Source organism: Mesorhizobium sp. B2-3-13, assembly GCF_006442195.1.
In the GTDB taxonomy this organism is placed as follows: Bacteria; Pseudomonadota; Alphaproteobacteria; order Rhizobiales; family Rhizobiaceae; genus Mesorhizobium; species Mesorhizobium salmacidum.
The window spans coordinates 1-57671 of record NZ_VFVQ01000005.1 but is presented as its reverse complement, the minus strand read 5'-3'; the positions used below and the strand labels follow the sequence as shown (position 1 = coordinate 57671).

The 57671-nt window shown below is 62.5% G+C and carries 47 protein-coding genes (1 of these 47 running past the window's edge); 20 read left to right on the top strand and 27 right to left on the bottom strand.

Annotated features, from left to right (window positions below; all coding sequences use genetic code 11):
- The 4 genes from FJ941_RS07740 to FJ941_RS07725 all read right to left on the bottom strand — a co-directional run.
- Positions 1-1757: the 5' portion of an ABC transporter ATP-binding protein gene (locus FJ941_RS07740; protein WP_140504468.1), read on the bottom strand. The gene continues 139 nt to the left of window position 1, outside the view; the window shows 1757 of its 1896 coding nt (coding positions 1-1757); the start codon lies at positions 1755-1757; the stop codon falls past the left edge of the window.
- Between the two features lie 161 nt (positions 1758-1918).
- Positions 1919-3259 carry an adenylate/guanylate cyclase domain-containing protein gene (locus FJ941_RS07735; protein WP_140504465.1) on the bottom strand — a complete coding sequence of 447 codons (1341 nt, stop codon included), beginning with the start codon at positions 3257-3259 and terminating at the stop codon, positions 1919-1921.
- A 259-nt stretch (positions 3260-3518) separates the two neighbouring features.
- Positions 3519-4862 (bottom strand): nucleotide sugar dehydrogenase, encoded by a 1344-nt coding sequence (locus FJ941_RS07730; RefSeq protein ID WP_140504464.1) that lies wholly within the window; start codon positions 4860-4862, stop codon positions 3519-3521.
- Positions 4863-4976: 114 nt separating this feature from the next.
- Positions 4977-6137 (bottom strand): DUF3095 domain-containing protein, encoded by a 1161-nt coding sequence (locus tag FJ941_RS07725; protein WP_140504761.1) that lies wholly within the window; start codon positions 6135-6137, stop codon positions 4977-4979.
- A gap of 92 nt (positions 6138-6229) precedes the next feature.
- Here FJ941_RS07725 and FJ941_RS07720 point away from each other — a divergent pair, with 92 nt between their 5' ends.
- Both FJ941_RS07720 and FJ941_RS07715 read left to right on the top strand, forming a co-directional pair.
- Positions 6230-7318 (top strand): glycosyltransferase family 4 protein, encoded by a 1089-nt coding sequence (locus FJ941_RS07720; protein WP_140504462.1) that lies wholly within the window; start codon positions 6230-6232, stop codon positions 7316-7318.
- 29 nt (positions 7319-7347) lie between these two features.
- Positions 7348-8100 (top strand): polysaccharide deacetylase family protein, encoded by a 753-nt coding sequence (locus FJ941_RS07715; protein ID WP_246673749.1) that lies wholly within the window; start codon positions 7348-7350, stop codon positions 8098-8100.
- On the opposite strand, the gene FJ941_RS07710 is transcribed toward FJ941_RS07715, so the two are convergent.
- The 3 genes from FJ941_RS07710 to FJ941_RS07700 all read right to left on the bottom strand — a co-directional run bounded on the left by FJ941_RS07710 (position 8080) and on the right by FJ941_RS07700 (position 12346).
- Entirely contained in the window at positions 8080-8934 is an 855-nt protein-coding gene (locus tag FJ941_RS07710; RefSeq protein WP_140504458.1) for an MBL fold metallo-hydrolase, read from the bottom strand. The two genes, FJ941_RS07715 and FJ941_RS07710, sit on opposite strands and share 21 nt — an antisense overlap.
- Before the next feature lie 168 nt (positions 8935-9102).
- On the bottom strand, positions 9103-9552 hold the full coding sequence (locus tag FJ941_RS07705; protein WP_140504457.1) for a cyclic nucleotide-binding domain-containing protein: 450 nt from the start codon (positions 9550-9552) through the stop codon (positions 9103-9105).
- Positions 9553-9631: 79 nt separating this feature from the next.
- A complete protein-coding gene (locus FJ941_RS07700) occupies positions 9632-12346 on the bottom strand; it encodes an ABC transporter ATP-binding protein (RefSeq protein ID WP_140504455.1) in 2715 nt (904 codons plus the stop codon).
- A gap of 176 nt (positions 12347-12522) precedes the next feature.
- Between FJ941_RS07700 and FJ941_RS07695 the strand changes: the two genes are divergently transcribed.
- Complete coding sequence (locus FJ941_RS07695) at positions 12523-13194, top strand: class I SAM-dependent methyltransferase (protein ID WP_140504453.1); 672 nt, start codon at positions 12523-12525, stop codon at positions 13192-13194.
- 119 nt (positions 13195-13313) lie between these two features.
- On the opposite strand, the gene FJ941_RS07690 is transcribed toward FJ941_RS07695, so the two are convergent.
- From FJ941_RS07690 to FJ941_RS07680, 3 genes are read right to left on the bottom strand one after another with little or no spacing between them, the layout of a single operon-like run.
- Entirely contained in the window at positions 13314-14510 is a 1197-nt protein-coding gene (locus FJ941_RS07690) for a glycosyltransferase family protein (RefSeq protein WP_140504451.1), read from the bottom strand.
- A complete protein-coding gene (locus FJ941_RS07685) occupies positions 14507-15751 on the bottom strand; it encodes a glycosyltransferase (RefSeq protein WP_140504449.1) in 1245 nt (414 codons plus the stop codon). Before FJ941_RS07685 ends, FJ941_RS07690 begins: the two co-directional genes overlap by 4 nt.
- 1 nt (position 15752) lies before the next feature.
- Complete coding sequence (locus tag FJ941_RS07680) at positions 15753-16967, bottom strand: glycosyltransferase family protein (RefSeq protein WP_140504447.1); 1215 nt, start codon at positions 16965-16967, stop codon at positions 15753-15755.
- 1326 nt (positions 16968-18293) lie between these two features.
- Here FJ941_RS07680 and FJ941_RS07675 point away from each other — a divergent pair.
- The 3 genes from FJ941_RS07675 to FJ941_RS07665 all read left to right on the top strand — a co-directional run bounded on the left by FJ941_RS07675 (position 18294) and on the right by FJ941_RS07665 (position 21437).
- Complete coding sequence (locus FJ941_RS07675) at positions 18294-19871, top strand: HD domain-containing phosphohydrolase (RefSeq protein ID WP_140504445.1); 1578 nt, start codon at positions 18294-18296, stop codon at positions 19869-19871.
- 90 nt (positions 19872-19961) lie between these two features.
- The gene (locus tag FJ941_RS07670; RefSeq protein WP_140504443.1) at positions 19962-20234 is read left to right on the top strand and encodes a hypothetical protein; all 273 of its coding nucleotides are present in this window, start codon (positions 19962-19964) and stop codon (positions 20232-20234) included.
- A gap of 75 nt (positions 20235-20309) precedes the next feature.
- On the top strand, positions 20310-21437 hold the full coding sequence (locus FJ941_RS07665; RefSeq protein WP_140504441.1) for a substrate-binding protein: 1128 nt from the start codon (positions 20310-20312) through the stop codon (positions 21435-21437).
- 344 nt (positions 21438-21781) lie between these two features.
- Here FJ941_RS07665 and FJ941_RS29375 read toward each other — a convergent pair whose 3' ends face one another.
- A complete protein-coding gene (locus FJ941_RS29375) occupies positions 21782-22165 on the bottom strand; it encodes a hypothetical protein (protein ID WP_246673728.1) in 384 nt (127 codons plus the stop codon).
- Positions 22166-22192: 27 nt separating this feature from the next.
- On the opposite strand from FJ941_RS29375, the gene FJ941_RS07660 reads away from it, so the two are divergent.
- Together FJ941_RS07660 and FJ941_RS07655 are read left to right on the top strand one after the other, a co-directional pair.
- The gene (locus FJ941_RS07660) at positions 22193-22681 is read left to right on the top strand and encodes a hypothetical protein (RefSeq protein ID WP_246673726.1); all 489 of its coding nucleotides are present in this window, start codon (positions 22193-22195) and stop codon (positions 22679-22681) included.
- Positions 22682-23037: 356 nt separating this feature from the next.
- Positions 23038-23337, top strand: coding sequence for a hypothetical protein (locus FJ941_RS07655; protein ID WP_140504438.1), 300 nt, complete (start codon positions 23038-23040; stop codon positions 23335-23337).
- 11 nt (positions 23338-23348) lie between these two features.
- Here FJ941_RS07655 and FJ941_RS07650 read toward each other — a convergent pair whose 3' ends face one another.
- Positions 23349-24467, bottom strand: coding sequence for an FAD-binding oxidoreductase (locus FJ941_RS07650; RefSeq protein WP_140504436.1), 1119 nt, complete (start codon positions 24465-24467; stop codon positions 23349-23351).
- Between the two features lie 237 nt (positions 24468-24704).
- On the opposite strand from FJ941_RS07650, the gene FJ941_RS07645 reads away from it, so the two are divergent.
- From FJ941_RS07645 to FJ941_RS07625, 5 genes are all read left to right on the top strand, one after another.
- Positions 24705-25604: a LysR family transcriptional regulator gene (locus FJ941_RS07645; protein ID WP_140504435.1), complete on the top strand. Its 900-nt coding sequence runs from the start codon at positions 24705-24707 to the stop codon at positions 25602-25604.
- Between the two features lie 89 nt (positions 25605-25693).
- A complete protein-coding gene (locus FJ941_RS07640; RefSeq protein WP_140504433.1) occupies positions 25694-27772 on the top strand; it encodes a hydantoinase/oxoprolinase family protein in 2079 nt (692 codons plus the stop codon).
- A 4-nt stretch (positions 27773-27776) separates the two neighbouring features.
- A complete protein-coding gene (locus FJ941_RS07635; RefSeq protein ID WP_140504431.1) occupies positions 27777-29762 on the top strand; it encodes a hydantoinase B/oxoprolinase family protein in 1986 nt (661 codons plus the stop codon).
- Positions 29759-30061, top strand: coding sequence for a (2Fe-2S)-binding protein (locus FJ941_RS07630; protein WP_140504429.1), 303 nt, complete (start codon positions 29759-29761; stop codon positions 30059-30061). Before FJ941_RS07635 ends, FJ941_RS07630 begins: the two co-directional genes overlap by 4 nt.
- Positions 30058-31425 carry an FAD/NAD(P)-binding oxidoreductase gene (locus tag FJ941_RS07625; RefSeq protein ID WP_140504428.1) on the top strand — a complete coding sequence of 456 codons (1368 nt, stop codon included), beginning with the start codon at positions 30058-30060 and terminating at the stop codon, positions 31423-31425. Before FJ941_RS07630 ends, FJ941_RS07625 begins: the two co-directional genes overlap by 4 nt.
- A 44-nt stretch (positions 31426-31469) precedes the next feature.
- Here the strand turns inward: FJ941_RS07625 and FJ941_RS07620 are convergent, their stop codons facing one another.
- Complete coding sequence (locus tag FJ941_RS07620) at positions 31470-32795, bottom strand: FAD-binding oxidoreductase (RefSeq protein WP_140504426.1); 1326 nt, start codon at positions 32793-32795, stop codon at positions 31470-31472.
- Positions 32796-33018: 223 nt separating this feature from the next.
- Between FJ941_RS07620 and FJ941_RS07615 the strand changes: the two genes are divergently transcribed.
- Positions 33019-33495: an Lrp/AsnC family transcriptional regulator gene (locus FJ941_RS07615; RefSeq protein WP_140504424.1), complete on the top strand. Its 477-nt coding sequence runs from the start codon at positions 33019-33021 to the stop codon at positions 33493-33495.
- A gap of 31 nt (positions 33496-33526) precedes the next feature.
- On the opposite strand, the gene FJ941_RS07610 is transcribed toward FJ941_RS07615, so the two are convergent.
- Positions 33527-34468, bottom strand: a complete 942-nt coding sequence (locus FJ941_RS07610; protein ID WP_140504422.1) for a LysR substrate-binding domain-containing protein — start codon at positions 34466-34468, stop codon at positions 33527-33529.
- Between the two features lie 72 nt (positions 34469-34540).
- On the opposite strand from FJ941_RS07610, the gene FJ941_RS07605 reads away from it, so the two are divergent.
- Both FJ941_RS07605 and FJ941_RS07600 read left to right on the top strand, forming a co-directional pair.
- On the top strand, positions 34541-36616 hold the full coding sequence (locus tag FJ941_RS07605) for an NADH:flavin oxidoreductase (RefSeq protein ID WP_140504421.1): 2076 nt from the start codon (positions 34541-34543) through the stop codon (positions 36614-36616).
- Between the two features lie 9 nt (positions 36617-36625).
- Positions 36626-37102: an Lrp/AsnC family transcriptional regulator gene (locus tag FJ941_RS07600; protein ID WP_140504419.1), complete on the top strand. Its 477-nt coding sequence runs from the start codon at positions 36626-36628 to the stop codon at positions 37100-37102.
- On the opposite strand, the gene FJ941_RS07595 is transcribed toward FJ941_RS07600, so the two are convergent.
- The 7 genes from FJ941_RS07595 to FJ941_RS07565 all read right to left on the bottom strand — a co-directional run bounded on the left by FJ941_RS07595 (position 37103) and on the right by FJ941_RS07565 (position 45501).
- Positions 37103-38758, bottom strand: a complete 1656-nt coding sequence (locus tag FJ941_RS07595; protein WP_140504417.1) for an ABC transporter ATP-binding protein — start codon at positions 38756-38758, stop codon at positions 37103-37105.
- The gene (locus tag FJ941_RS07590; protein ID WP_140504415.1) at positions 38755-39600 is read right to left on the bottom strand and encodes an ABC transporter permease; all 846 of its coding nucleotides are present in this window, start codon (positions 39598-39600) and stop codon (positions 38755-38757) included. The genes FJ941_RS07595 and FJ941_RS07590 overlap by 4 nt, the downstream gene beginning before the upstream one ends.
- 2 nt (positions 39601-39602) lie before the next feature.
- Complete coding sequence (locus FJ941_RS07585; protein WP_140504414.1) at positions 39603-40553, bottom strand: ABC transporter permease; 951 nt, start codon at positions 40551-40553, stop codon at positions 39603-39605.
- 86 nt (positions 40554-40639) lie between these two features.
- Positions 40640-42250: an ABC transporter substrate-binding protein gene (locus FJ941_RS07580; RefSeq protein ID WP_140504412.1), complete on the bottom strand. Its 1611-nt coding sequence runs from the start codon at positions 42248-42250 to the stop codon at positions 40640-40642.
- A 64-nt stretch (positions 42251-42314) separates the two neighbouring features.
- Positions 42315-43037, bottom strand: coding sequence for an HAD-IA family hydrolase (locus FJ941_RS07575; RefSeq protein ID WP_140504411.1), 723 nt, complete (start codon positions 43035-43037; stop codon positions 42315-42317).
- A 237-nt stretch (positions 43038-43274) separates the two neighbouring features.
- Entirely contained in the window at positions 43275-44648 is a 1374-nt protein-coding gene (locus FJ941_RS07570; RefSeq protein ID WP_140504409.1) for an aspartate aminotransferase family protein, read from the bottom strand.
- A gap of 13 nt (positions 44649-44661) precedes the next feature.
- Positions 44662-45501 (bottom strand): GNAT family N-acetyltransferase, encoded by an 840-nt coding sequence (locus FJ941_RS07565; RefSeq protein WP_140504407.1) that lies wholly within the window; start codon positions 45499-45501, stop codon positions 44662-44664.
- A 318-nt stretch (positions 45502-45819) separates the two neighbouring features.
- Here FJ941_RS07565 and FJ941_RS07555 point away from each other — a divergent pair, with 318 nt between their 5' ends.
- Positions 45820-46488 carry a haloacid dehalogenase type II gene (locus FJ941_RS07555; RefSeq protein WP_140504404.1) on the top strand — a complete coding sequence of 223 codons (669 nt, stop codon included), beginning with the start codon at positions 45820-45822 and terminating at the stop codon, positions 46486-46488.
- 16 nt (positions 46489-46504) lie between these two features.
- On the top strand, positions 46505-47779 hold the full coding sequence (locus FJ941_RS07550; RefSeq protein WP_140504403.1) for an FAD-binding oxidoreductase: 1275 nt from the start codon (positions 46505-46507) through the stop codon (positions 47777-47779).
- A 22-nt stretch (positions 47780-47801) separates the two neighbouring features.
- Here FJ941_RS07550 and FJ941_RS07545 read toward each other — a convergent pair whose 3' ends face one another.
- From FJ941_RS07545 to argE, 6 genes are all read right to left on the bottom strand, one after another.
- Positions 47802-49259 (bottom strand): NAD-dependent succinate-semialdehyde dehydrogenase, encoded by a 1458-nt coding sequence (locus FJ941_RS07545; protein WP_140504401.1) that lies wholly within the window; start codon positions 49257-49259, stop codon positions 47802-47804.
- A 17-nt stretch (positions 49260-49276) separates the two neighbouring features.
- Positions 49277-50320 carry a tartrate dehydrogenase gene (locus FJ941_RS07540; RefSeq protein WP_140504400.1) on the bottom strand — a complete coding sequence of 348 codons (1044 nt, stop codon included), beginning with the start codon at positions 50318-50320 and terminating at the stop codon, positions 49277-49279.
- A gap of 10 nt (positions 50321-50330) precedes the next feature.
- Positions 50331-51794, bottom strand: a complete 1464-nt coding sequence (locus FJ941_RS07535) for an aldehyde dehydrogenase family protein (protein WP_140504398.1) — start codon at positions 51792-51794, stop codon at positions 50331-50333.
- Between the two features lie 138 nt (positions 51795-51932).
- A complete protein-coding gene (locus FJ941_RS07530; protein ID WP_140504397.1) occupies positions 51933-52286 on the bottom strand; it encodes a cupin domain-containing protein in 354 nt (117 codons plus the stop codon).
- 23 nt (positions 52287-52309) lie between these two features.
- Entirely contained in the window at positions 52310-53233 is a 924-nt protein-coding gene (locus tag FJ941_RS07525; RefSeq protein WP_140504395.1) for a glyoxylate/hydroxypyruvate reductase A, read from the bottom strand.
- 11 nt (positions 53234-53244) lie between these two features.
- Positions 53245-54369: an acetylornithine deacetylase gene (gene argE / locus FJ941_RS07520; RefSeq protein ID WP_140504393.1), complete on the bottom strand. Its 1125-nt coding sequence runs from the start codon at positions 54367-54369 to the stop codon at positions 53245-53247.
- A 235-nt stretch (positions 54370-54604) separates the two neighbouring features.
- On the opposite strand from argE, the gene FJ941_RS07515 reads away from it, so the two are divergent.
- Positions 54605-55507 (top strand): GNAT family N-acetyltransferase, encoded by a 903-nt coding sequence (locus tag FJ941_RS07515; RefSeq protein ID WP_140504391.1) that lies wholly within the window; start codon positions 54605-54607, stop codon positions 55505-55507.
- 953 nt (positions 55508-56460) lie between these two features.
- The coding region (locus FJ941_RS07510) for a VCBS domain-containing protein (protein ID WP_210242214.1) at positions 56461-57671 on the top strand (1211 nt) is incomplete at its 3' end.

The following is a 57671-nucleotide window of genomic DNA, read 5'->3' as shown; positions in this document are numbered from 1 at the left end:
CCGAGCTTCAGCGTCTTGAAATCCATCGGCCTGTCGAGATCGGGAAACGGCACTGCGGCGACCAGTGAGCGCGTGTAGGGGTGGACCGGTTTCCTGAGCAGAATTTCGCGCGGCGCAAGCTCGACGATACGCCCGCCGCACATCACTGCGATGCGGTCCGCCATGTAGTCCACCACCGCCAGATTGTGGGATATGAACAGGTAGGTCAGGCCCAGTTCCTTCTGCAGGTCCTTCAGGAGGTTCAGGATCTGCGCCTGGACAGAGACATCGAGCGCCGAAACCGGCTCGTCGCAGATCAGGAGTTCTGGCCCCAGGGCCAACGCGCGCGCGATGCCGATACGCTGACGCTGCCCGCCGGAGAAACTGTGAGGATAACGCTTGATGAAGCGCGGATCGAGCCCGATTGCCTGCATCAGGCTCTTGACGGTGGCTAGTCGGGACGCGGCATTGCCACGTTGATGGATTTCCAGCGGCTCGCTCAAGATATTTTCCACCGTCATGCGAGGTGAAAGCGACGAAACCGGATCCTGAAAGACCATCTGGATTTTCGCGCGCAGCAGGCGCAGGGCATCTCTGTCGCCTCCCAATACGTCGATCGGTCCATCGCGGCCATTGAAGATCACAGAGCCGCCGCTAGGCGTGACAGCCCGCATGAGCATCTTGCTGACGGTGGTTTTGCCGCAACCGCTTTCGCCGACCAGGCCCAGGCACTCGCCCCGCCTGATATCGAAGCTCACGCCGTCCACGGCGCGAACAGAGGTTTGACGATCCCCGCCGAACCATCCGGACTTGCGGGTGGTAAAAACCTTTGTCAGATCCCTGACCGACAACAGGATGTCGTCCGGCCCCTTCGATGCCGGCGCCGTCTGCTTGCCCAGCAGGGTGCCGACGTTCACCGGTACCTCGCGGAGCGCCTTTAGCCTCTCGCCCGGCTTCAGGTCGAAATGCGGAACAGCTGCCATTAGGCCCTTCAGGTAAGGGTGACCTGGCCGGCGGAATATCGCCTCGACAGGTCCCGCCTCCATGATCTCGCCATGGTACATGACCACCACCTCGTCGGCGACATTGGCGACAACGCCGAGGTCATGCGTGATCAGCAGCATCGCCATATTCAGCTTGGCCTGAAGCCCGCGCAGCAATTGCAGGATCTGCGCCTGGATGGTGACATCCAACGCCGTCGTCGGCTCGTCGGCAATCAACAGGGCGGGCCGGCAGATAAGCGCCATGGCGATCATGGCGCGCTGACGCAATCCTCCCGAAAGTTCAAACGGATACATGTCATAGGCGCGCTTGGGATTGGGAAAGCCGACAAGGCCGAGCATTTCCTCGGTCCGCGCCTTGCGCTCTGCCCGAGCCATGGGCGTATGAATCTGCAGGGATTCGCTGACCTGGTTGCCGATCGTGTGCAGCGGCGAAAGCGATATCATCGGCTCCTGAAAGATCTTGCCGATGCGGCTGCCCCTCAACGCCCGGATTTCGGGTCCATCACGCGGCATCTGCAGGATATCCTGTGCCGTGCCGGGCTTTTCAGGATCGGAAAATAGGATACGGCCACGAACATGGGCTGTGTTCGGCAAAATGCCCATCACTGCCTGGCTAAGAACCGATTTTCCGGAACCGGACTCGCCCACAAGCGCGGTAACCTTGCCGGGAAGGACGCGAAGATTTGCACGCCTGACGGCGTGCAACGGTCCCCCGATAATGGCAAAAGAGATGCCAAGATCTTCGACCCGTAGTAGATCAACGCCCGAATTCATTCTCACACCAGCCCCACTCCTGCCGGCCTGCCCGGGCGGCAGACCCAAAAGCGAGACTAGCGCATTGCCAGCCTAGAGCAACTTGGATTCGAAACGGTCGCCGGCGGCGAATCCGGCGACCGGACTGCTTACCAAAGGCGTTCGTATCAGATTGGGGTGGGCTACTGGAGCTTCCTCGGGTCGCCCGCCGACTGCCGTGCGGCATCGCGATGAAGCAGCATGACCTGCTCGGCCTCCGATCTCCGGTCGTAAATCGGCTCCAGCGCACCGTCTTCATCGAGTGCGAGAGCGCCCGACAGATCGGGTGAAAGCACCGTCAGCTTCTGCTTGATCCCCGCCAGTTCCTCGCTGCCGAGCGTCAGCCAGCTGCTGGCGCCGCAATAGCTGGCGAAGTCTTTGCTGGCGAGAACGCGGTGCGGATATTTCTTGGTCAGGGTCTGGAGGCGCTGGACCTCGTTTACAGCCGAGCCGAAGACAGAGAATGTGAGCCGGTCGGTAAGCCCGACATTGCCGAACATCACGTTGCCGACATGCAGGCCGATGCCAAATTTTATGTCGGACAACCCCTTTTCCTTCCTTCGCAGATTGAGATCCACCATGCGCGCAGTGGCCTTGTGCGCTGCCGCCAGAGCAGACTGGCAGGCGGTCTCGGAATGCGAGCGATGTCTTTCACAAGGGTAGACGGCAATGAAGCCATCACCTATGAAACTCATGATCTGCCCGCCTTTGCGATTGAAAGGTGTAGCAATGGCATCGAAAAACTGGTTCAGCGTATCGATGTAGATTTCGCGGCCGGAAGTTTCGGCAAGCCTTGTCGACCCGCGCATATCGGCCATGACCAGTGCGGCCCGGATTGTGTCGCCCTCGCCGCGCTTGATCTGGCCGTCCAGCACGCGTCTGCCGGCGTCGCCGCCGAGATAAGTGGTCATCATGTTGTCGGCCAACTTGGTGAGCACCGCCATTTTGGTTGCGATGGCGAGATGATTTTGGATACGCAGCAGCGCCGAAATCATGCCCTCGCTGAAACCTGAAGCACTGTCGGTGGACCAGGACCCGATCATGCCCTGACTGGTATTGCCGTTGAAGGGATGGACGAAAGCCATGTAATCGGTCACGCCCATAAGCCTGAGTTCATCGAAAACAGGAAATTCCGACGGGACCGACGGGTCGAGCCGACGCCGCAGATGGTCGAGCTTGTTGCTGAGCAGATAGTAGTATGGGCTGGTCAGGAACCTGTCAGAATGAACGCCGTCCTTTTTGCGGAAGCCTTCCACCTCCATGCCTTGGCCGCGAATCCAGGTGAAGCCAAGCGCGTCATAAAGCGGATGAAGCATCGAAAAGCTCAAATGCACCCGCTTCAACGGCAGGCCGGCAGCAGCCAGCCGTTCGCAAAACCCCTTTACCAATGTTTCCAGCTCATTGCCGGCCAGCGCCGACTGAGTCAGCCAGTCGGCAACCTTATCCATGAGAATTGTGGAAATTTCTGCTTGCGCCGTGCTCATACTACCTCGAAACCCGTCGAAGACGGAGCGATTATCCTTCGATCCGCCATAACACAGTCCGCCGGCGAGCCAAAGATGCCCAAAGTCAACGGGGTCGGCTTCGCGGCAGAACGGCGAAGGAATTACCCGAATGACTGTCCTTGCAACCAAGGAACAGGCTTAACTGCAGTCATGTCTTGTGGCGTTATGTGGCGAAGCTGCGGCCGGAGTGCAATCTCGATCCTGACATCGGGCAAAAAATTTGCCGGCTGGGACGTCGTCAGGCCTTCACCACCGTCTCTCGGAGCAGCCCGAGACGGCCAAAAACATTGCGTGTGTCGACGATCAGACCGGCGTGATCAGCGATTGTCTGATAGTCGATCGCGTCATGGTCGGTTGCAACGACGACAGCATCGAAATCCTTCAAGGCCGCCTCGGTCAATTCGACCGAGCGGCGCCCCTTGATCGCCATATGCTCTCGTGTGGTCGGGATCTCGGGAACATGCGGATCGTGGAATTCCGCCTTGCCGCCCCATTCCTCGATGAGTTCAATGAGCCGCAATGAGGGGCTTTCGCGGATGTCGGGCACATTCTTCTTGTAGGCGAGCCCGATGATGAGAATGCGCGAGCGGCTGAGCGCCTTGCCGCAGCGCCGGTCCAACGCTTTCGCCAGTTCATCGACCACATGACGCGGCATAGCGGTGTTGATCTCTGCCGCCAGCTCGATGAAGCGGGTCGGCAGTTCATACTCGCGCGCCTTCCACGTCAGGTAGAAGGGATCGATCGGAACGCAGTGCCCGCCCAATCCGGGGCCAGGATAGAAAGGCATGTAGCCGAAGGGCTTGCTCTTGGCCGCCTCGATCACCTCCCAGATGTCGATGCCCATCGCGCCGAGCACGACCTTCAATTCGTTGACGAGCGCTATGTTGACCGAACGGAAGATGTTTTCCGTCAGCTTGACTGCCTCGGCGGTCGCCGTGCTGGAAACCGGAACGACGGTTTTGACCACGCCTTGGTAGAAAGCCTGCACGAGCGTCGCCGCTTCAATGCCGTCACCTGCCACGACTTTGGGGATCGTCGCGACTTCAAAGCTGCGGTTGCCGGGATCCTCGCGTTCGGGCGAGAAGCCGAGGAAGAAGTCTATCTTCGACTGCAAACCGGTTTCTTCCAGTATGGGCTTGATCACGTCGTCGGTGGTGCCGGGATAGGTGGTAGATTCCAGCACGATGAGCTGGCCGAGACGCAGATGCTTTGCGATGACGCCAGTCGTGTTCCTGACAAAGGAGAGGTCCGGCTCACGGTTTTTCGTCAGCGGCGTCGGAACGCAGATGATGATGATATCGCAGACGGACAGTTCGGCAAAATCCGCCGTGGCGCGGAACCGTCCACTCGCCACGTGGCCGGCAAGGGCTGTCGACGTCACCGCCTCAATGTAGGATTGGCCGTTGTTCAGGCTCTCGACCTTCTGGGCTTCGATGTCGAAGCCGAAAACCGGGAAGCCGGCGCGTGCGACCGCAATTGCCAGCGGCAACCCGACATAGCCCAATCCAATCACGCCGACCTGCGCGGCGTGCGTCGAGATACGGTTCAGCAGACGGTCATATGCCGATCGTGAAGCGTCCAAAAATCTGCTTTCCCGTTAATTCGGATAGCCTGGCCGCTGCCAGGCGCGGCTTACCATGGTCCCAGGAACCATGGCCGAGGCATATTGCGGAAAATGGATTCTCGCAAGCCGTCATCAGACCGGCAACTTTGCCTTCAAGGTTGCGGCAGCCATCGCATAGCCGCCGGCGGCACCATCTATGAAATGAACGTGATCGCGCTGCAGCGGCGAGGCGACGAGGCATGTCATCAAGGCCGATTTCTGGCGGTGCAGGCCATAGTTGCAGATGCCCGCCTCTTCCGCCTGTTTCAGCCGGTTCTCGATCCGTTGCAACACATCAGCGTCAACGTCGATGGTCATCTTCAAGCCGTCGTCGAATTTCCGGAAATCCGAATTGCTGGCCACGTCGCGTTTGTAGATCTTCGGATCGAAACTGCCGATCGTCCAGCCGTATCTATCGGTGACGGCCGTAAGCGTCATCAGGAACACTATCCACAGCTTCGACAGCCACCGCCGTCCTGCCGGCGCCGTGGCCCGCGCCTCGATATCGAGGCCGGCGGGCAGCAAGCTGTAATCCGGCCCGTTCACCGGCACAGGGTGGCCATCGCGTTCCTGCCTGCCGGCAAGGGCGATGATGTCGGATGCCAGAAACTGAAAACCACGCAGGTCACGCGACGCCCCCGGTATGGCTATGATCGAGACGATTTCGCCATGCCGGGTTTCGATCGGGTTCCAGCGGCAGGAGAGGCCGGTCAGATCCGGCCGTGCGCCGGCCGGAGCAGGATCGATGCGGTAGCGCCCCGCTTTCATCTCGGCTTCCGCCCAACTGCCGCCACCGCCGGCGAACATGGCATAGAAGACCGCATCGGATGCTTGGAACCTTGCCACGCGAACGTCGAGGCCTTGCGCTCGAATATCCTTTATCGGCACGATTGCGGCGCGCAGGGTTAGGTCCAGTTCGTCCGCCACCCATCTCTGGACAGCCGCCAGCGCGTTGCGGGTGGTCTCCACCGCCGAGCCGGGAAATGCGACGAGCGCCCCGTCGCCGCCGAAGACAAAGGGAAGATCTTGCCGACCCAGCGCATTGAGCAGGGCCGAAATGACACTGGCGCCAGCCATATTGACCGTTTTATAGCGTCCAGTCTCGATCGCCTTTGTCGAGCCGACAATGTCGGCGGTGGCCAGCGCCCAGCCATCGGGGAGAGGCCGATAGTTGTCGATATCGGCAACGCTTTCGAACTTTGCGAAGACCGGCAGAGAAGCGACAAACGGGTCCGACGCGGCAGCTGTTTCCATGAGCATCAGATAGCACATTCCACTGCTTGAAGGTGAAGTCGATGATGCTTCGAAATTGACTTGCGCATGCTTTCCGATGATAGGGTCGCGGAATGCGAATTGCCTTCTACGCGCCGCTGAAGTCACCCAATCATTCCGTTGCCTCCGGCGACCGCCAGATGGCACGCACGCTGGTCAAGGCGCTGGAACATGGAGGACACAGCGTCGAACTGGCATCCGAATTGCGCTTCTATCTACGCGAACCGGAGCCGAAAAGTTTCGATGCGCTCAAGATAGAGGCCCGAGAGGAAGCCGCGCGGCTGACCAGGCTTTGGGATCGTGACGGCAAGCCCGATCTATGGTTCTGCTATCATCCCTATTACAAAGCGCCCGACCTGATCGGGCCCGAGCTGGCGTCGACCTTTGCTGTCCCATATGTGACAGCGGAAGCTTCCTATTCGAGGCGGCGCAATGCCGGTTTGTGGGCTGATACACAAGCGTTGGTGGTGCGAGCCGTCGAACAGGCGGCGCTGAACATCTGCTTCACGCAACGGGATCGTCAGGGCCTGGCAGATGCGATACCCGGGGTCGCTCTTGATATGCTGTCGCCCTTCATCGACACATCGGTCTTCCATGAACTGCCGGCACGAGGTTGTCCGACGCGCCTCGTTGCCGTTGCCATGATGCGCCTGGGCGACAAAGTTGAAAGCTATCGCATGCTGGCGCAAGCTCTCGATCTGATCGGCCACCTGCCCTGGACCATGTCGGTTGTCGGCGACGGGCCTGCCCGTGACGAGGTCAAGGCGCAATTCGCCGGCTTTGCCGCCGACCGTATCGAATGGCTCGGCGCGATTGAGCCAGCCGCCGTGCCGGATGTCCTCTATGGTGGAGGAATTTACGTCTGGCCGGGTTACGGCGAGGCCTATGGCGTTGCCTATCTTGAAGCACAGGCCGCCGGCCTTCCGGTGGTGGCTCAGGACATCGCCGGCGTGCCGGAAGTCGTGCGAGACGGCCAGACCGGGTTTCTCACCCCGCCGCGCGATGTGGCGGCGTTCGCTTCTGCCATTGAAAGGCTTCTGGCCCGTAACGACGAAAGAACCATCATGGCTGCAGAAGCCAGACGTTTCATCCTTGAAGAACGTTCCCTCGGCGTTGCAGCGGCGCATCTGGCCGAACTTCTTCCGAAGGTCCCGGTTTCATGACATCGTCCGATCGGATCTGGCAGCCCTTGATGGAAGAACTGGCGGGCCGGCAGCGGGCCGGTCGTAAGGCAGAGTTCTGGCTGCGCGACGATGATGCCGTGGATCCGACGCCTGCGCTTGATCGGCTGCTCGATCTCACCGGTGAATTCGCGGTTCCGGTCACTCTGGCCGTCATTCCGGCCCTCACTGATGAGAAGCTTGTCGCCCGGCTTGACGAGGCGCCGCATGCCACGGTCGCCATCCATGGCTGGGTGCATCGAAATCATGCGCCCGAGGGTCAGAAAAAGCAGGAACTCGGCGCCCATCGGCCACGCGAGGTGGTGCTCGATGAACTGGCTGGCGGGCTGGCGCACGTAACCGGTCTGCACGGCGCGCGCACCGTTCCGATGCTGGTGCCCCCCTGGAACAGGATCGAGGCCGGCCTGGTATCCGACCTTGGATCGATAGGATTTGCGGCATTGTCGGTCTATGGGCCGCCGAAGCCGGCTCCACTGGCGGTCATCAACAGCAATGTCGACATCATGGATTGGCATGGCACGCGCGGCTGCCGCGATCACGGCCTATTGGTTCAGGCTATCATCGCGCACTTGCAGCATGCATTCGACGACGAACCGGTCGGCCTGCTCACCCACCATCTCGTACATGATGAATCGGCGTGGCTTTTCCTCGAACGGCTGTTCGCAGTCACCACACGGACTGAAGCCTGCGCATGGCTTCCGATCAGGACATTGATCGCGCGCAGCGCCGGCAGAAGAAATAGCTCAGCGCTTTTTATGCGATGAGACTGAAAATTCGAGGGTCTGGCCATCCCGCGCGGCAAACGCGCCGGCAAACCTGTCCTTGGCCAGTTTCTCCATCTCGTCCAGTTGCTCGTCGGTGCGTGCTGGATCGTGGTGAAACAGCGCGAGCCCCCGCGCACCGGCCGCCTCACAGAGCTTGACGCCCTGTTGCCATGTCGAGTGGCCGTTACCGCGGCGGCGTTCCAATTCCTTCTCGGTATAGGTGCAATCGTAAATGACGAGGTCGGCATCGTCGATCAGGCCGAGCACCGACTGATCGAGTTTGCCCGTCTCGTGCTCGGTGTCCGTGATCACCGCCACGACGCGGCCGCCCCATTCGACCCGGTAGCCTATGCAGCCGCCCGGATGGGTAAGGCTGCCGGTCCGAACCACCACCCCTTCGCGCGGCCGAAGCACGTCTCCGGACACGAAATCGCGGCAGTCGAGCTTTGCCTTGCAGACGTCCGTTTTCACCGGAAACCACGGCGGCCGGATGAACTCATCGACCATCTGTCGGGTCGTCATGCGTCCTGCAAGATGCCCGGACCAAACGGTAAGCTTGACACTCGGGTCAAAGATCGGCGCAAAAGCCGGCAGCCCGATGATGTGATCGTAATGGCAATGAGTGAAAAGCAGGTCGAAGTCGGTCACATCCGCCGCCTGAAACGCCCTGCCGGCAGGCCGTAGGCCAGAGCCCGCGTCGAATAGAAGCGTATGCTTGCCGCATCGCATCTCAATGCAGCTTGTGTTGCCGCCATAGCGAACGAATTCCGGCCCGGATACCGCAATGCTGCCGCGCACGCCCCAAAACCTGACCAGGAAAACGTCGTCGTCCATGGTAGCCCCTTCGCAGTCCCGTCGCTCATCGTAGCCAAACAACTGCCGCTAGAGCACCAGGAAAAGTGTGAACCGTTTTCCGCCCGAAATTTGCCGATTTCCTCCAGTGACCCTCTCAGCCAGAGGCTTGCGCTATCATGACGGGGAGCGTCGACCGCATCTCATTGGCTATTTGGCACTTCGTGCATCGATCAGATCGGCGGTGGTGTGGCTTAGGCGATCGGCAAGAACCCGCAATATCTCGATGGTCATTTCCGGGGACTCCTTCATGAGTCTCAGGAAATGATCCTTGCGGATTCTCAGGACTTCCAGCTGACTTGCCGCTCTGACGGTGGCTGTGCGCGAGCTGTTGCACAGTATGGCGATTTCCCCAACAATCGAATTTGGCGCCATTTCGGCTACTTTTAACGGCCCTCTGTCGGAATCAACCAGAATATCTGCCTTGCCTGAAAGGATGACATAGGCGGCATCTCCCTCGTCGCCCTGCCGGAAAAGGATCTGGCCCGCGCCGTAGCTGACGCGATCGGATGTGAACGCAAGCAGTTTGAGCTTTGTCAACTCAATGCCAGAAAACAAGGGAACGCGTTGCAGCATTCCAACTTCATCCTTGAGCAGCATTGTCGCAAACCTCAAAATTCGCGTTTGCCAGACTAGAGCAACGCGCGCCCAGATGGAATTGGTTCCGTATCTCGTCGCTCTACGACACCAGTTCCTTGAAGACACCGTTGCCTGCCAAAAGTGTCTCGTGTGTTCCGTCTTCCACCAATTCACCCGAGTCGAACACGATGACGCGATCGAACATCATCGCCATGGACGGATTCGTCACCACCCAGACAATTGCCGGCGAATGGCCGTCGCGTCTGGCTTCCTCGAGAACGTTCCGCAACACCTTATCTTGCATGCGTTGATCGAGCGCCGACAGCGGCCGGTTGAGAATGAGAAAATCGGGACGCTTGAGCAGCGCTCGGGCAACATCGAGCTTCTGTCGCTGTCCACCGGTCAGCCGCCTGCCGCCGGCGCCGACGTTGAAATCCAGGCCGACATTGAGAAGTTCGCCATAAAGCCCCAGCTCATCAAGAAGGTCATAGAGGATGGAGCGTATGCGGTCCGGCGCGTCGGGGTGGTTGTTGCCCACACGCCCGAACAGCACATTATCCATGACAGTAGCCGCGGCGATGTATTTGCCCGGATCATACCGTTCGATCGCGTCATGCAGCTCGGTCGGCAGGTTTTCATAGAACCGGTTGCGGGCAGTGACGATCTTGCTCATCAGCTCATCGCTTAGCAGGCCGAAGCGGTGCCGGGGCTCGATATAGGCAAAGCTCAAGCTAACGATCATGGCGCGGTCGGTCTCCGAAACCGCCTCGTAGGGACGGTTCTTGAGCCGTTGCAGCAAGGTTTCGTAGGCCGGTATCTCCTCGGCGCTCATGAAGGCGAGCTGCTGGAAGAACTGGTGATCGGCTGGCAGGTCGGCGAACAGCTCGATCGCCTGTTCGGCGATTTCCATGCCCATTTCGTAGAGCGTGCGGTCGAGACCGGCTTCATTGAGCACAGAAGCAAAATAGGGGTTGGCCGCCAGCGCCCTATCCGCCAGTTCAGGGCCGGCCGCAGCGCCGAAGAGCAGGTTCTGGCCGATCGTTGCTTCCTTGTTGTAGGCGCCCGGTTCGAAAGGAACCACCAGTCCGCTCAGCCCTTCCTGTTCAAGCCGGGTTCGCAACGCCGCACGCAGTTCGACGATCCGCCTGGCAAGTTCCGTGTGACGCTTGAGGTCGGCCGAAGAGCGCAAGCCAAGGTCCAGAATGTCGCGCGACAGAATAACCGCGTCGAGCACCCGGCGCACGGCTTCAAAGAGGTCGTGCGGGCCGGTAGCGCCGGCGGAAGCATAGTTGATCCAGTCGCTGCGGATATCAAGATCCGGATTGCCGGACCGGCGCGCCTCTTCGATGTTCCAGCGGTGCTGGTCTGCCGCTGCACCGTCATAAGTCACCGGTGTCAGCGGCGCATGTTTCAACCCGTAGAGCAAGTTATCGCGGAGGCTTGCCTGGAACAGGAAAACATCCGACGAGGCATACGACATGCGACGTCCGGTCACCGCTTCGGGGAGTTCAAGCAGGTCGTCGGTGCCCGAAACGATCCTTCCGCTGTCGGGCCAGTTCAGCCGCGCAAAGGCTTCTGCAAGCGCTTCGGCTCCGCCTGTTGCGGTGCTGACCAGCGCTACCGTCTCACCCGGCTTGACCTGGAGGGAGACACGGTTGAGAAGGATCGCACCGCCATCGTCTGCTATGGACAGACCGATTGCCGACAGGGGGGCGGTCATCGGATCGGGATCGTCGATCGCCAACGCCCCGATTGTAGGCGCAATGAGACCCTCCACGGTGAACTGTTCAACGACCTGCTGATATTTGACCTGGACATCCTGCCGATCCTGATCCCAGTCGATCAGTTCCTTCATCGGTCCGGGCAAGTCCTTGTAGGCGCCGATCACGGCCACGAGTTGGCCGACGTCCAGCCGGCCGCCGATGACCAGATACCCGCCGATCATGTAGAACAGAAAGGGCGTGAGCTGCGCGAGAAAATTGTTGAGGAACTTTACCATGAATTTCCATTGGTAAAGATCGAAGCGGATCTTGAAAATGAGCCCGAGCCGGGCAGCTATGTCGGCGCGCTCGTAGTTTGACGTATCGTGGACGTGAACCGCGCCGATGCCATCGACGATTTCGCCAACACGGCCCGAAAGCGCGCGCGCCGTCAATTGCCGTTGGCGCCCGAGCACGAGTAGCCGCCGCCGCATTCGCGGGATGAGCACGATCTGGATCACCACGATCACGACCGCTATCATTCCGAGCCAGACGTTCTGGACCATGATGAACAGCATGGCCGTCAGCGCCTGGCCGCCGAGCAGCACCGGCTGCAGGAAGGCATCGCCGATGAAACCGCCCAAGGGCTCCACCTCGTCCTTCACCATGGTCGCCACTTCGGCGGATTTCACCCGCTTGAAGTAAATCGGCGGAAACCGCAGCACACGATCGACAAGATCGAAGCGGATACGCCGCAGCATGCGTTCGCCGAGACGGCCCTTGTAGGTGTTGATATAGAGTTTGAACAGGCCGTTGATGACGACCAGCAAGAGGAACACAATGCTCAGGGCAAGCAGCGTCGCCTTGCGGCCGAGCTGAAAACCGGAGAAGAACAGGACCTCGCCAATAAACGGCAGGTTATAGTGCAACCTCATGAATGGCAGGGTCGCGCCGGGTTGCTCGAAGCCGCGGCCTTGGATCGGGCCGTTGACGATCAGCTTCGGCAGGTTGAAGGACATGAAATACGGGATCATCGAGAGCACGACGATCAGCAATATCCAGACCTGCTGCTTCTTGGTGTGCGTCCAGATATAGCGGGCTAGGCTGGGTTCCATATGCGACTGTGGACCTCAGTTGGAAGGATGGATGCAAAAGCACCTGCTGGCGAATGGCGTATCGGCAATTTCTTCGTCGCCAATGACAAGCTCGAAGCTGCAGTGCACGGAAGTAGTGCTGCGCTCAGCAAGATTGCGTTGTGTCGCCCGAAATCCCAACATACAAGGCGAATATGATGGATGTCACGCAACCACGCAATGCCGGCATGGACGGGCACGAGCAAGCCTTGGACCTCACCCGAGGAATTGCGGCCTATGTCAAAAGCCCTCTCGTGGCAGGGCTGGCGCGCGTCATCGCCAAGCACCCGAAGGCCGATATCGCCAACGCCTTCAACCACAAGCAGGTCGCCTGCAAGATGTGGGCGCTCGATAGGCTGTTCGAAAGCTGCGGCGGCCGGTTCGGGCGCATATGGGTTCTGGGTGGATGGTACGGCGTACTGCCGGCAATGCTTTTCAGCGATGCCCGCTTCGACATCGCGGCGGTCGACAGCATCGACATCGATCCCGAAGTCGCGCCGGTCGCCCTGACCCTCAATCGGGAAGCCGGCGACCGGTTCCGGGCGTTGACGGCAGATATGTATGCACTCGACTATGCGGCCGGGCGTCCCGACCTGACGGTCAATACGAGCTGCGAACACATAGCCGATCTGCGCGCCTGGCTTGCTCTGCTTCCGCGGGGCACGAATGTTCTGCTGCAATCGAACGATTATTTCAGCGAGCCGACGCACGTCAACTGCGTGGCTTCGCTGGCGGCCTTCGAAGCAATGGCGGCGCTACGGGAGGTGCGGTTCTCCGGCGAACTGCCGACAAAAAATTATACGCGCTTCATGCTGATTGGAACTGTCTAATGCATTTCGCCCAACAGTGCGTGGCGCTTTTGGGGCTGCGACATACATAAAAACAACGGCTTGACCCGCGTCGCACGAGATAGAGCGGTTCTGCGTTTTCCGTGAAACGATGAACCGCTTTAGGATCCATCGTCCGTTTGATCATGAGCTTCTCTGAAACCGGGCCCCCTTTTTAGGGACCATGTTCGATACCGGTCGCGCAGGATTTGCGCCGAGTGGCGGGCGCCTTCCAGATCGAGACGATGCGCGGATGGTCTCGGTGCCACAAGCACCTCTTCGATCGCTTGCGCCAAACCTTCAGGCGTTAGGTCCTTTTCCATCAGCACCGTTGCAAGACCGAGTTCTTCGAGCATCAGGGCGCGAACCGTCTGTTCGCTTTCCCCGCCGGCTGCAAATGGAACGAGCAGGGAGCGACAACCCGCGCGCAGGACATCGCAGACCGTGTTGTAACCTGCCTGCGAGACTGACAGGCGGGCGCCGGTCAGCAGGCTGGCGAAATCCTCTCGGAACCGGAAGATGGACAGGCCCGGCGTGGCATCGCGTGCGATCGCGTCAAACTCGTTTGTCGGCAGGTTTGGGCCGGTGATCAAACACCATTTCCAACCGTTCTTGGCACTCCGCGCCGCTGCGATGGTGGAGCTGACAAGGCTCTTTCCGGCAGCTCCGCCGCCAACCGACACCAGAACGTCGAAGCGCTCGGAGGCCGCGGGCGATGGCGGCGCGGCGACGAGCCCCGTGTAGGTGACCTCGGCCTTGATCGCCCCGGCCAGGGGAAATGTCTTGTCGATGGTTGCGAAAGCCGGGTCGCCGTGGACCATAACAAGGTCGAAATGCGTATTGACAAGATCAACCGTTTCCTCGTTTCGGCCCGGCTTGACGCGTTCCTGAAGGATGTCACGGATGGACGTCGCCAGTAGCGGTCTGGGCGACGTCGCGTTGATCGCCTCGATCAGCGGCAAGAGTTCGAATCGCATCTGCCGGCGTCCAAATGGAAACGCCTCGACAATCACGACATCAGGCCTGCAATCCCGGAATGCCTGGAGCAGCATCTCTGAACGGCGTTTCTTGAAATCATCGTCGATGGGTATGCCGTGCAGGTCGACAAGTCCGGAAAATCTTTCATCACCGGAGGTGACAGGTGGCAGGGTTACAGATTTTACCCCCAGTCCCGGAAACCCTGCAACCGGCGCTCCGCCGGTGACGATCGTCACGTCAAACCCGTCATCGACCAGAGCCGCCGCGACGCGGCTGGTGCGTGCGAGATGCCCGATACCGAGCAGGTGCTGGACATAGAGGAAGGCACGCAGTTGCTTCAATTGACGGCCCGCCACTCGCGCTCGAACAATTCCTTGAGCTGTCCAATGCTCGCCACATGATCGAAATTGCCGCGCACGTGCCGCTCTGCGGCGTCGCCTAGGCGGGCGCGCAGGACGGGATCCCGGATCAGGCGCTCCAGCGCCTGTGCCAGGGCGATTGGGCTGTTTGTCGGTACCAGCAGCCCGGTTTCATCGGACGATATAAGCTCCGGCACACCAGAAACATCGGTGGACACACAGGCAAGCCGCTGGCTAGCTGCCTCCACAAGAACATTTGGCAAGCCGTCCCGGTCGCCATTTGCCGTGATCCTGCAGGCCAGGGCGAAGATGTCGGCGCAGCGGTAGTGCTCAAGCACCTGCTCCTGCGCAAGCGCGCCTTTCCAGGCGACGCGATCATCGAGTCCGAGCTTTTGCGCCAGCGCCTTGAGCCGTTCCAGTTCCTCGCCGTCGCCGATATGCTCGAAACGCCAGGCCAAATCGCCAGGCAAGAGGGCAAGCGCCTCGAGCAAGGTATCGTAACCTTTCTTTTCGACGGCGCGCCCGACACTCAGAACGACAACAGCTCCGCCGCGCTCCGAGCCGTCATGCTGTTGTCGCGCGTCGCCAAAACTGCCGAAGCGATGAAGGTCGAGCCCATGATAGCTCAGATGCACAGACGAGTTGCCTTTGGCGAGTTTTTCCAGTCGATCGAAGCCGGTTTTCGTGCAGGTGACTGTCCAGCGGGCCGAGGAAAGCTTGCCAGCCAAATCCCAGTCCGCCGAAGTCCAGATGTCCTTCGCATGGGCTGAGCAGCTCCAGGGCAGACTACGTAGCTGGCTGGCGTAGCGCGTGACCGATGCCGGCGTGTGCACGAAATGCGCATGCAACCATCCCGCTCCTTCCGGCCATTCGGCCGCCAGCACGAGCGCTTGCCCGAAGCGGCGTGCGCGATTGCGCGTAAAGTCGCGGGAGATATCGGCGGCCAGCGATCCGAGCGCGCGCCAGAAGCTCGGCCGCGGCAAATAGGCAAACAGCGAGCGAAGCACGCGTAGCGGCTCGTCATGCAGATATTCCGGCAGGTAGTGGACCGGCGCTTTGATCTCGTCATGTACGGGGTGCCGTTTTGCGTCGGTGGGCCGCCTGAGTGCGACGAGTATCAAATCGAACCCCGCGCGTTCCAGACCGAGCAGTTCCTGTGCGATAAAAGTTTCCGACAGCCGCGGATAGCCCTTCAGGACCACGACGATCTTGCGACGTTGCAAGTCAGTTCGTTCCTTCAACGACAGAAAGATGATGGCCGGCCCGCCGGTCGAGCAATTCCGCGACAATCTCGGAAATGTGAGGCAGCCCTTCCAGCGTCAGATGCGGGTTACTCTGTGAGGGGCGGGACCGCTCCGGCAGCGCCACTAGTGCATCGGCGAATCGCTGGGAGTCCTTGGCTTCGTGCGGCAAAAGCAGCTCGATGAGGCCGAGTTCGGCTGCGCGCCGAGCGCGAATCAGTTGTTCCTGGCGTGGCTCGATGCGCGGCACGATCAGCGCCGGCTTGTCGAAAGACAATATCTCGCAATAGGTGTTGTAACCGCCCATGGCCACCACCGCCTTGGCGCCGGCAATCAGGTCTTCCATGCGGTTGTCGAACTCGATCATCTTGATGTAGGGGATCTTGGCCCCCTTTTTGAGCAGCTTGTTGCGCTTGCGGGCCGGCATGTAAGGCCCAAGCACGATCAGTGCCCTGTGCTGCAGTTGCGGATCCTGCTGATAGACATCGATGACGTCGTGAATCAATTCGGCACCGTCGCCGCCGCCACCGGTGGTGACCAGGATATAATCGCCCTCGGGCCGGTGGCCGGGCAACTCGTTCCGCTGCAAGCTTCGTTGCAGGAAACCGACGAAACTCATCTTTGCCCTGACGGTCGGCGGCACATCCAGGCCGGTCAGCGGATCGTAGAAATCCGGCGGCCCGTAGACCCAGACCTTGTCGTAGAACAGGCCAATCTTGCGCATCACATCCCTGCGCGCCCACTCTGCCTCGAGCAGGTGCGGCGCATCCATCACCTCGCGCAGGCCAAGCACCAGCGTGGTGCCACGCGTCTTGAGGTAGGACAGAGTATCCTCAATCTCACCGCGCAGGCCGAGCGGTTCCTTGTCGACGATGAAGATATCCGGCCGGAAGGTCTCGGCTGTGTGGCGGATGATCGACTGGCGCATTCTCAGCGTCTCATGCAGATCGATATCCTTTTCCAGCGAGGTGTATTCGCCGTTGCGCAACTTGATGACGCTGGGGATCTTCACGAAGTCGACACGGGCTCGGTAGTCGAACGCGCCAGCGATAGTCGCACCCGAAATGATAAGCACCTGAAGTCCGCGGAAGTCCTCGACCAGCGAATGCGCGATTGTTCGGCAGCGCTGCAAGTGGCCAAGCCCGAACGTGTCGTGGCTGTACATGAGAATTCGAGCGTTTTCTGCGTGCTGGGTCATTGTTGAACGTCTCTTAGAATTCTCGCCTTGAGGGACCGTGAGCGACGCGCCGGCTTCGAAACCATCTTGGCTTTGAAATATGAGGTCGCCATTTCAATAATGTACTGCTTCTGTGGAATGCCTGTCAGACAGGCCTTCCGATTGTCTAACTCCGAAACTTGACGGGTAGCGAATATAGCCTTGCGGGAGCGGGCCGAGACTCCCTGTTGTCGTTTTGGGAGGGATCGAAGGGGAATGTGGTATCCAAAAGATCGGCAGAAATCATCCCTCTTGCTTCCAAAAAGTTCCGGTGTCTCCGAACTCCATCGGTTGGAAGCGGTCAAGGCGAATTCCGCTATTCTGCCCATATAGCCAATTGGTTGGTCGCCAGGCGTCGCTCGGCCCATATCTGTTGTGGGACGCACTTCGTGCGCCATTGCCCTCGGTCTTGGGGGACCAAAGGTGCTGCCCATCAATCTCTTGACGGGCGGTCTGATTGTGATTCTCCGACCAGAACTGAGTCATCAGTCGCCAAGCTAGCCGGAATTTCAGCAAGAATCGAGTGGATGCCAGCGCTGACAAAGCACCGCCCCGGAAGTGAGCGTGTGCAAGACCAGTTGCTTTGTTGATTGCGATGGGCCTCGAATCCAAACGGCGGTGATTTTCCCAATCACCGCCGTTGATGCACCCAAGCCACAGGGAAGGACGGGCTAGGCACATGAGAACGACTACCAAATTAGACCTAGCGGCGAGTCCGTCAAGTCGTCCTGCGGCCTTTCACAGGAAAATACCCGATGGCCGGGACATCCAAACGTCAATTGTCACGAACTGGTAACGACGCCCCACACCGCCGCATTCAAGGCTTGGGCGGGAAGGGGCACGTCTCTATTGGTGGGGAGCGGAGGTAATTGCTGCGACCTTGGGAGGCGCGAGCAAGCATGAAGGACCTCGCACCTGCGAGACTTGCCTTGCCCTTTCGAATCTAGCTGTGAGCCTTCAGGAGGGTGCCCATTCGGCCCCGACCGAGAAAGCTGAATCTGGGCTGTCCGCAATGAGGGTGCACCCGATTGCGGTGTTGGCTGGGGCCTTGACCTTCGCTGAGCACGAAGCTTCTCAAAATGGAAGTCAGGTGTGAGAAGCCGTTCTGTCCGCCTCGCGGTTCTGTCGCTTAGATCAGCCCTCCTTTTAACGGGCCTCTATATGATCTGCCGCCTGAAGGCCCATCGCCCGGAGACTGCCCCAAACGGTCGCTGCCCCGCCCTCTCCAGCATGCACATCCGGCTCGCGGCTTTTGCCCTTGGTGTTAGGGGCGCGCTAGGATAGCATATCTGCGGAGTGGGGTATGCGATGGCAGAAGTCTCGATACGCCGAGCGGACTTCATGATGGTCCTCGCTTATGCATCGGACCTCGCGACCGGCCATTCCCGCGATTTTGCGCTGAAGTCCTGCGTGCTTGCGATGCGGATCGCCGAGTTTGCCGGCGTTTCCGATGAGGTTCGGCGCAATGCCTACCACCAGTCGATGCTGCGCTATGTCGGTTGCAATGCCGACACCGACCTTCTGTCGGCCACCTTCGGCGATGAAATCGCGCTCCGCCAGGATCTCGTCGGTCTCGACATGGGCAACCGGGCGGAACTGGGCAGGGTCTTCGTGCAGGCCTTCAAGCGGCTTTACTATGATCTCGACCCCGATGCGCAGGCCAAGGCGATTGAGGCCGCGATGTCGCAGGCGCTCGCTGTGGCCCGCCCGGTGCTCACCGCCCATTGCGAGGTCGCGCAGCGGATCGGCGTGCGGCTCGGCCTGTCCGGCGAGATCCGGCGCAACCTTGGACAGATATACGAACGCTGGGACGGCAAGGGCCTTCCGCGCGGGCTGAGCGGCGAGGACGTCCTGCCGGCCGTGCGCCTGATTACATTGGCACAGGATGTCATTGCGCTCAGCGACGCCGTTGGCATCGATGCGATGGCCGAAACCATCGCCAGTCGCGGCGATGGTGCCTACGAAGCGGAGCTGGCCCGGCTCGTCTCCACCAACGCGCCCGCGCTTATGGAGGGCATCGGCGCGACGGTCGATCGCGAGACCATTTTGGCACTGGAGCCCGATCCGCCGGTGACGCTGGACGAGGCGGCTTGCGACGAAGCTTTCCTCGCCATCGCCGACATGATCGACATGCGCATGCCGTTCACGCAGGGCCATTCGCGGATGGTGTCGGAACTGGCCGAGGGCGGAGCACGACGGCTCGGGCTGCCCGAGCCCGACGTCCGCGCCCTGCGCTGGTCGGGCTGCATCCATGACATCGGCGAACTGGTGGTGCCAGTGGCCACCTGGATGCGCAACGGTCCCCTGTCCGTCCGCGAGCGCGACGCGGCACAGTTGCACGCTTATTACGGCGAGCGGGCGCTGGCTTCGTTCGGCCGCGACGGCGACGCCATGGCCGGGATGGTGCTGCGTCATCACGAACGCCTGGACGGCTCGGGCTATCACCGCAAGGTCGGCGGCTCCGACCTGTCCCCGGCGGCGAGGATCCTGGCCGCCGCCGAAGCGTTCCAGACGTCGCGGGAGGAGCGCCCTCATCGCAAGGCGCTCTCCAGCGAGGCGGCGGCGACGCAGTTGCGGGCCGCCGTCCGCGAGGGGTGCATCTGCCCCGACGCCACCGAGGCGGTACTGTCCTTCGCCGGACAGCCGTCGCGACGGCCGCCCCCGCGTTCGCTGGCCGGCATGACGCCGCGGGAGATCGAGGTGCTGCGCCTGATCGCCGCCGGCCTGACGGCGAAGGAAACGGCGCGCAGGCTCGACATTTCGCCAAAGACCGCGGACCATCATATCCAGAGCGTCTACTCCAAGATCGGCGTGGCCACCCGTGCGGCCGCCGCGCTCTATGCGGTCGAGCACGGCCTCGTCAGGCCAGGCGAAACGCAGCCATAGGGAATACACCCCATGTGCGTCGGCCGCGAGGCGCGCATCGTGATCCTGTCGACGGACCGATAGTGGCCGCGACCGACAGGAGGAAATCAGATGCTTCTCGCAACGACCAAGGTCGCGGACGTCGACCACTTCATCCATATTTTTTCGACCAAGGGCGCCGACAAGCGCCGGCTGCACGGCTCGAACGGCGCAACCGTATTCCGCGACCCGAGCGAGCCCGACCGCGTATGGGCGATCTTCGACTGGGACGCCGAGGGCTGGAAGAACTTCGTGTCGGATCCGGAAGTGCCGGCTATCCTGCAGGAAGCCGGCCATGTCGGCAAGCCGCAGGCGGCACTGCTGCTCGGCCACTACGAGGCTTGACCTTCGCGCTGCGCGCCGTCTGCCATCCGTGGCGGCGGTGCGCCCGACGAAACCCCACAATATCGGAGAGATCAGATGAACCAGAATCCCATCAAGATCGGCCTCATCGCCGAACTCACCGGCCCGTTGTCCTTCATGGGCATTGCCAACGCCAACCTTACGACCATGCTTGTCGACGACATCAACGCCGGCGGCGGCCTCCTCGGTCGGCCGGTGAAGCTCATCATCGAGGATGGCGAGACCACCGACAGCGCTGCCAAGGCAAGCGCCGCCAAACTTGTGGATGTCGACAAGGTCGACCTGGTCGTCGGCGGCATTTACAGCTCGACCCGACTGGCCATCAAGAGCGAGGCGGTGACACGGGGCAAAACGCTCTACATCTACACCGAGCAGTATGAGGGACAGGAGAACGACCCCTTGATCTTCTGCACGGGTCCGGTGCCCGCGCAGCAGGTCGAACCGCTGATACCGTGGCTGATGAAGACCACAGGGGCGAAAAGCTTCTATCTGCCGTCGGCCGACTACATCTGGCCCCACATTTTGAACAAGGCGGCAAGCCGGGTTGTGCGCGCCAATGGCGGCGAGATCGTCGGCGAGGAGTATTTCCCGCTGGACACCGTCGATTTCCGACGGACGGTGCAGCAGATCATGGCGAGCGGTGCCGAGGTGGTGTTCAATACGATCGTCCCACCGGGTCTGACGCCGTTCCTGGAAGAACTGCACAAGGCCGGCTTCGGCAAACGCGGCGGCAAGATCGTCTGCACCTATTTCGACGAGAACTTCCTCAACCTGGTGCCGTCCGATCAGATCGAGGGCCTCTACAGCTGCCTCGACTACTATCAGGAACTCGACGATCCGTTCGGTCGCGCGCTGTTGCGCCGCTACAGCGAACGGTTCCCCGGCAGCGCGATGTTGACCGCAGGCAGCGGCTGCACCGGCCACTACCGGGCGATCAGGATGTGGGAAGCGGCGGTGAGGGAAGCCGGCACGGTTGAGCGCGACTCGGTCATCCGGGCGCTCGATCATGCCCGGATCAACGAGGGCCCGGGCGGCCCGGCCGAGATGGTACGCGGCCAGCACCATGTTCGAATGAATATGTACATTGCGCGGGCGGAGGGCGGTCGCTTTCGGGTCGTCAGCAAGCTCGGTCCGATCGATCCGGACGAGCGCGTGCTTACCGAAGAACTGAGCACCGTGAGGTGAACTGCGCAGACCTCGATTACTGTTGTTCCAACCGGCGAGGGCGGCTCGATGATGGCCTCGCCATCCACGCCCCGCGCCTCGGTCAAAGAGGCGACCGACCGACTCGCGCACTGCTTTATATAAATCTATGCAACGTGCCGCGAAGTTATTCCCAGCTGTGGGGAAAGTCTCTGTCGGTGTAGCTATCTCGATCGTGGCTGGCAGGATCTGGATAGGCACGTTCCGGATCGGACTAGCGGCGCGATTGACAATAGGGACTGCAATCGGCGGCGTGAATTAAGCGGCGTGTACACGGCGTTTGTTGGAGAACAATCGTAGAAGGTCACCAAGACGCGTGTGAAATCTCAAAGGGTATGGGCGAACGGCAGGTCCGCAAAATCTGAACCGGGCAAACCTCTTCGACAGCTGGCCCATGTTTGGAGTGTCGAACAGGCCGCTTCAATGCCGGCCAGGATGAGGTCGATGCCTGCGAGGAAATGATCGCGGCACTCGAGCTCCCCTAGCTGCCTCGCTGGGTGATGCATGAACGGATGGGCGCTCGGTCTAGGGTTGGAGGCTATCGAGGGCAACTGTTGGCATGATGCGATATAAAAGACCTTGCCGGCATTCACAAACGCCTTTCGTTTCTTGGCATCGAAATTCGTGCCGTCCACGAGGGTGTGGTGAACACAGTCTTGGTCGGACTTCGCGGGCTTGTTGGGCAACTCTATCGAGAGGACATCGCTCACAAAGTCCGTCGGGGTCAGGCCGGCCGAGTGAGCAAGGCCTACCACGAAGAACGGAAGCGCTTGGCAGCCGATACCGATGCTAGGCGCACCCGTTTGGAGCGACGGCTTGAAGAGCTAACTCGGGAGATCGAGCGGCTGGTCAACGCCATTGCCAAAGGCCACGGCGACCCAGCTGTACTGGGACCGCAATCAACAACACTGAATGAAGAGCGCAAGTGCATTTTGGCAGAGTTGGATCGGGTACCCGCTGCGACCGGAGTGATCGCGCTGCACCCTGCGGTGCTCGCCCGCTACGAGGAACAACTAAACCAACTCCAGACCGGGCTTGCTAAGGGCATTGCTTCTGGCGATTCCGAATGTGCAGGGGCAATGCGTGACCTGGTCGAAACCGTCACGGTGTTTCGAGATCCGTCGAGAACCGGCGGGGTTGAAGTCGAAATCGCCGGTCGGCTGACAGCACTCTTGGGCGAGCGCGCCTTCCCCCACGGCGTCAAAGGAGTGGGGGAATGGTGGTAGCGGGAGGGCGCTACCATCCCTTGACCGTTCGAAAATTGGCCTACGCGGCGTCACCCCGACATCGGGCGCCACTGTCCCGGCGAGGAGGTACTCCGTGGTGTCGAAGGTCTGCTGGACACAGCATCGCAACATCTCCGTTCCGTTCTGTTTTTTGGCCAAACGCACCCGCATCTTGCGCGTGACGATTGGTTAGTTCGCTTGCAGGGATTCTTAGCGCATCCATCTCAGCGCCAGAATGCCTGCGACGCACGCGTGCGGCGAAGGCGTGCAGCGGCGTGATAAAAGGACGGCTTTCATCCCCCAGGATAAGGTGAATGCCGACGATTGCTAGACAGGATTGAAGAAGCAGCGGCAGGGTGGCGAAGATTGGCGACAGCCAGAATGCGAATGCCTTAGGGTATTTGCCGTGTCCTTTTAGGTTTCGTAATGTCTTTCACGGCGCTGCTTTTATTCCAAACCCATTTGGTGAGCTCACTATGGCGCGAAAGAAAAAATACTCCCCAGTTCGATTCTTCACGGCCGATGGCGTCGAGGTGCAAACCATTCTCGATTTGGCCGGCCCTCACAAGGATGAACTGTTGAAGCGAATCGTTGAGGCGCTGGCGCGAGACGCGGCGAGGCGGGATTTTATCGCCGAGCCTGGTCACATACCGTGAGCTCAGTCCCTTCAGGCTGCGCGGCCGAAGCGATCGATCCTGAAATCGTCGAGTGGCGTTTCACAACGGTCGGTCGCGATGAGCTCGGCCATGGCGTCGCCCACACCCGGGCCGAGCTGAAAGCCATGTCCGCTGAATCCGAAGGCGTGGAACAGGCCGGGTGTCGTCGCCGAGCGTCCCATGACCGGCAGCATGTCCCGGATATAGCCCTCGCAGCCGGACCACGTGCGGATGACCGAGACATGCGCGATTGCCGGGAGCAGCCGCGCGACGGCGCGCAATTGCATCTGGAGGCGTGTGGGGTCGGCGACCGCGTGGCCCGGATCGAGGTCCACCGCGACCCTTTCGGCCGCGCCGCCGAAGATGATATTGCCCCGTTCGACCTGGCGTAGATAGGCGCCATGGTCCTTATCGCGCGTCCAGATGCCGACCACCGGCAAGATCCGATGCGGCAGCGGTTCGGTCACGCCCATTTGCGGGCCGCGGGCGTCGAGGGGGACTTCTTCGCCGAACTCAGCGGCGATGCGCGCGCCCCAGGCTCCGGCGGTGTTGAGCAGGCACTCGGAGGCGAATGAGCCCTTCGAACTGGTAATAAGGAAACCGGAGCCCGCATAGGTGATCTTCTCGACTTCGGCTCCCTCGATGATTTGCGCCCCCAGTCTGCGGGCCGCCGCGGCAAAGGCCGGCGCGATCAGCCGCGGATTGCCGCTGCCGTCATGCGGAGAAAATGACGCGGCGATCGCGTCGGTGCCGAGGCCGGGAAAGCGGGCGCTAATCTCGCGTGGGCCGAGTTCTTCCAGCTCGAGGCCCCAGGGCTGCGCGGCTTGGGCATAGGCCCGCATGTCGGCAAGGCTTCCTTCATCGAAGATCAGCCGGACATGACCGGTGGCGCGGAACTCGACGTCGCGGCCAAGCATCTTTTCGGCTTCGCCCCACAGTCGCAGCGAGCGGTGGGCGAGTGGAAGCTGGGACAGATGGCGTCCCGTGCGCCGGATGTTGCCGAACGAGGCGACTGTCGCTCCAGTGCCGACCCGATTGCGCTCGATCAGCGTCACGCGCGCGCCGCGCCGGGCGAGGAAATAGGCCGAAGCCGTCCCCATCAGCCCACCGCCCAGCACGATCACATCCATGGTTATTCCCTAGAGCATGATCCCGAAAAGTGGGAACCGGTTTTCTCGGACAAACGGTTTCCGTTTGTCCAGGAGATCATGCTCCAACAAAGAGCTAGATGATGGCTGTTCGACCAAATGTCATTTTCATCTCGTGCGGAGCGAACAATCCCTGAAGGCGCCGATCTTGTCGGCATCGCGTCATTGCGTCAAAGATGGGTTTGGACAACAACCATAAGCTAAGCCTATGGAGTGGCAATGCGTGCCCGTCAGCTCGAAGTGTTCATCGCCGTCATGCGCGCGGGCACCGTGACCGCCGCGGCGCGGACGCTGAACATCTCCCAGCCTGCGCTCAGCCAGATCCTGCTCCACACCGAGGATGAACTCGGCTTCACGCTGTTCGAGCGGGTGAAGGGCCGCCTGCGGCCGACCCCGGAGGCGCTCGAGATCTTCGCCGATGCCGAGAGGCTGTCGGCGGGACTGGAAGGCTTGCGCCGCAAGACCACCGACCTGCGTTTGGGCCGGACGGGGTTGGTGCGGGTCGCGGCCTCGCCGCCGCCGGCCATGGCTATCTTGCCGCGCGCATTCACCAGCTTCCGCGCGCAGCATCCCGATATTCTGCTGCGTTCCCATAGCGCGCCGATCGCGGCGATCGTCGACATGCTGCGCGCCGGCGATGCCAGCCTCGGCGTGGCGTTGGACGACCGGCTGCCTCCCGATATCGACGCAGAGGTGATCGGCAGTGTCGGCTTCGCCTGCCTGCTGCCCGCCGGGCATGCATTGGCCGGAAAAACCGAGTTGACCCTCGCCGATCTCGCCGGGGAAGAGTTGATATCCTATCGCGGAAACACCCGCCCCGCCGACGAGTTGGCCCACGCGGCCCGCGCGCAAGGTCTGGCGCTTTCGCCGTCGCTCGAAATCGATGTTTCCATCTCGGCGGTCGGCTTCGTCCAGGCCGGCCTGGGTGTCGCCCTGGTCGACGCGCTGCTGCCCTGGCACCAGTTTGCCGGGCTTGCCGTCAGGCCGCTCGCGAACGGGCCGGAATTTCCTATCGCGCTGCTGACGTCGCGCACACGCGCTCTCTCGCGGGCCGATGAGATAATGCGCGACCAGATCCGCACCGCCTGTTCCGTCGTGCTGGGCGGTGCCAGGTCATAAGCAAGACTTATGTCATTCCTCTCCATACGTCTTGGACCATGGCCATCCTGTCGTGTCAGCTTTGGTTGGCAGACAGGAAGGGACGCATCATGGATGGTGTCATCGCGGCCAACGAGGCGCGGAACGAAACCGACTGGAAGGTCGGCGTTGATATCGGCGGCACATTCATCGACTTCTGCGCGCTCGAAGCCCGCTCCGGTCGCGTCGCCTCGCTGAAAGTGCTGACGACGCCGGAGGATCCGGGCGCCGAGCTTATGACGGGCCTCACGCTTCTGGCCGAACGCGAAGGCTTTGATCCTGCCCGTATGACGCGCTTCGTGCACGGTACGACGGTTGGCATCAACACGATCATCCAGCGCAAGGGCGCATCGCTCGCGTTGTTCACCAATGCCGGCTTCGAGGACGTCATCGAAATGGCGCGGCTGCGCATGCCGGACATGTACTCGCTGTTCTGCGCACGGCCGGAGCCGCTGATCTCGCGCGACATGGTTTTCGGCATTCCGGCCCGCATGCGGGCCGATGGGAGCGAATCCCGGGCGCCGGACATGGAGGCGGTGGAAAAGGCGGTGGCAGCGGCAAAAGCGAATGGGGCGCAAGGCATCATCGTTTCCTTCCTCCATTCCTGGCGCAATGCCGCTCAGGAAGCCTCAGTGAAGGCGACGATCACGCGTCTTGCACCCGACCTCTTCGTCTTCTCCTCGGCCGAGGTCTGGCCGGTCATCCGCGAATACGAGCGCAGCTCGACCGCCATCCTCAACGGCTATGTGCATCCGCGCGTCTGCGGCTATCTGACGGCGCTGGAACAGCGGTTGAAAAGCCGTGGCGTGCCGGCGCGTCCGATGCTGACGAAGTCGAATGGCGGACTGATGAACGCCGCCGAAGGCAAGCGCGCCTGCGTGAATATGCTTTTGTCGGGAACGGCCTCCGGTGTCATCGGCGCCTCGTGGCTGGCGCGTCAGGCAGGCGAAGACAAAGTTCTTACCCTCGACATCGGCGGCACCTCGGCCGACTTCGCGCTCATCATCGGTGGCGAGGCGCAGTTCGGCACCGGCGAGCTGATCGGCGAATTTCCACTTCATATCCCCTCCGTGTCGGTCAGTTCGATCGGTGTCGGCGGCGGCTCGATTGCCAGTATCGACGCGCAGGGGGTGCTGCGGGTCGGACCGGAATCGGCAGGTTCGACGCCGGGACCGGCCTGCTACGGCCGTGGCGGCGACAAGCCGACGGTGACGGACGCCATGGTGGTGTGTGGATGGCTCGGTCACAGCGAGATGGCCTATGGCCAGCTCAGAATCGACACCGGCCTGGCGCATCGCGCGGTCGGCGAGCTTGCCACTCGGCTCGGCCGCCCCATCGAGCAGACCGCGCAGGCGATCCTCGATATCGCGGTGTCGGAGATGTTCGTCGAGGTCGAGAAGCTCGCCTCGCGCGCCGGCGTCGACTTGCGCGACTTCACGCTAATGCCTTTCGGCGGTGGCGGGCCGATGCTCGGCGCTTTTCTTGCCCGCGAACTCGGCATGAAGCGCGTGATGGCGCCGCGCCGCCCCGGCGTGGTGTCAGCGCTCGGCGGACTGGTGGCGGATTTGCGCGGGGATTTCATTCGCACCATCTTCACCCCGCTCTCGGGCGTGTCGCTCGCCGGAATTCACGAGGCCTTTGAGGCCCTGGCGCAAGAGGGGCGCGACTGGCTTGCGGCGCAGGGGCACGACGCGGCCGCGGATCTCATTTTCTCCTGCGACATGCGCTATGTCGGGCAGAGCTATGAGATCGAGGTTGTCCTGTCGCCGCAATGGTTGGCAGATGGTGATGCGGCCGCCATCGCGCAGGCCTTCCATCTCACCCATCAGCAGCTCTACGACTTCCACGACGTTGATGGCGAGATCGAGCTCGTGAACGTGCGGCTGTCCGCAGTGGGCGCGGGGCCGAAGCTCTCCCTCCCGGAGACCGACGAGATCAACGCTCAGGCCATCCCGGCGCGCAGTCTTGCGGTCTACACGGGCGCGAGCGTCGAGACCGTCGACCTCCACAACCGGCAGAGCCTCGTGCCGGGCAGCACGTTCCACGGGCCTGCCGTGGTCGTTCAGGAAGACACCACCTTCGCCATTCCTGCCGGAGCGCAGGCAAGGGTCGACCGCCATCTCAACCTTCTGCTGACCTTCGCGGAGTGATGCCATGTTTGACCGGACAAACCTTCAGGTTCTGGCGAACCATGCCCGCGCGGCCGCCGAGAACATGGCGTACACGCTGCACCGCACCGCGCACTCCGCTTTCGTCAAGGAGACGCAGGATTTCACGGTGATGCTGATGGACCGTTCAGGCGCGACCTTCGCCGTGCCGATGGAACTCGGTGCCACCTGGTACCCGGGGCTTTCGTATCGCCGCGCGATCGCGATGGTCGACGACTATCGGCCGGGAGATGTCGCCTTCACCAACGATCCCTATTCCGGCCACGTCGCCACGCACGCGCCAGACACGCATCTGTGGAAGCCGGTTTTCGTTGACAACGACATCGTCGCCTGGACCGGTGGCCATATCCACAACACCGACATGGGTGGCGCGGTGCCGGCTTCGCTCAGCCGGGCGCTGACCGAAATCCATCAGGAAGGCATCCGCTTTCCGCCCATGAAGCTGGTGAATGAGGGCATCATTGACGAGTCGATCCTGCGGATCATGAGCACCAATGTGCGCAAGCCCGACCTTAACATCGGCGACATCAAAGCGCTGGTCGGTGCGCTCAACACCGGCGAGCGCAAGATCCAGGCAATGGTACGAAAGTTCGGCAAGGCCGGCTTCATCGAAGGCGTTTCCGCGCTTCTCGACCAGGCGGAAGCGCAGGCGCGCGACGTGCTGCGTTCCATGCCCGACGGCACATGGGAGTTCGCCGATTATGCCGACGAGGATTCCGTCGAGGCCAATCCGTGCCGGCTGAAGCTGACGCTGACGATCAAGGGCGATGCGGCGGTGCTCGACTTCACCGGCTCCGATCCGCAGCTCGGCTCCTCGCTCAACGTGCCTTCCGGCGGCGATCCGCGACACACCATGCTGCTGGTGGGGGTCTACTACGTGCTCTATACCCTCAACCCCAAGATCCTGCTCAACACCGGCCTGACCCGGCCGTTTACCTGCATCACGCCCCGGGGTTCCGTGCTGAACCCGGTATACCCCGCCGCCGTAGGCATGCGCTCGCTCACCTGCGCCCGACTGCGGTCGGTCATCTTCGGCGCCTTCTCGCAGGTGATGCCTGAACGCCTGCCCGCGGCGCCGGCCGGCAACAACTGCATCGTTAACGTCATGACCACGGACGAGCGCACCAGCCGGACCGTCATCACGGCGGTGAATCCCGTGGTGGGTGGCGGCGGCGCGATGCCGCATCGTGATGGCACCAATGGCTCGGGCGCCGATGCCGCCTATCTCAAGAACACGCCGATCGAGATCACCGAGACCGAGACCCCGGTCGAATTCGTGAAATACGGGCTCGCCAGGGACAGTGGCGGCGCGGGCCGCTGGCGCGGCGGGCTGGCGACAGAGATGGCCTTCCGCGTCTTTGCTCCTGATTCCAGGATCACGGCCCGCAACCGCGACCGCAGCTTCTTCCGTCCCTGGGGCCTGCTGGGCGGCAAGGCAGCCGGCCTGTCGGACATGATCGTCAATCCAGGGACCGAGCACGAGCGGCGGCTGGGCAACATTGACACCACTGTGCTGCAGCCCGGCGATGTGCTTGAGATCCGCTCCGCGGGAGGCGGCGGACGCGGCGATCCACGTCAACGTGAACCCTGGCGGGTCGCACAGGATGTGCGGCGCGGCTACGTCTCGGCGACAGCTGCCGAGCACGACTATGGCGTCGTCATGCACGGCGGCGAGATCGACGAGCAGGCAACGGGGCAACTGCGTGCGCGGCAGGAGCCGGCCGCCGGCCACTTCCATTTCGGTCCGGAGCGCGACGGTTATGAAGCGCAGTGGACTCCGTTGGCTTACGACCGGCTCACCACGATACTGAGGGACTTGCCGATCCATTGGCGGTTCTTCGCCAAGACGGAGATCTTCCGCCGCATGAAGGGGCGCTGGGGACCGGAGGGCGTCCAGGCGGCGTTCGATGCGGTCTGCGAACGGTTCCCCGAACTGCCTCGTCCTGGCACGGTGCGAGAGGCGGCGGAATGATCACCGCCGGCCGCATCGTCAGGCTGGCCGAGTTCAACCGGGCAGAGGTGCATTTCTATCTCGACGGGCAGAGGTGCGGAGCGCTTGCGGGCGACACCGTGCTGACCGCCATGCTGGCGTCAGGGCACGCGTTGCGAAAGTCCGAGTTCGGAGCCGAGCCGCGCGCTGGCTTTTGCCTGATGGGAGCCTGCCAGGATTGCTGGGTCTGGCAGGACGAGGGACCGCGCCTGCGGGCGTGCTCGACACTTCTCAGCGAAGGCATGCGGTTGCGCACGATGCCATCGGAGAGCTGGCTGTGAGCGAGACCCCGCCGCCTCGGATCGTGATCGTCGGCGCCGGCCCCGCCGGCATAAGGGCCGCGGCAACGCTGGTCGAGGCCGGACTCCACCCGGTGGTGATCGACGAAGCGCAGCGTGCAGGAGGACAGATCTATCGGCGCCCGCCAGACGGGTTCACCCGCACGCCGGAGCAGCTCTACGGGTCGGAGGCGGCGAAGGCCTGCGCACTGCATGCGCTCTTCGACCGGCTGTCCGCAGAGGGGCGGCTTACCCATTGCGCGGGAAGCTCGGTCATCGCCGTGCAAGAGGGGCGGCTGCACGTGCTGGGTGAGGGGGGCGTGCCGGTGCTCTTCCATGACCGCCTGATCCTTGCGACCGGTGCATCCGACCGTGTCGCTCCGGTCCCGGGCTGGCAGAGCGCCGGAGTCTACAGCCTCGGTGCGGCACAGATCGCGCTCAAGGCGCAGGGCGTGGCGCTGGGGCAGCGGATCGTCCTGATCGGATCGGGGCCTTTGCTGACGTTGATCGGCGCCCAGCTTGTCAAGGCTGGAGCCGATGTGGCGGCGGTGTTGGATACATCTTCTTGGCGCCAGCAAATGCGCGGATTCTCTGGACTTGCGGCCCGGCCGTTGGTCGCGCTGCGTGGCCTGGCTCTGCGAGCGAAGCTGGGCCGCCGCTATCATGCGGGCGTGACGTTGGAGCGCATCGAGGCCGACGGGCAAGGTGTCGTGGCCTTGCGCTGGCGTGATGCCGGCGGTCGGCAGCAGCATACGCCTTGCGACATGATCGGCATGGGCTGGCACCTGCGGGCGGAGACGCATCTGTCCGACCTGGCGGGATGCGCCTTCACCTATGACGAGCGGTGGCGGCAATGGCTGCCGAAGACCGACCAGATGGGGCGGGCTGGCAACGGCGTTTATCTGGCTGGCGATGGGGCTCGTCTTCTGGGAGCGGACGGGGCGGAGATCGCCGGGCGTCTGGCTGCAGCGGCGTGCCTTGCCGATCTTGGATTTCCAGCGCCCTCCAGCGCGGCCGATCTGCGGGAGCTTGCACGGCTCGAGCGCTTTGCCTGCGGCTTGGCTTCCGCCTTTCCCTGGCCAGCGGTGATGGCGCGGGCGCTCCCCGACGATGCGGTCGTCTGCCGCTGCGAGAATGTGACCGCCCGAGATGTGCGCGAAAATGTTGATTTTGGCGGCGGCGAAGCAAACAGGGTGAAATCGCTGTCGCGCGTCAGCATGGGCCGATGCCAGGGACGCTATTGCCAGTTGGCCGCCGTCGAACTCGTCGCGGCACGAGCCGGCTGCGCGCCAGATGCAGTTGGCCGGTTTCGCGCGCAGGCCCCTGTCCGACCAACGCCTGTCGGCGCGTTTCTCCGGGAGCACTGATGCGATTGCCAATGCCTGGCCCGGATGTCAGCATGGATCACATCCTAGAAGTCGGCGACTTTGCCCCAGACCGAACCGTCGAAGCGGCGCGGATCATAGGATGTCGCATCGACGACCGGTTCCGACCCGGTCATCAGATCGGCGACGAGATGCCCGGCGCCGGGTCCGATGCCGAAGCCGTGTCCCGAAAATCCGGCAGCCAGGAAGAAACCCGGCACAGTATCGATCTCGCCGATGGCAGGCACGCCGTCCGGCGTGCTGTCGATGTAGCCGGCCCAGGCCGCATTGATCCTGGTCTGGCGCAGTGCCGGCAGCAGATCGAGCGCCCGGGCGTGGGTCAGGCGGATGGTCGCCTGGTCCGGGGTCGGATCGAGGATGCGCATCCGCTCCATTGGCGTCGGCTGGTCGAGCCGCCAGTGCCGGAGCGTTTCGTGGCCCGAGCGCACACCCTGCAGACCGCCGGGCGCGAGGCTTCGCCGCCGCTTCAGGAACATGGGCAGGAACTGCGACGAGAAGCGCAGCTGCTGCGGCGTGACGTCCACGCGGCCGCGTCCGCTTATGGCGAGCGTGTAGCCGCCGTCGCCGCGACGCGTGGCCGAAATCTTTGCGGTATGCAGCGCATCCGGCAGGCCCTCAGCGCCGGGCGAGACGGACAGGATGGAGGATCGGACCGACGCCTGCGGAAAGCGGAAGCCGAACTGATGGCAGAAGGAGGACGCCCACGCGCCGCCGGCCAGGACCGCCAGCTTGGTCCGGATCGTTCCGTTTTCGGTGACCACGCCGCTCAGGCGCCCGCCCTCGGTCTCGATACCGCGCGCGGCGCAATTCTGGTGCACGGAGCTCCCGAGCTTGAGGATAGCGCGGGCGACCGCGGGCGCGGCCCGCGACGGATCGGCGGTGCCGTCGGTCGGCGAGAAGACGCCGCCTGTCCAGGTCCGGCCGGTGCCGAGGCCCCGCGCTGTGGCCTCGGCACTGTCGAGCATGTGCGTGGTAACTCCAGCGGTTTTGGCGAAATCACGCCAACGCGCCCATCCGGCGAGTTCCGCCTCGTCATTGCTGAGATAGAGCAGGCCGCAGCGCCGGAAGCCGGTGTCTTCACCGGTCTCTGCCGCAAAGCTGTCCCACAGGTCCAAGCTTCTTGTTGCCATCGGCAACTCGCGGGCGTCGCGGTTCTGCTGGCGGCACCATCCCCAGTTTCTGCTGGACTGCTCGGCGCCGATTCGCCCCTTTTCGACAAGCGCGACCTTCAGACCGCGCTGGGCCAAGTAATAAGCCGTAAAGACACCGACGATGCCGGCGCCGATCACCACCGCGTCCGCGGACTGCGGCAGTTGCTCAGTCGTTTCGATTTGCTGCAGCGGCGCGCGCATGGTTCTCCCTGCCGTGAAGCGCCAATCTAGCGTGTTGCGCAGGCAGCCGCTGCTGCACTTGTAGCCGTTGCAGAATTTTATTCCGGCAGTCGCGTTAGAATCGGGAGTCCCTGCGTTTCAAGCGGCGTCCACTCGGATGGACAGCCCAGCGGGCTGTGATAGTGTCGACCGTCATCAGCAGGGCAGCATTTTGTGCTGCGGCACGGTTCGTCGGAGGCCACCCGTGAAACTCGATCGGATCGATATCAAGATTCTTCACGAACTGCAGAAGAACGGCCGCATCACGAACGTGGAATTGGCCGAACTGGTGCATCTGTCGCCGAGCCCATGCCTGATGCGGGTCAAAAGACTGCAATCGGAGGGCTATATCGGAGGCTATTCCGCGCAGGTCAATATCGGCAAGCTCGGCCAGACACTGACAGTCTTCACCGAGATCACGTTGAAGAACCACCGCCAAGTGGACTTCGCACGTTTTCTCGCCGTCGTGGACAAGATCGAGCAGGTCATCGAATGTCATCTTGTGTCGGGTGGCTACGACTATTTGATGAAGTTCGTGACCTCCGGCATCGCTGAATACCAGACGATCATGGAGCGGCTGACCGACATGGATATCGGCATCGACAAGTATTTCAGCTTCGTTGTGCTGAAGTCTCCCATCGTCAAGGCGCACATGCCGCTGCCTAGCCTGTTTCCGAGGTAGTCAACGACGAGCGCGCTGCGCTTGTCGCCCGCTACAAGGTGTCCGGCCGCAATATCGGGTGCAGCGCTTTCAATTCGGCTTGCATCTCGGCGATCATCCACGCGCAGATGTCGGAGACGATAGGCCGTACCGGCCTTGAGCGCGGTGCAATCAGCTGATGGATCCGGCCCGTCTTGATCTGTCTGTCCGAGGCCGGGACAAGGGTTCCCTGAAGCAACGCCCTTGAAACGTTGCTGAGCCAGCCGAGCGCTACGCCTTCCCCGTTCATGGCGGCTTGAAGCACGACCGCGTAGTCCGAGAATTCGAGCCACTTTGCCCTGCTGGTCTTGCGGTCCGCCACACTGCCCCATGCGTCCAGCCACTGCTCCTTGGCGTCGGTCAGGTGAAGCAGCGCATGACCTTCCCCGGTTCCGGCATGGATCAACCGACCGTGGGCCGACAAATAGGATGGGCTGCATACCGGAACGATGACTTCCGGCGAGAATGCCCAGTGGTGATAGTGGGTGTCGTCATCGGCCAGGATTCTCGTGGCAAGGTCGACATTCTCGGCTGGTCCTCGCAAAACGCCCGCGATCAGTTCGAACCTCAGGTCGACGTCAGGAAATCTCGTGTTGAATGCCCCTAACCTGGGAACGAACCAATAGGTTGCCAGAGAACTCGAAAGTGAAAGGGTCACCACCGGCTTTGCAGCGCTGTTCTGCTTCATCCTCCGGATCACCTCAGCGATGCCGTCAAATCCCTCCCGCACAGCCGAATGGAGGGCACGTCCTTCTGCAGTCGGGGCCAATCCCGTTGGACCCCGCGTGAAAAGAGGCACACCGAAATCGGTCTCGAGCTGCGCAATGCTGCGGCTGATCGACGGTTGCGTGACGTTGAACTCGCGAGCGGCGGCCGTGAAGCTGCCCAGCCGGACAGCAGCCTCGAAAACGAGAAGTCCGCGCGCGGAAGGAACGAGTTTTGCAAATCCAGCCATACGCCCAGCGTATAACCACCCCAACAATTTTCAAGCTTTCCGCAATCCTGGAAATGGCGAACTATAACCCTTATGAATGGGGCGGAGCAGAACGTGAAGGTAGCGGGATCTCAAGCAGGCAGCACATCCAGCGATCCACTGCTTCAGCCGTTTCGGCTCAAGGGTCTGACGCTCCGCAACCGCGTCGTCAGCACCAGTCATGCCTCGATGCTGGACGATGGCGGCCTGCCGCTGGAGCGCTACCAGCGCTACCATGAGGAGAAAGCGCATGGCGGCCTTGCGATGACCATGGCGGGCGGCTCGGCCATGACCTCGCCCGACTCCAGTTGGGGCGGCGGTCAGCTGGACCTTTCGAGCGATCGCGTCGTGCCTCATCTCCAGTCGCTGTCGCAGCGCATCCACCGCCACGGCGCCGTCGTCATGTGCCAGGTTTCGCATCTTGGCCGGCGCGCCACCGCCTATGCCGGGAACTGGCTGCCGCCCGTAGCGCCGTCACGCGTTCGCGAGACGCGAAACCGGAATTTTCCGAAGGAGATGGACGCAGCCGACATCGACAGGATCGTCAGGGACTACGCCAGTGCGGCAAGGCGCTGCGTGGACGGCGGTCTGGACGGCGTCGAAACCGTCACCGCCGGCCATCTGATCGGGCAATTCCTCTCGCGCAGAACCAACAGACGCACGGATGGCTTCGGAGGTTCACTCGAAAACCGCGCGCGCTTCGGCCTGATGGTTCACGAGGCGATCCGCCGCGCGGTGGGCGACGATTTCGCTGTCGGCATCCGGTTCGTGATCGACGAGGCGGTCGAGGACGGGTCGGATTTCGAGGAATGCCTGGCCTTCGCCAGGCTGTTCGAGCGGGCAGGCCATATCGATTTCTTCAACTGCATATTCGGCCGCATGGACACCGATTTGTCCCTGGCCGAGCAGAATATGCCCGGCATGTTTACCAAGAGCGCGCCGTTTCTGCCTCTGGTCGGGCAGTTCAAACGGGAAACAAGGTTGCCCGTCATCCACGCGGCGGCCATCAGGGATGTGGCCACGGCCCGCCACGCGATCCGCGAAAACCTTGTCGATCTGGTCGGCATGACCCGGGCGCATATTGCCGACCCCCATATCGTCAACAAGGTGATGCGCGGCGAAGAAGAACGCATTCGCCCGTGTGTCGGCGCATCCTACTGCCTGTACAAGAAGGTGCAGTGCATCCACAACCCGGCCAGCGGCCATGAAACGATCATCAGCCATACCATCCTGCGTGCTGAAACGCTGAAACGTATGGTCGTGGTCGGCGGTGGTCCGGGAGGGATGGAAGCGGCAAGGGTCGCCGCCGAGCGCGGACACAGAGTGAGCCTGCTCGAAGCCGGCGCGCGACTTGGTGGGCAGGTACTCGTCGCGGCCGCTGCCGTCGACCGCAAAGATCTCATCGGCATAGTCGACTGGCGTACCGGTGAGCTCGATCGCCTGGGCGTCGAAGTCCGCCTCAACACCTATGCGGACGCAGCGATCGTCCTCGCCGAGAGACCGGACACGGTCATCATCGCCACCGGCGGCATTCCGGACATGGAATGGCTGGAGGGCGCCCAACATTGCGACAGCGTCTGGGACGTCTTGACCGGGGTCGTGCCGGCGAAGGACGACGTGCTCATCTACGATGAGACCGGACGCCAGGCGGCAGTTTCCTGCGCCCTGCATCTTGCCCGTCCGGGGCGCGTGGTCAGCCTGGCCATGGCGGACGACACGCTGGCGATCGAGACGCCCTATCCGGACAGGGTGAGTTTTCGCAAACGCGCCTCGGAACGCGGCATCCGCATCGTCAGCGATGTGCGCCTGGTCAAAGCAGCGCGCCAGGGCAACGGCATCGCCGCCACGTTCCGGCATGAGCTCACCGGTGCGGAGATGGAAATGACCGCCGCCCAACTCATTGTCGAGCGCGGCACCGTGCCAATGGAGGATACCTACCAGGAATTGCGCGCGAGCTCCGTCAACAACGGAGTCACCGACATAGCGCTGATGATGGGAACGGAAACGGACGGGGACAATGGTTCCCAAGCTGCCGGATCGTTCGTCCTGCACCGCATAGGAGACGCGGTCGCCAGCAGGGACATCTACTCGTCGATCTATGAGGCCTACCGGCTCTGCTCGCAATTGTAGACAAGGCCCATGAAACTCGATCGGATCGACATCAAGATTCTGTACGAGCTGCAGAAGAACGGCCGCATCACAAATGTGGAGCTGGCGGAACTGGTCAGTCTCTCCCCCAGCCCATGCCTGATGCGGGTAAAGAAGCTGCAGGCTGAAGGCTATATCGTGCGGTATTCGGCGCAGATCGACATCGCAAAGCTGGGACGGACGCTCACCGTCTTCACGGAAGTCACGCTAAAGAATCATCGTCAGATCGACTTCGCGCGTTTCCTTGCCGCCGTCGATAAGGTTGACGCGGCCGTCGAATGCCATCGCGTTTCCGCCCGTTACGACTATCTCTTGAAATTCGTCACGGGTGGGATTGCCGAATATCAGGCGACCGTGGAGCGGCTCACCGACATGGATATCGGCATCGACAAGTGTTTTAGCTTCGTGGTGCTGAAGTCTCCCATTGTCAAAGCACACATGCCGCTGCCCAGCCTGTTTCCCTTGTAATCAGCGATGGCCGTACTGGCTTACCAGTTCGGGGTCGCGGACGAGGCCATCGAGCCACGTCGGATCGAGCTTGGGCACGGAGGAGAACAGAAGCTTCGAATAGGGGTGGGTGGGCGCTTTCAGTCCGTCGGGCGTGATCTGCTCCACCCGCTCGCCATTGTACATGACCATGATTTCGTCGCAGATCGCTTCGACGACGGAGAGGTCGTGGCTGATAAAAATGTAGGAAAGGCCCAGCTCGCTCTGCAGCTCCTTGAGCAGTTCGATCACGGCGGCCGCCACCACCGTGTCGAGCGCCGAGGTGATTTCGTCGCAGATGATGAGCTTGGGTCCGGCCGCCAAGGCGCGCGCGAAGTTCACGCGCTGCTTCTGGCCGCCCGAGAGCTCCGACGGGCGACGGTAGCGCAGCGTCCTTGGCAGGCGAACCATGTCGAGCAGTTCGTCGACGCGCTTCGAGCGCGCCTGCCGGTCGAGCCCGTGATAGAAGGCCAGCGGCCGGGAGATGATGTCCTCCACCGGCTTGGCCGGATTGAGCGCGGTATCGGCATACTGGAACACGATCTGCATCTCGCGCAGTTGGTCCTGGCTGCGTTTGCCTGCGGCGCGCTCCAGTTGCTTGCCCTCGAAGACGATGTCGCCGGCCGCCGCCGGATGGATGCCGGCGATGACGCGCGCCAGCGTCGATTTTCCGCAGCCGGATTCGCCGATGACGCCAAGATTGCGCCCCTGCTCGACGACCAGGCTGACGGAATCGACAGCGCGTATGACCGGCAGTCCATCATCCCGCACCGCGCCATAGCCGGCCGTCACATTGTCGACGCGCAGCAACGGCTTCGCGCCGGCATCCGCGTCCGCATGTGCTTGCCGCGGTTTCGGCTCGAAGGCAGCCAGCAGTTCGCGCGTATAGGGGTGCCGGGGGGCCGAAAGAATCTGGGCCGTGGTGCCGGTCTCCTGCACTTCGCCGCCCTTCAGCACCACGATGTGGTCGGCGATCTGGGCGACGACAGCAAGGTCGTGGGAAACATAGACACCCGCTATTCCGCCAGCCCGCATGACCGACTTGAATGCCTTCAGCACGTCGATCTGCGTCGTCACGTCGAGTGCCGTCGTCGGCTCGTCGAAGATCATCAGCTTGGGATCGCCGATCAGCGCCATCGCCGCCGACAGCCGCTGCAACTGCCCTCCTGAAACCTGGTGCGGATAACGGGCGCCAAGCCCTTCCGGGTCCGGCAGCGACAACGCCCGGAACAGCTCGACCGCGCGCTTTCGTGCCTGCTCGGGCGCCATCAGCCCGTGGATGCGCGTAACCTCGATCACCTGCTCCATGATGGTGGACGAGGGGTTGAAGGAGGCGGCGGCACTTTGCGGAACATAGGCGATATCGGTGCCGCGCAACCTGGCGCGCTGCTTTTCGGTAAGTGCGGCCATGTTCTTGCCGTTTACATTGATCTCGCCGTCGGTAATCCGGCAGCCAGGTCGCGCATGGCCCATCAGCGAGAGCGCGATCGTCGTCTTGCCGGAGCCGCTCTCGCCGATCAGGGCGACGATCTCGCCGTCGGCGATGTCGAGGCTGACGCCCTTGATGATTTCGACAACACGACCGGCATCGGTCGTCGCCTCGATTCGCAGATTCCTGACCTCGACGAGATTGGTCATGCGTCCCTGTCCCTGATCTTCTGCGGAAGGTTGTCGATCAGCAGGTTGACGCTGATGGTGAGGCTGGCGATCGCCAGCGAGGGAACGATGACGGCGGGAGCCGCGAAGGGCAGGCCGCCTATGTTCTCGCGCACCAGCGCGCCCCAGTCGGCGAGCGGCGGTTGCAGGCCGAGCCCGAGGAAGGACAGGCCGGACAGCAAGAGCACGATGAAGACGAAGCGCAGGCCGAGGTCGGCCAGCACCGGGCGCATGATATTGGGCAGGATCTCTGACCCGATGAGATAGGCGGTGCTTTCGCCGCGGACGCGAGCGACGGTCATAAAGTCCATGGTGTTGATGTTGACGGCGAGCGCCCGCGCGAAGCGGTAGGCGCCCGGTATGTAGATGACGGCGAGCGTCAGGATCAGCGCCGGGATCGACGAGCCGACCGCGGCTACCACCACAAGGCCGAACAGCTTGCTTGGAATGGAGTTCATGGCGTCGAGGAAGCGGCTGAGGCAGGTGTCGAGCCAGCCGCCGGTGACGGCCGCGATCATCCCCAGCACGACGCCAGAAAAGCAGGCGATACAGACGGCGGCGAGCGATATGCCGACGGTGTAGCGCGCACCCATCAGTACCCGCGAGAGCATGTCTCGCCCCAAATAGTCCGAGCCGAGCCATAGGCCGTGACGCATCGGGCCGAAATAATCGTCGTCGACAATGTCGCCGATCGAATGGGGAATGATGGCGGGTGCGAAGATGGCGATCAGCGTCCACGCCAGAATGACCAGCGAGGCGACGACGCCCACGAGATTGTAGCTGTGGCCCAGCAAGGACCGTCGGGAAGCTGCCACGCGTGCCATCGTCACCTCAGCCTCGGGTTGGACATGATGGCGATGATGTCGGCGACGGTGATGAGCAGGAGATAGCCGAGGCAGAAGATCATTGCGCAGCTCTGGATCAGCGGCAGGTCGCGGGTCGCGACCGCATCGACCATCAGCTTGGCGATGCCGGGATAATTGAAGATCGTCTCCACGATGATGACGCCGCCGACCAGATAGGACAGCGACAGCGCAACCGCGTTGACGATCGGCCCGAGCGCATTGGGAAGTGCGTGCTTGAGCACCATGCGGCCGCGTGAGGCGCCTTTGAGCAGCGCCATCTCGACATAAGGCGTGGACAGCGTTTCGATCACCGCGGCGCGGGTCATGCGGATCATCTGAGCCGAGATGACGAAGGACAGCGTGATCACCGGCATTGCATAGATGCGCACGAGGTCGGTCAGCGTATGCGCCTCATTGACCGAGGACAGCGCCGGCAGCCATTTGAGATAAACGGCGAAAAGCAAAACCGCGAGGGTCGCGACCATGAATTCCGGTACCGAGATGACGCCGATCGCAAGAATGGTGACGGTGCGGTCATAGAGCGAACCGCGCAACATGGCGGCGGTGATGCCGAGCGTCAGCGCTAGGGGCACCGAGAGCAGCGTGGTGATGCCGGCGAGCTCCATGGTGTTGATGAAGCGCCCGCCGATCAGCGCCGCAACCGGCATCTCGTTGGCATAGGAAGTGCCGAGATCGCCGTGGAGCAGGCCGAGAAGCCAGCGCAGGAAGCGCAGGATTGCCGGATCATTGAGATGCATGGCCTCGCGCAGGCCGGCGACGGCTTCGGGTGTAGCCGCCTGGCCGAGCAGAATCGACGCGGTGTCGCCAGGCAGCATGCTGGTGGCGAAAAACACGGCGAACAGGACGATCAGAAGTGTAACAACCGCGATTGCCAGCCGCTTCAGCACGAGGTTTAGAACCCCAGACGTCATGGAAGAGCTCCTGCGGTTGCGTTCGGCCAAGCCATGTTGTGCAATAGGTGCCAGGGACCGGCTGTCCGGTCCCTGGCAGGCGCCTCTCAGGCTTCGAGCCAGAGATATTCCGCCATTGCGTAGCCCATCATGCCACCGAGTGGGTTCGCCTCCAAACCCTTCACCTTGCTGGAGAGAGCATCCACGTTGGAAATGTAGGCCGGGATGATGGTGCCGGCCTGCTCGGAGACCATGGTCTGCATCTGGCCGTAGATTTCCTTGCGCTTGGCCTGGTCCAGCGAGCCGCGCGCCTCGACGAGCAGCTTGTCGAACTTCTCGGACTTGTACTGGCTTTCGTTCCAGGGCGCGTTGGAGGCGTAGAGGAGCGAGAACAGGATGTCGGGCGTCGGGCGCGGATTGATGTTGCCGAAATGGATCGGCGCCTTGAGCCAGTAATTGTCCCAATACCCGTCGGACGGGACGCGTTGGACATCGAGCTTCATGCCGATATCAGCACCGGCGGCCTGGATGATCACCGCCATGTCGATCGACGACGTCGCGGCATCGGAGGCGACCACGGGGATGGACTGGCCGAGCAGGCCCGACTTCTGGAAGTGGAACTTGGCCTTGTCCGGGTCGAAGGCCTTCGGCTTGAGGTCGGCATTGTGGAAGATGTTCGCCGGCGAGACAGGCTGGTCGTTGCCGATTTCGCCGAGGCCGCGCAATGCCGATTTGACGATCTGCTCGCGGTTGACGAGGTATTTCATGCCGGCGACGAAGTCGGCCTTATTGCCCGGATCCATGTCGAGCCGGATGTTGAGGTCTGTATAGTTGCCCGAGGTGGTTTTCGACAGTTCGAAGCCCTGCTGGCCGCCGATGAGCTTCATCGCGCGCGGATTGATCGAGGCGGCGAAGTTGACGTCACCGGAAAGCAGGGCGTTGACGCGAGCGCTGTCGTCGCTGATGGCGATGAACTCGAACGAATCCAGGTAGGGCTTGCCGGATTTCCAGTAGTTCTTGTTCTTGGAGACGACCGACCGCACGCCCGGTTCGAACGTTTGCAGCACGAAGGCGCCGGTGCCGTTGCCCTTTGAGAAGTCGGTGGTGCCATCCGCCACGATCATGAAGTGATGCAATGCCAGGATGGTCGGAAGGTCGGCATTCGGATCGGCGAGGGTGATTTCGACGGTCGATTTGTCGACCGCCTTGAAGCCGGTCATCTGCGCGGCGATCTTGGCAACCTTGGAGCCGACCGCCTTGTCGAGATGGCGCTTCAGCGAGAAGATGACGTCTTCGGCGGTGAGGTCCTTGCCGTCGTGGAAGGTGACGCCCTTGCGCAGCTTCACGGTCCAGGTCTTGGCGTCCTTGCTGTCGAAACTTTCGGCCAACTCCATCTGCGTCTTGCCATCCTTGTCGAGGAAGGTCAGGCGGTTGTAGAGCGAGCAGCAGCGGACATAGTCGGTCGACAGCGACGCCTTTGCCGGGTCGAGCGTGTCGGCGGTGGAGGACGACCAGCCGGCTGCCTTGAAACTGCCGCCGGAAACCGGCGTGGCGGCGACGGCATTGGTGGCACGGCCAAGCACCACGCTGCCCGCGGCAATCGCGGCGCCGCCGGCCAGCAGCATCTTGAGGAGTTCGCGGCGGCTCGCGCCCCGCCGAATGGCATTCTCGACCATGGCATCGTCTGCGCTGGTCCAGTTCGTTATCTTGTCGGTCATATCATTCCCCTTTCTGTTTGTTTTTCCGGGATGCTCGTCTTGCTGCGGCTTTCCGGGCTTGGGCTCAGGTTCGTTCCTTCAGGCTTTCCCGCACGGCGGCGGCAAGGGCCGCCATTGACGTGAAGTGGTAGTCAGGCGCGGTGAAACGCTCGGGCTCGATCGTGCCGCCGTAACCCTTCTGGGCATGCCGGCGCTCGATCCAGCAATTGGTCATGCCAAGCGCCCGGGATATGCCGATGTCGTGGTACTGGCTTTGCGCCACGTGGAGGATGTCGTCCTTGCTGTCGTCCCTTGAGGCCACGAAATCGAAAACCTTCTGAAAGAAGGCCGGGTCCGGTTTTTCCGTACCTGTATCATCGGCCGTGAAGGTGGCGAAAAAGGGCGAACCGAGTTGCTTCTCGAAATGATCGAGCGCCCAGCGCCGGGCATTGGTCATGGCGATCAATCTGTGCGACTTCGCAAGGTCCGCCAATGCCGCCGCGCTATCAGCAAAGCCTTGCCAGGCACGGGCGGAGTCCCGCAGGCGCACACCGTATTTCTCCTCGGGAGGGAGGCCGAGACGCGGCGCGATGACCGTGTAGACACGCACGAGATCGTCGGGAAACAGGCTCGCATCGGGCATGTAGCGGGCCTGCCGATAAAGGGCCAGCGCCTCCTCGCCATCGACCGAAACGCCGGCCTCGGCGGCAATTTGCGCCAGGCAGGTCGTGATCCCGCCTTCGAAGTCGATCAGCGTGCCGACGACATCGAAGGTCATGTATTTGAACTCGCTAAAGCCCCTGGCCAAGACTGGGTCTCCTCTGCATGCGGCCGAATTGCACGTGTTGGACAGAACAAAATTCCGTGCTGTCCGGGGCGTCTGTCTCTTTTGAAGGCCTGGAAATCCGGGCTTTCTGGCCTTGTCTTCTCAGCAGTCTGGCACTTCCCCCGCGCTGGATTCGCCGAAAAGGCGTGAGGAGGCGGCACAAAATTGCGAAATGATCTGCCCCGGCGCTATTTCGAAACACAGGGTATTCGTCTGCCGTCATGCCAGGGCCTGGCGGACATCGGGATCGTCCAGCGTCTGGTCGAGCGTCCGGCGCGTGCGCTCGATGATCGCGTCGATGTCGGCGTCGGTGCAGCAGAGCGGCGGTGCATAGCCGATAACCCCATGCGCAAAGGCACGGATGATGAGGCCATTGTCCCACGCCCTGTCGAAGACGCGCCGCGCCGGCATGGCCGACGCCGGAAGCGGCGTCTTCTTCTTCTTGTCGACCACCAGTTCGATCGCGGCAAGCATGCCGCGGCCGCGCACGTCGCCGACGAGGGGGTGGCCGCTCAGGCTTGCCAGTCCTGCCATCAGGCGGGCGCCGGCGTTGATGCCATTCTCCAGAAGGCCGTCTTCGTAGAGCTTCAGCACCTCGAGCGCGACGGCGGCGCTGACGGGATGGGCGGAATAAGTGTAGCCGTGACCGACGGCCGAGGCGCCCGCGCCATCGGCGATGACGTCGTAGACATGATCGGCCATGAAGACGGCGCCCATGGGAACATAGCCCGAGGTCAGACCCTTCGCCGTCGTCATGAAATCGGGAACGATGTCCTCATCGGTGCAGGCGAACAAGGGCCCCGTGCGGCCGAAACCGGTGATCACCTCATCGGCGATGAACAGGATGCCGTACTCCCGGCAGAGTTCGCGTATCGCCTTGATCCAGCCTTTCGGTGGAACGATGACGCCACCCGAGCCCTGGATCGGCTCGGCATAGAAGGCGGCGACCCGCTCCGGCCCGATCTCCTCGATCTTGGCCTTCAGCGTGGCGAGCGATGCGGCGATGATCGCTTTGCCGTCCTCGCCGACCGGGTTGCGGTATGGATAGGGGGAGGGGATCTTGTGCTGCCATTCAAAGGGAATGCCGAAACCGGCGTGAAAGGCGGGCAGGGCGGTCAGGCCCGCGCCAACCACCGACGAGCCGTGATAACCCTGCTCGATGGAAATGAACTGATCGCGTTTTGGCTCGGCCCTGGCATTCCAGTAGTAGCGGACGAACCGGATCGTGCTGTCGACCGCGTCCGATCCACCAAGAGTAAAATAGACGTGGTTCAGATCCCCGGGCGCGCGCTCGGCCAGTTCCGAGGCGAGGCGGATCGCCGGCTCAGAGCCGAGGCCGAAATAGGCGGTGGCGTAGGGAAGCTCTCGCATCTGCCGGGCCGCCGCCTCGACGATGCTGTCATGGCCGTAGCCGGCATTGACACACCACAGCCCCGCGAAACCGTCGAGAAGTTGCCGGCCGGACGCATCGGTCACGGTCGCGCCCTTCGCCGATTTCAACACGCGCACGCCGTGCGCCTCATGACCACGGTATGAAGAGACTGGGTGGATGAGATGGGCGCGATCGAGTTCGATCAGGGAATTGGCGAGCATTGTTGTTCTCCGACTATCCTAGCGCCTGGTTGGCGAGGGCGTAAACTTTTGGCCTGGCCTGTTTCGCGACCGTCTTGGGCGGACGGTCCATGGCTACGCCGCCGCCGACATGGGTAAGACCGATTTCCTCGAGCCAGCCGGCGATGCCGGTTCCGCTGCCGGTATCCACGCGCAGGAAGGCACCGGCGCGCGCGGCGGCGAAGAAGCCGATCAGGGCCTTTGCCTCGTCGATACTTCCCGCGATGACTGGACCAATCACCTCGCCGCGTCCGAACGGCCGGATCGCGGCATAGGCCCCGATGGCGCCGTCGCGGCGGATGACGGCGAATTGGCCGCGCTCGGCCAGCGCATCGATTAGAGCTCCACGGTCGGCACCATAGGCGTCGCGGTCCAGCGCCTTGATTTCCCGGAGATCGGCGGCGTCCGCAGCTTCCACGCCGCCCTGCGCACCAAGCTTGGCAACGCTACCTTGATGTTGCCGGATCGTACCGGACGGCACAAAGCCGAGCTTTTCATAAAGAGGCATGCCGTCCGCTGTGGCGACGAGCCGCAGCGGACGGTCACCGGCAAGGGCGAAGGCCCGATCCATGAGCCGGCGCCCAAGCCCCTTGCCGCGCACAGTCCTGTCGACGATCACCATGTTGATCATGGCGCAATCTGCGCCGTAGGGCGTTACCAGGATAGTTCCGGTGACGCGGCCCTGATCGTCGAGCGCAACCGCGCCGTCCGAGAGCTGCAGCGCCATCTGCCAGTCCTGCGGGCGATGTGGCCAATTCTCCTGGCGAGAAAGCACTACGGCTCCCTCGATATGGTCGGGCCCGAAGGCCCGGAGTTCGATGTCGCCCTGCGGCATAAGGCATCCTTCCGTCTGACGACAAGTTTCGACCATCGGCGCGCTGCAGATCATCTGAAGGCTTTGGCTTCGACAGTATCTTTCGCCGTAGCGTAAGCGGTGCGCCGCATCTTGTGCTGGCGTCATCCACGGCGGGGCGCGTCACGCCGTGCGCGGCGCCGCAATCGGCACGCCAGATGCCACAGCGTGCCAAACCGGATGGCGGATACGGAACTTTCTGCTTTCGGAAGGCCTATTTCGGTCAGGTGGGTCGCCGCCTGCCGCTCTATGATGAAATACATCCCAGCGCGGATGTGCTTCCACCGGAGATCAACGGACATGGCTTCCTTCAGGCCCAAATACATCACCTTCGACTGCTACGGCACGTTGACCTTTTTCCAGATGGCGGAAGCGGCGCGCGATCTCTACGGCAGCCGGCTCGCCGAGCCGCGCATGCAGGAGTTCATCAAGAATTTCGCGGCGTACCGGCTGGATGAGATTCTGGGCGACTGGAAACCTTATGCCGACGTCGTCCACAATGCGCTCGAGCGCGCTTGCAAGCGCAACGGCGTCGCCTTCAGCCCGGACGACGCCAGGATGGTCTATGAGCGCGTGCCGACATGGGGACCTCACGCCGATGTCCCCGCGGGCTTGGCGAAGGTCGCCAAGGAAATTCCGCTGGTCATCCTGTCCAACGCGATGAACGCGCAGATCATGTCCAATGTCGAAAAGCTCGGCGCGCCCTTCCATGCTGTCTATACGGCCGAGCAGGCGCAGGCCTATAAGCCCCGCTTCAAAGCCTTCGAGTACATGCTCGACATGTTGGGCTGCGGCCCGGACGATATCCTTCACTGCTCGTCCTCGTTCCGCTACGACCTGATGTCGGCGCACGATCTCGGCATCAAGAACAAGGTCTGGGTCAACCGCGGCCACGAACCAGCCAACCCCTATTATGGCTATGTCGAGATACCGGATATTTCAGGCCTTCCAGGCGTGGTCGGTCTCTAAAACAGGCGGATTGCCGATGAAGCTGGTCTCCTACTGGCACGACACTGCCCCCGTCTTTGCCGGCGCGGCGCAAGGCCCGGTCGAGGGTCACTACGATGCCGCCATCGTCGGCGGCGGCTTCACCGGACTCGCCGCCGCCCGCCAATTGGCGAAGGCCGGCGCCAAGGTGGTGGTGGTGGAAGCGGAGCGCGTGGGCTGGGGTGCATCCGGGCGCAATGGCGGACATCTAAACAATGGACTTGCCCACAGCTACCTCTCGGCCAAGGCGGAACTCGGAAAGGAACGCGCGATCGCGATCTACCGGGCGCTGGACGAGTCCGTCGACACCATCGAGGCGCTGGTCGCCGAGGAAGGCATTGATTGCAACTTCCGCCGCGCCGGCAAGCTGAAGCTAGCCTCTAAGCCGCAGCATTTTGGTTCGATCGCCCGCAACTTCGAAGCGATCCATTCCGAGGTGGATCCGGATACGGCGCTGCTGTCAGCGGCCGATCTCAAATCGGAGATCGGCTCGCCTTTCCATGGCGCGATGCTGTCGAAGAAGAGCGCCATGATGCATATGGGCCGCTATGTGGCGGGTCTCGCCACGGCAGCCGCGCGCCACGGCGCCGTCATCCACGAGAACGCTGCGGTGACCGATCGCAAGCAGGCCGGCAAGCGGCATGAGTTGACCACGTCGCGGGGTCGCATCAGCGCCGACGCCGTGCTGGTGGCGACCGGTGCCTATACGACGCCGAATTTCGGCTATTTCCGCCGCAGGATCATTTCGGTTGGCAGCTTCATCATCGCCACGCAGCCCTTGAGCGACACCGAGATCGCCGCGACCATGCCGGGCAACCGGACATGCGTGAACTCGATGAACATCGGCAACTACTTCCGGCTTTCGCCCGACAACCGGTTGATCTTCGGCGGCCGCGCACGCTTCTCGGCGACGTCGGACCAGCGCTCCGACGCCAGGAGCGGTCAGATATTGCGGGCAAGCCTGGCGGCCATCTTCCCGCAGCTCGCCAGGGTCGAGATCGACTATTGCTGGGGCGGGCTGGTCGACATGACCAAGGACCGTTTCCCGCGCGCCGGCTACCATGACGGGGTGTGGTACGCGATGGGCTATTCCGGTCATGGCGCGCAGCTTTCCACCCAGCTCGGCATGATCCTGGCCGATGCCATGCTTGGCCGCGAGGACCGCAATCCGCTGAAGGGGCTCGAGTGGCCTGCCATTCCAGGCTATTCAGGCAAGCCGTGGTTCCTGCCGATGGTCGGCCTCTACTACAAGGCGCTCGACCGGATCCAGTGACCACTGATCCGGCGGATGGGGTTTAGCCCAGCCCGCCCATATGGAAGCTTTTCAGCTCGAGATATTCCTCGATGCCGGCCTGCGCGCCTTCGCGGCCGAGCCCGGACTGCTTGACGCCGCCGAAGGGTGCCACCTCCATCGAGACCGAGCCTGTGTTCAAGCCCACCATGCCGAACTCCAACGCCTCGCCGACGCGCCAGGCGCGTTTCAAATTCTCGGTGTAGAAGTAGGAGGCAAGTCCGTAGGGTGTGCCGTTGGCCAGCGCGATCGCTTCCTCTTCCGTCTCGAAGCGGAAAAGCGGCGCGACTGGGCCGAACGTTTCCTCGCCGGCAAGCTGCATGTCCTTTGTGGCGCCCGTCAGCACCAGCGGCGCGACATACTGAGATCCTTTCGGCAGGGCCTGCTTCTCGGTGACGATCGCAGCACCCTTGGCGAGCGCGTCCGCGACGTGGCGGTTGATTTTCTCGACCGCCGCCATGTTGATCATCGGTCCGATGACGACGCCGGGCTGTGTGCCCGGCCCCACCGTCATGGCGTTGACGCGGGCGGAGAGCTTCGCGGCGAAGGTCTCGTAGACCCCGGTCTGGACGAGGATGCGGTTGGCGCAGACGCACGTCTGGCCGCCGTTGCGGAACTTCGAGACCAGCGTGCCCTCGATGGCTAGGTCGAGATCGGCGTCGTCGAAGACGATGAAGGGGGCGTTGCCTCCGAGTTCGAGGCTGAGCCGCTTCACGCTGTCGGCGGCCCCGCGCATCAGCAGCGAGCCGACCCGTGTCGAGCCGGTGAAGGAGATCTTGCGCACCGTCTCATTGGCCATGATTTCGTTGCCGATTTCCGCTGGCATGCCGGTGACGATGTTGATGACGCCGGCAGGGATGCCCGCCCGTTCGGCGAGCAGGCCGAGGGCCAGCGCCGAATAGGGCGTGAACTCGGATGGCTTGATGACCACAGTGCAGCCTGCGGCCAGCGCCGGCGCGACCTTGCGGGTGATCATTGCGTTGGGAAAGTTCCACGGCGTGATGATGCCGCAAACGCCTACCGGTTCCTTCAGCACGATGATGCGGCGGTCTGGCGTCGGCGAGGGGATGGTATGGCCGTTGATGCGGCGCGCTTCTTCCGCGAACCATTTGACGAAGGAGGCTCCGTAGCGGATCTCGCCCTTGGCCTCGTCCAGCGGCTTGCCCTGTTCGGTCGTCAGGATCAGCGCGAGATCGTCCAGATGCGCAAGCATCAGCCCATGCCAGGCCTCTAGCAGGCCGGCGCGCTCGGCGTTGGTCTTCTTCCTCCAATCCACATAGGCGGATGCGGCGGCCTCTATCGCTGCACGGGTCTCCGGACCGGCCATGTCGGGCACTGTGCCGATTGCCGACTGGGTTGCCGGGTCGAGTACATCGACCGTCTTGCAGGAGCCGGCAGCAACCCACTTGCCGCCGATCAGACCGGCTTCGCGAAACAGACTTTTATCGTTCAGGCTTTTCATCGGAAACGACCTTGCAATCAGGTGAGAGCGGCGTTGACGGCGGCCGTGATGGTCTCCGTTCGATCCTTGCCGGGAATGGTGCCAATGCCGCGCGCGGTAGTCGCTTCGATGGCTTTCATAACTCGACCGGCGGCGGCTGTTTCGCCGAGATGTTCGAACATCATCGCGCCGGACCAGATGGTAGCGATCGGGTTGGCGATACCGAGATGCGCGATGTCGGGCGCAGAGCCGTGCACCGGCTCGAACATCGACGGCGCCGAACGGTCAGGATTGATGTTGGCGGAGGCGGCGTAGCCGAGCCCGCCCTGGATCGCCGCGCCGATGTCGGTCAGTATGTCGCCGAACAGGTTCGAGGCGACGACCACATCGAGGGTCTCGGGCGCCATGATCATACGCGCGGCGAGGGCGTCGACGTGATAGCTGGTGACAGTGACATCAGGATAGTCCGCTGCCAGCTTCCGCGTGATCTCGTCCCAGAACACCATGGAATATTTTTGCGCGTTGGACTTGGTGACGGAGGCCAGTCTGCCGCGCCGCGCCCGTGCCTGCTCGAAGCCGAAGCGCAGGATGCGCTCGACGCCGGCGCGGGTGAAGATCGAGGTCTCCACCGCCACCTCGTCCAACGTGCCTTGATGCACGCGCCCACCGGCGCCCGAATATTCGCCTTCGGTGTTCTCGCGGATGCACAATATGTCGAAGCTTTCGGCCCGCAGCGGTCCCGTGACGCCCGGCAGCAGGCGATGCGGTCGGATGTTGGCGTACTGCACGAATGCCTTGCGGATCGGCAGCAGCAGGCCGTGCAGCGAGACCGAATCCGGCACTTGCGCCGGCCAGCCGACGGCGCCGAGAAGAATGGCGTCGAAGCCGCGCACTGTTTGGATGCCGTCTTCCGGCATCATACGGCCGGTATCCCGGTAGAATTTGCAGGACCAGGGAAATTCGGTTCCGGCCAGTGCAAAGCCGGCATGTTTGGCCGCCGTCTGCAGCACGGACCAGGCGGCGGCGGTCACATCGGGGCCGATGCCGTCACCGGGGATCAGGGCGATCGAATAGGACTTCATCGGCATCTCTCTAGAGGCTGATCAGGACGCTCTTGGTCCTGCGATTGGCGAGGTAGGCTTCGCGGCCGAGGTCCTTGCCGATGCCGGAGCGCTTGTAGCCCCCGGTTGGCAGGATATGGTCGCGCGAGCGGCTGTAGCGGTTGACCCAGACGGTGCCGGCTTCGAGCTTACGTGCGAAGCGTACGGTGCGGGACAGGTCTGACGTGAACAGGCCGGAAGCCAGCCCGTAGATCGGATGGCTGGCCAGCGCCAGCGCTTCTTCCTCGGTTTCGAAGGTCTGGACGGTCAGGACCGGGCCGAAGATTTCCTCGACGATCGCGGGATTGGCCTTGTCCACGTCAGCGATCAGCGTCGGCTGGTAGAAATAGCCGGGGCTGTCCATGACGCCGCCGCCGGTCAGGCATTCGCCGCCGGCTTCGACCGCAGCCTGCACGACGCCGTCGACACGCGCCCGCTGCCGTTCCGAAATGATTGGCGAATACTGCGTCGCGTCATCCCAGGTAGGGCCGGGCCGCACCATCTTCATCCGTTGCAGGATCGCGGCCGTCAGCCTGTCGGCCACGCTCTTCTCGGCGATCAGGCGCGTGCCGGCGACGCAAGCTTGGCCGGCGTTGAAGGTGACGCTGCCGGCGATCGCTGCCGCCGCCTTGTCGAGATCGGCATCGGCAAAGACGAGCTGCGGGCTCTTGCCGCCGAGTTCAAGCGTCATTGGCTTGACGCCGGTGCGGGCGATATTCTCCATAATGGCCGACCCGGCGCGGGTCGAGCCGGTGAAGGAGATCTTGGCGATGTCGCGATGGCCGGTCAGTGCCGTGCCGGTCGTTGGACCGTCGCCGAGCACGACGTTTATGAGTCCCGCCGGCAGACCCGCCCTGACGGCGAGTTGAGCCATGTAGACTGCCGAAAAGGGCGTCATCTCGGACGGTTTCAGGACAACCGCGTTGCCAGCGGCCAGTGCCGGACCGAGCTTCCATCCGGCCATCGAGATGGGAAAGTTCCAGGGCGTGATCGCGCCGACCACGCCATAGGGCTCGCTCATGATCATGCCGAGACTGGCATCGTCGGTCGGCACGAGCTCGCTGCCTTCCTTGTCGGCGAACTCGGCGAAGAAGCGGATCTGCTCGGCGGTGATCGCGATATCGCCAGCGACAAGCTGGCCGACGGGTCGGGTCGAGCTCAGTGCCTCTATCCTGGCCAGCGTTGCCGCTTCCGCTTCGATCAGATCGGCCCAGGCCTGGAGTGCCTTGGTGCGCTCACGCGGCCGGACGCCGCTCCAGTTGCTGGCCTTCAGTGCCGCCTTGGCGCTCTCCACTGCACGCTCGACCAAGTCGGGGCCGGCTACGGGGCAGTCAGTATAGGATTTGCCGTCCGATGGGCGACGCATTTCTATCCCGCCCCCGGCCGGAATCAACTCCCCGCCGATGAAATGGCCGACGGGGAGGGGAATTGTATCGGGATCGAAGCTCAGGCTCATCGACAACCACTCTGCGGCACCGGATGGAGCCTAGCGCGTGGCGCCACGCAGCATGCGCTGTTCGGCGTTCCGCCACCGACGAATGTTGCGTGCCAGGGATGAGGGACGGCAAAATCTTTCGCGCGGGGACGTGCCTCGCTATCCGACGGTCACGTAGATCTTGCGCACCGTTTCGATGGTTTTCCAGACGCCGGTGAAGCCGGGCTTGATGACGAAGCTGTCGCCGGCGCGGTAGGTCACCCTCTCGCCGGCGTCCGGTATGATCTCGATCACGCCGGAGAGAATGTGGCAGAACTCGAAAGTCTCCCCCTTGATCGAGCGCGTCTCACCCGGCGTCGCCTCCCAGACGCCGGTACGGACGAGATCGCCCTTGGCGACATCCTGCGCCCAGGTCTTGAAGGCAGGGTCGCCGGCGATCAGCCGCTCTGGCAGCGCCCTGGATTCGCGCGGCGAAAAGGTTGGGTTGGTATCGACGGTCTTGAGCAGGGACAAGGGATGGCCTTTCTGGTTGGACTTCAATAGCCGCGCGACCGGTCGACGAGCCCGATCGGCTCAAGGCCGGCACGGTGGCGCCGGATGTTGTCGATAACGGCGCGTGCCGCGGTCTCCGGCTGGGTGACGCTCGCGACATGCGGGGTGAGGATGATCTTCGGATGCGACCAGAACGGATGGTTCGCGGGCAGCGGTTCGGGATCGGTCACGTCGATTATCGCCGCCGAAAGGTGGCCGCTCTCGAGCGCGGCGACAAGCGCCTGATGGTCGAGCTGCGGCCCTCGGCCTGTGTGAACGAGAGCCGCGCCCTCCGGTAATTTGACGAACAGATCGGCATCGAGAAATCCGCGCGTGTCTTCGGTCAGCGGCAGCAGGCAGATCAATATGTCGCTGGCCGCCAGCATCGTCTCCAGCCCAACCTCGCCATGGTGGCAGGTCACGCCGTCGATCTGACGCGGCGAACGGCTCCAGCCGGCGAGCGGGAAGCCGAAGGGTTTCAGCCGGTCGAGGACCGCCTGACCGAGCTGCCCGAGACCGAGCACGCCGATCCGGCGCGAGGCGGCCTGGATCTGCGGGATATCCAGCCATTGACCGGCCCGCTGCCGCGCCAGATAGGCGGGCAGGTTGCGGTGCAGCGCAAGTACGGCCAGCGATACGTACTCCTGCATCATGCGCACGATGCCTTCCTCGACCATGCGCACGATCTTCACCGTCGCGGGCACCGCATCGAAGCGAAACTGGTCGACGCCGGCACCAAGGGAGAACAGGAGCTCCAGGTTCCGGTAGCGGGCGAGATTATCCGGCACCGTCCAGGTGATGAGATAACGCACCGCGTCGGCATCGACCGTCGCGGCATTCATCGCGAAAGGGAGGTCGGGCAGTTCCTTGGCGAAGGCTTCGGCAAAGATCGCGCCGCGCCGCGCATCGGAATTGAACAGGAATGTCATCCGGTTCCCCTTCAGGCGGCGCAATGCACAGCCAGCGCTTCGATCATAAGCTGGCAGGCAGTGAGTTCGCTGGCGAGAATATACTCGTCCGGCTTGTGGGCGCGGCCGATATCGCCAGGACCGCAGATGATCGCATCCATGCCGGCGGCTTGGTAGAGCCCAGCCTCGGTACCATAGCTGACGGCGGCGAGCGGTGCTTCGCCGGTCAGGTGGCTCAGCAAAGCCACCAAGCCTGAATCTTGTGACAAAGACAGTGCCGGATAGGCGCTCATCGGCGTCCACTCGACAAGATACCCCTTCGCGGCAAGGGCCTGGGCCCGCGCCTTGACCGGCGCGAGCAGGCGCGCCGGATCGACGCCAGGTATGGCGCGCGCCTCCAGGTCCAGCGTGCAGGTGTCGGGAATGATGTTGACCTGATGTCCACCCGCCACCACACCCGCCTGCAGCGAGGAGTAGGGCGGCTCGAAGGTTGGATCGAACGGGCCGTGCGTCAGTCGCTCGGCTTCGCTGACAGCCGCGCTCAGCGCCTCGGACATCGCATGGATGGCATTGAGTCCGAGATCGGGCCGCGAGGAATGGCCGGAGCGTCCCTTGATGGTGACGCGGGCGGCCGCCTTGCCCTTGTGGCCGCGCACGGCCCGCATGCAGCTCGGCTCGCCGACGATGACGCCGAGCGGTTTTGCGCAAAGGTCGGGAAGCCGGGCGATGAGATGCGGCACGCCGCGGCACCCAATCTCCTCGTCGTAGGAGAAGGCGAGGTGGATCGGCCTCGCAAGGCGCAGCCGCGACAGGGCAGGCACCGCCGCCAGCGCAGCGGCAAGAAAGCCCTTCATATCCGTGGTGCCGCGTCCGTAGAGGCGTTCGCCGTCCGGACGCAGCACGAAAGGGGATGAACTCCACTGCGGCTCGCCAGCGGGAACGACGTCCATGTGGCCCGAGAGGATATAGCCGGGGACATCTACGGGGCCGATCGTGGCAAAGAGATTGGAGCGGTCGCTTTCCGGCCCCGGGAGCAAGGTGACCTTCGCTCCCTGTTCCGCCAGATAGGCCTCGATCCAGCCGGCAATGTCCCCGTTCGGCTTGCCGGCCACGGATGGAAAGGCGACGAGACGGCCGAGGATGTCGAAGACGTCCATTCCAGACCTCAAGGTATTTTGGGGTTTGGGCATTTGGCATTCCGGTTCGTCGGGCCGATACGGTCGAGAATGTCAGCGTTCCTTCGCGATTGCGTGCCGAAAGCGGAAGTGTTTCAGTTGAATCTTGCGTTGGCGCCGGGCTTTCGAACAGATCATATTGATCCGATTGGTTAGCGTCGGCAGGGGAAGGGTAGGCCGTTGTGGGACCTCTCCATATCGGCAATGTTTCAGAGGCATGGAATTGAAGCCGTCCGGAAGCTTGAAAATCGATGCCTTCTCGATGCGGATCGGCGACATCGAAGGCGTCGAACTCGACCGGTTGCACGCGCACTCTCTATCCGTCGGATGGCCGCATCGCGCCGAGGACTGGCAATTCCTGCGCGAATCGGGACGGGGGATCGTTGCGCTCGACGAGATCGGCCGGGTGCTCGGCTCAGCCATGTGGTTCCCGCATGGCCACGATTTCGCGACGGTAGGGATGGTCATCACCTCGCCGCGGCTACAGACGCTGGGAGCCGGTCAGTGGCTGATGAAGCGGGTCTTCGACAACGTGGTCGGGCGCGACTTGCGCCTCAATGCGACCCGGGCGGCAAAGCGGCTCTATCTTTCGCTCGACTTCAGGCCGGAGAAGACCGTCTACCACTGCCATGGCATTGCCCGCGCCGCCACGGCGGCTGGAATAGACAGGGAGTGTGGCGAGGTGCGTCGGCTGCTGGCCGAGCACTTGCCGGCGATCATCGCGCTCGATGCGGTCGGTTTCGGGGTGCATAGAGCGGCACTTGTCGAAAAGCTGTTCGAACAATCTGTTGGCTACGGGCTCTTCGGCGACGGGGCGCTCAAGGCCTTCGCTCTCTGCCGGCCCTTCGGCCGCGGCCATGTCATCGGTCCGGTCCTAGCGGAGCGAGATACCGATGCCATCGCAGTGGTCCGGCCGCACATCGCCGATCATTCGGGCAGTTTCCTTCGGGTGGACACGCATATGGGAAGCGGCGAATTCGCCGCCTTTCTGGCGCACAGCGGAATGCCGGTTTTCGACACGGTGCTGACCATGTCGATGGGCAAACGCCTCGCCGATTTTGCGGTCGACTGTGCAGCTACACCGGTAACTTATGCTCTGGCCAGTCAGACTCTCGGATAGGTCAGCCGAGGATGCGGGCGGGCTCCGCACCATCCGCTAACCGGGAACCAGCATCGAAGCAACGTACAGCTTTCTGCAGCTATGCTGGATCAAAACGCAGTAGGCCAAACTGCAATTGTCTCTGCCTTTAAGTTGTCTAGGGTGCGCATTTCACCTCGAACAGGAGGGCGTTCAGGCCGGCGCCGCGTAAGGAAGCCGGACGGAGCTTATAGTTGTCGCAGCTAAAGGGCGGCGCCCGCTGATCGCCATCGTATAGTCATGGTGCGAAGCGAGTGGAATGTGGTTGATGATCTGGCGCAGGGAGATTGCGGTCTATGCTCCCCGCGCTGGTCGTCGCCGCCGACTCACGTGGCTGCACTGCTTCATGCCCGCCAAGGACGCAGCGGTCGGACGAACGGGTTCCTGCAGACGCTGAGAGAGAGCCTAAACTCACCTCCATGGCGTCGGTGGGAATGTCAGTTCTCTCGCTCGGCCTTCTCTGTAGCTGCCTGGGTGCGAGTGGTGATTGTTGCTGATAGGACAGGCGTCACACGTTCTTCGATGCGCTTTCTCAACGAGGGGCGCAGCTTCCGCCGCCGTGGCTTTGCTTCAACATTTAACTATTAACTGTTTTGCAACTATGACGTTGACGTTTCCAGTGTCATAGGGTTAATAATCTCCTAATATAAGCATCATCTAAAATCTCTTGATCGGAAACCGACGTTTTAGACGATGCAATTGGGTTGGGAGACGTAGCGCTGCGACCAACGTCGTCGCAGCCGCCATCAAGCGATCATCATCCGCAAGCTCCAGCCGGCACTTCTTGTCGGCGCGCTCGCTGATGGTGCGCCGCACTCGCTTCCGACCCAGCTGCGTGGCGACTTTGGGATCGATGCTCGGACAGAGCGTGGTCGAACAGGACTAGCAACAAACAGGCGTTGGGGCGTCTGTCACAGAAAAACAGGGGGTTGAAAATGGCTACTCAGGTCACCGGTGCCGGCGGCACCACGGCATCGTTCTCCAATACACCGCAGGCAAAGGACGACATTTTCAACTACACTGAGGATACCGTAGTCCTCGCTTCAGGTTCGCAAACCATCATAGTTCTCGACGTGATGGCGAACGACCAGGGTGGAAACGCAAAGTCTCTCTTTTCGGTTGACGACGGGATTTCCGCATCGACGGCCACGAAGCAATACGCGCCCATCGACCTCACAACCCAGGACGTCCAAGCTACTGGCGTTTCAGCCTGGGAAAGCATCGGCGGCGGGGTTTCAATCCGCATCAACAACGGCAAGGTTGAGATGGACCTTACCGGGTATCTCGCGGCGCATGGCTTCTCCAGCCTGCAGGCCATGGGTGCGGATGACCACATCAACGAGACCTTCACCTATGCGATCAAGCTCGGTGGCGGGACGCTGAGCTGGGCAAGCGTGTCTGTCAACATCCAGGGCACCAATGACGGCGCGGTTATCACCGCCGTCCCGGGGGCCGACCTGGCTGTGTTGGAGGCCGGCGGCGTCGCCAATGGCACGCTGAACGATCCCAACGCGCATGGGCAACTGGTCATCACTGACCCCGATGCCGGGCAGAACCATTTCCAGGCTCCCCCAAGCCTGCAGGGCACCTATGGCACCTTCACTTTCGATACGACAACGGGCGCGTGGACCTACTTACTTAACCAGACGCTTGCCGATCCGCTGACGCAGGGTCAGGATGTAACCGAGACCTTGACGGTAAAATCGGCGGATGGAAGCGCCAGTTACGACATCAAGGTCAATATTCACGGCACCAACGACGTGCCGGTGATCGGCGGCGTCACGACCGGCTCGGTGACCGAGGAAGTGGCGGTCGACGCCACCAACCACCTCAACACGTCGGGCCTTCTGACCATTGCCGACGTCGACCAGGGCCAGTCGAACTTCACGGCGCAGCCCAGCTTCGCCGGCACCTACGGCACCTTCACGCTCGATGCCGCCGGCCACTGGACCTACAGCGCCGACGACACGCAGACGGCGATCCAGCAGCTCGGCGCCAGCGATTCCATCACCGACAGCTTCACCGCCGTCTCCTCCGACGGCACCGCCAGCCAGCTGGTCACCGTCACCATTCACGGCACCAACGACGTGCCGGTGATCGGCGGCGTCACGACCGGCTCGGTGACCGAGGAAGTGGCGGTCGACGC

Excerpts from the sequence above, each read along its gene's own strand:
- FJ941_RS07735 (WP_140504465.1), bottom strand. The coding sequence starts at position 3,259 with ATGAGCACGGCGCAAGCAGAAATTTCCACAATTCTCATGGATAAGGTT.
- FJ941_RS07725 (WP_140504761.1), bottom strand. The coding sequence starts at position 6,137 with ATGGAAACAGCTGCCGCGTCGGACCCGTTTGTCGCTTCTCTGCCGGTC.
- FJ941_RS07720 (WP_140504462.1), top strand. The coding sequence starts at position 6,230 with ATGCGAATTGCCTTCTACGCGCCGCTGAAGTCACCCAATCATTCCGTT.
- FJ941_RS07715 (WP_246673749.1), top strand. The coding sequence starts at position 7,348 with ATGGAAGAACTGGCGGGCCGGCAGCGGGCCGGTCGTAAGGCAGAGTTC.
- FJ941_RS07710 (WP_140504458.1), bottom strand. The coding sequence starts at position 8,934 with ATGGACGACGACGTTTTCCTGGTCAGGTTTTGGGGCGTGCGCGGCAGC.
- FJ941_RS07705 (WP_140504457.1), bottom strand. The coding sequence starts at position 9,552 with ATGCTGCTCAAGGATGAAGTTGGAATGCTGCAACGCGTTCCCTTGTTT.
- FJ941_RS07700 (WP_140504455.1), bottom strand. The coding sequence starts at position 12,346 with ATGGAACCCAGCCTAGCCCGCTATATCTGGACGCACACCAAGAAGCAG.
- FJ941_RS07695 (WP_140504453.1), top strand. The coding sequence starts at position 12,523 with ATGGATGTCACGCAACCACGCAATGCCGGCATGGACGGGCACGAGCAA.
- FJ941_RS07680 (WP_140504447.1), bottom strand. The coding sequence starts at position 16,967 with ATGACCCAGCACGCAGAAAACGCTCGAATTCTCATGTACAGCCACGAC.
- FJ941_RS07675 (WP_140504445.1), top strand. The coding sequence starts at position 18,294 with ATGGCAGAAGTCTCGATACGCCGAGCGGACTTCATGATGGTCCTCGCT.
- FJ941_RS07670 (WP_140504443.1), top strand. The coding sequence starts at position 19,962 with ATGCTTCTCGCAACGACCAAGGTCGCGGACGTCGACCACTTCATCCAT.
- FJ941_RS07665 (WP_140504441.1), top strand. The coding sequence starts at position 20,310 with ATGAACCAGAATCCCATCAAGATCGGCCTCATCGCCGAACTCACCGGC.
- FJ941_RS07650 (WP_140504436.1), bottom strand. The coding sequence starts at position 24,467 with ATGGATGTGATCGTGCTGGGCGGTGGGCTGATGGGGACGGCTTCGGCC.
- FJ941_RS07645 (WP_140504435.1), top strand. The coding sequence starts at position 24,705 with ATGCGTGCCCGTCAGCTCGAAGTGTTCATCGCCGTCATGCGCGCGGGC.
- FJ941_RS07640 (WP_140504433.1), top strand. The coding sequence starts at position 25,694 with ATGGATGGTGTCATCGCGGCCAACGAGGCGCGGAACGAAACCGACTGG.
- FJ941_RS07635 (WP_140504431.1), top strand. The coding sequence starts at position 27,777 with ATGTTTGACCGGACAAACCTTCAGGTTCTGGCGAACCATGCCCGCGCG.
- FJ941_RS07630 (WP_140504429.1), top strand. The coding sequence starts at position 29,759 with ATGATCACCGCCGGCCGCATCGTCAGGCTGGCCGAGTTCAACCGGGCA.
- FJ941_RS07620 (WP_140504426.1), bottom strand. The coding sequence starts at position 32,795 with ATGCGCGCGCCGCTGCAGCAAATCGAAACGACTGAGCAACTGCCGCAG.
- FJ941_RS07610 (WP_140504422.1), bottom strand. The coding sequence starts at position 34,468 with ATGGCTGGATTTGCAAAACTCGTTCCTTCCGCGCGCGGACTTCTCGTT.
- FJ941_RS07605 (WP_140504421.1), top strand. The coding sequence starts at position 34,541 with ATGAATGGGGCGGAGCAGAACGTGAAGGTAGCGGGATCTCAAGCAGGC.
- FJ941_RS07600 (WP_140504419.1), top strand. The coding sequence starts at position 36,626 with ATGAAACTCGATCGGATCGACATCAAGATTCTGTACGAGCTGCAGAAG.
- FJ941_RS07595 (WP_140504417.1), bottom strand. The coding sequence starts at position 38,758 with ATGACCAATCTCGTCGAGGTCAGGAATCTGCGAATCGAGGCGACGACC.
- FJ941_RS07590 (WP_140504415.1), bottom strand. The coding sequence starts at position 39,600 with ATGGCACGCGTGGCAGCTTCCCGACGGTCCTTGCTGGGCCACAGCTAC.
- FJ941_RS07585 (WP_140504414.1), bottom strand. The coding sequence starts at position 40,553 with ATGACGTCTGGGGTTCTAAACCTCGTGCTGAAGCGGCTGGCAATCGCG.
- FJ941_RS07580 (WP_140504412.1), bottom strand. The coding sequence starts at position 42,250 with ATGACCGACAAGATAACGAACTGGACCAGCGCAGACGATGCCATGGTC.
- FJ941_RS07570 (WP_140504409.1), bottom strand. The coding sequence starts at position 44,648 with ATGCTCGCCAATTCCCTGATCGAACTCGATCGCGCCCATCTCATCCAC.
- FJ941_RS07565 (WP_140504407.1), bottom strand. The coding sequence starts at position 45,501 with ATGCCGCAGGGCGACATCGAACTCCGGGCCTTCGGGCCCGACCATATC.
- FJ941_RS07555 (WP_140504404.1), top strand. The coding sequence starts at position 45,820 with ATGGCTTCCTTCAGGCCCAAATACATCACCTTCGACTGCTACGGCACG.
- FJ941_RS07550 (WP_140504403.1), top strand. The coding sequence starts at position 46,505 with ATGAAGCTGGTCTCCTACTGGCACGACACTGCCCCCGTCTTTGCCGGC.
- FJ941_RS07545 (WP_140504401.1), bottom strand. The coding sequence starts at position 49,259 with ATGAAAAGCCTGAACGATAAAAGTCTGTTTCGCGAAGCCGGTCTGATC.
- FJ941_RS07540 (WP_140504400.1), bottom strand. The coding sequence starts at position 50,320 with ATGAAGTCCTATTCGATCGCCCTGATCCCCGGTGACGGCATCGGCCCC.
- FJ941_RS07535 (WP_140504398.1), bottom strand. The coding sequence starts at position 51,794 with ATGAGCCTGAGCTTCGATCCCGATACAATTCCCCTCCCCGTCGGCCAT.
- FJ941_RS07525 (WP_140504395.1), bottom strand. The coding sequence starts at position 53,233 with ATGACATTCCTGTTCAATTCCGATGCGCGGCGCGGCGCGATCTTTGCC.
- argE (WP_140504393.1), bottom strand. The coding sequence starts at position 54,369 with ATGGACGTCTTCGACATCCTCGGCCGTCTCGTCGCCTTTCCATCCGTG.
- FJ941_RS07515 (WP_140504391.1), top strand. The coding sequence starts at position 54,605 with ATGGAATTGAAGCCGTCCGGAAGCTTGAAAATCGATGCCTTCTCGATG.